Origin of the sequence: Allorhizobium sonneratiae (assembly GCF_023700755.1) — a bacterium.
Taxonomy (GTDB): domain Bacteria; phylum Pseudomonadota; class Alphaproteobacteria; order Rhizobiales; family Rhizobiaceae; genus Allorhizobium; species Allorhizobium sonneratiae.
Window position 1 is genome coordinate 57,672 of the sequence record NZ_JAMKOJ010000011.1, and the last position, 56,745, is coordinate 114,416.

Consider the following 56,745-nt stretch of genomic DNA (forward strand, 5'->3'; position numbering starts at 1 on the left):
GCGGCTGGGGGAGTAGGATGAGGACGACAGCGTTTCCTTGGTGTCGGCCGAAAGCGATGCTGCGGTGACGGGGGCGCTTGTATCGAACTGGGCGTCCAGCATGGCAAAGCTCATGGAAGCGCCGGTTTTGGATGTCGTCTGGACCGCCGTCGGGGCAGGTATCGCAACAGCGACAGAGGTGGAGGCAAAATTGGGTGTCTGGGGGCGTGGCACCGGAACGGCATTGTGAATGGCGACGACATCGGGCTGAAGGGCTTCGTTTTCCAGGCCGATCGGCTGCTCGCTGGAGGCCGTTCCCGGCGCGACCGCACCCGCCTGTACGGAGGCAACCGTGGGGCCGGTAAAGGCCAGAGGCTGCTGTCGCGGATTTTGTGTGGGGATCGGGCCTTCGCCTGCGGCCAGATTGATGGCCCGTTCTGCGCCGCTTGCGGACGTGGGGGTGCTCGTCAGCGCGGTCACCGCCGTCTGGGTAAGACCGGAGCCGGTCTGTGTTGCCGCAACGGCAGAACCCGTTCCAGCCTTTTGGATCGCTGCCGGCTTGGGTGCAAGATCGGCCTTGGCGGTCTCGTTTGCAGTGGTACAACTCGAAAGGGCGGCAACGACAGCAGTGGTCACACTTAAAGCAATCGCGCGGTCCATCATACGGGGCATTCGTCTGTCCGTTCGTTGTTGCAACGATGTGCCGTTCTGAACGGCACACGAACTATTAACACCGGATTCACAAATTTGACAGCCCCGATGACGGTTGCGTGACCAATAGAGGGCGAAATTTACGAAAAAAAATTGGAATGCTTGAAAATATTTATTTTAAAACAGTGTCTTAATAATCCACAGGCTTGAATAAAAGTGATCGCGCGGCTGTCTCTTTTCCGTCACAGAGATGAAAATAATCGGATTTCAGGCCGCAATGCGTCGATAGCCAGCGCTGACGGCACGTGCGGAAATCAGCATGGTTTTGCCTTTGATATGAGGACTCAGCCGTGCTGAACGCCGCCGCAGCAAAGCTTTCATGGCATCGGGATAGATCGCCTGCAGCACGCTTGAGAGCGAGGCGAGGGCAATAAATACAGCCTCCAGTCGAAGGAAATCGCCGCGCGCGGGCATGAAGGCATTGCCCATCTGGCTTGAAAGCGCCAAGAGAAACAGAATGGCACGCAGATTGAGAGAGGCACGCAAGGCGGCGCGGGAGGCGACGATCACGGATCTGCGTTGCGCCAGATTGTCGTTATCGGCAATAGGGCCGGTCTGAAGCGGCGCACGCACAAGCCTCAGCGCGATGACCATCATCAGCGTCATGCCCGGCCAGGCCAGCAGCAGAAAAAGTGGGGCATCGATCAATGCCAGTGCCTGCATGGCCCCAATCGTCGCGCTTGCCATCACTGCATAGCCGATAATCGTGCCAAGAACGGCGGAGATCGCCAGTCGTCCGCCGCCAGCCTGACGGCTGGCGAGGATCCACAGACAAGGCCGTCCGGGAAAGACGAGAAAGGCGGCGGAGGCCGCACAAAACAATACCCAATCCTGAAACGCCATGACCCGACCTCCCGGTCTTCACTGTTCTTCCTGAGCGCGCGTTTCGATGTGACGAATGCAAACCGGCGCTCTCATTCTTTCTTGTCTTTGAGGCATGCTCTATCGATCCACCTGCGGCTTCGATCGCAATATGCCCTAATAGAAAGTGAAGACACCATTGTGGGTTCAGGTCAATGTGCTGGCCTAAATTTCTGACCGAGATGGTCCATGACCTCATGAAACCAGGGCGTATTGAGATCGAAGGCTTTGCCGCCCTTGATTCTTGGAAATTCAATGGTCCTCAGCTGGCCGCCGCGATCCTCGTCATGGCCCGTGACGCCGGAAATCCCGTTCAGCCCGCTTTCAACCGCCAGATCGACCATGCCCTGAATGAGCCGCAGATCCTCGTGGTTGGCAGGAGCGGAACGGGCATAGTAACCGGATTTCTGCACCATGGAGCGCTCCGCATCGAGCAGTTTGGCGAAATGTTTCTGGAACCAGTTGCCGACATTGATAGTGTCGAGCTTCACATGGCCGAAGGCGTCGCGCTTGATCTCCTCGCCCGCCGCCTCGCGGTCGGCGATGATTTCATCCATGCAGGCGCCTTCCGAAACGAAAAGCGTGACGAAGCCGGTGCGGTCCATCAGTTCCTTCAGCCGTTCGGCTTCGGCTTCCATGTCGAAATGGGTTTCGGGCAGATAAAGCCCGTCAATGGTCTTCAGCTCCTCATTCATCATGAAGCCTTCGACATAGTCATTGTGCTTGATTCGCTGGATATAGGCGCGTGCGGTCGCCGCCGTCAGCCAGCCGCAATGACGGCCCATGACCTCGTGAATGACCAGCGTGCGCGGGGCCGCACTCTGCTCGTTCGAGACATTGTCGAAAAAGCGGGCGCCGACCTCTGCTGCCGTCCAGGCGCCGAGCGATTGGCGAATCGGTACAACGTCATTGTCCACGGTTTTCGGCAGGCCGACCACGGTGAGATTATAGCCATTGGCGCCGAGATAGGCGGCAAGATCGGCCGCTGTGGTGTTGGTGTCGTCTCCGCCGATCGTGTGCAGAATGGTGACGCCGTCGGCAGCGAGCCGCTCGGCTGCCACCTGCAACGGGTTCTGGCCTTCCTGGATCAGGCCGCGCTTGAGGCAGTCGGCAACATTGGTCAGCTTGACCCGGCTGTTGCCGATGGGCGAGCCACCATAGCGGTGCAGCACATGCGCCTGTTCGCGCATTTTTGGCGTAATCTCGATCTTGTAATCCATCAGCAGGCCGCGATAGCCGGATTTATAAGCGACAAGCTCGGCATCGGGCGCGATTTCACTATAGCGCTCAATCAATCCGCCAACGGCGGAAGAGAGGCAGGGCGCAAGCCCCCCGGCGGTCAGCATTGCGACTTTGGTCTTGGCCATGAAACGGTCCTCTGCAACAGGGCGGATGAAAAGGTGTGTCGGTCCGTATCGTGACGTTTTGTCGCGCCCGGCTCCGTGGGTTCAAAGGGATGCGCAAAGAAAGTGGCTCTGTAAAGGAAAAAATCAAGGAAATTCCGGGGTTTCACCGAGGTTTCACAGTGCGCGGAAATATAATCGTTTCAAATGCCCATCATCCTGCCTGACTGTGGAAAACCCTGAAACGGCAGGGTTTGACGAAAGAGAAGACGTCGGCAAGCCTGCAATGGCAACTGAGTATGAACAAAGTTTAACCGGCGTGGTTGCGGTGCATGACTTGCTTTTATCTGAGAAAATAGGCCATTCTCATATCATGATATGGGATTTCACCTGCCAGACGTTATCGTCGATGTTCGAAAAACTGCTGGGCGCTGTCAGCGACGCGGCAGGCAGCGCGTTGTCGTCGATTGTCGAGGCAATCCGCACCATGTTCGAGGGCGATCCGGAAACACGACGCCGGGTGTCCTTCTCGGTGGCGATCATTGCGCTGTCGGCGAAAATGGCCAAGGCGGACGGCATCGTCTCTCAGGCCGAGGTCAATGCCTTCCGCGCCATTTTCGATTTTCCGCCGCAGGAGGCGCGCAATGTGGCGCGGCTTTACAATCTCGCCAAGCAGGATGTGGCAGGCTATGAGGCCTATGCTGAAAGGCTGGCGAGGCTTTGCGGTTCGGGCGCTCTGGGCTGCCCGGTGCTGGAAGAGATTGTCGATGCACTGTTTCACATCGCCACTGCCGACGGGCTGGTGCATGAAAACGAGCTGGCCTTTTTGAGCCGCATTGCCGATATTTTCGGCATCAGCGAAGAGCGGTTCGAAGCGATTGCCGCCCGTCATCTTTATCCGGATGAGGACCCTTACAGCATTCTCGGCGTGTCCCGCAGTGATGATTTCTCCACGATCCGCAAGCGTTACCGCGTGCTGGCTTCGGAACATCACCCGGATCGCCTTCATGCGCGCGGCCTGCCGCTGGAAATGCACGCCGCTGCCCATCAGCGCATGGCCGCCTTCAACGCTGCCTATGCAGCCATCGAAAAAGAACGCAAGGCTGCATGAGCATCGATTTTTCGGCCGATTACGCCAAGGCCTCTGTTTGTCCATCGCCCAATCATGGTGAGCGTGTCGGTGTGGCTGCACCGGACATGATCATTCTGCATTATACCGGAATGCCATCGGAAGACGCCGCGCTCGACTGGCTCTGCCGACCGGAAAGCGAAGTCTCCAGCCATTATCTGGTGCGCGAAAACGGTGAGGTGGTGCAGCTCGTGCCAGAAAGCCGTCGCGCCTGGCATGCCGGAAAAAGCCTCTGGGAGGGGCAGAGCGACAATAATTCGCGTTCCATCGGCATTGAAATCGCCAATGCCGGACATCCGGCGCTGCCGGATTATCCTGATGCGCAGATAAAAGCCGTCATCGAATTGTGTCGGGATTGTGCGGGTCGCTGGCAGATTGCCCCTGAAAAAGTGCTGGCACACTCTGATATTGCCCCCGGACGCAAGATCGATCCCGGTGAGCATTTCCCATGGTCAAAGTTGTATCAGGCCGGTGTCGGGCACTGGGTCGAGCCAGGCCCCATTACCGGCGGGCGCTTCTTCCAGCGTGGCGATTGCGGCGCGCCGATCGAGGCGGTGCAGTCCATGCTCGGGCTTTATGGCTATGGTCTTGAGGTCACAGGCCAATTTGACGCGCAGACCGAGACGGTGATCCGCAGTTTTCAGCTGCATTTTCGTCCCGAGCGGGTGGATGGCATCGCCGATGCGTCCACCATCAGCACACTGCATCGGCTGTTGCAGGCGCTGCCGCGATTTTCCTGATATTTATGACGGCTGTCTCGCTTTATGCGTGCATTTAAAGATTAAAAATTCACCGATTTTCGCTATGCCATAGGATTTCCTTATTGGCGGTTTTAAAAGACCTCGCTGAACGGCGGTGCCGATCCTGTTACGAATGGATCTTCCGCTATTGTCAACAGAAACGCGATGCGTAACGATTTTCTCTGTCAAGGAAAATCGGCTGGATAGACTTTGTCTTTATTTCGGTCTGCATTGCTTCATTGTTCGGAGTTTGACGATCTTCATGAAATCCCCTCTTTTTGCTGCTGCGGCATGCCTTGCCCTTTCTGTATCCTGCGTTTCTGTGGCCCATGCCGATGATGGACATCATGGCAGAACGCTTTTCAGCCTGTTTGGCGGTGGAAAATCCGATGATGCACCTGCGGCCATTAAGGACAAGGAAGAGGCGAAATTTCCCTATCAGACGCTGATTTCTTCCTATGCCAAGGCCTATGGCGTGCCGGTGAAGCTGGCGCGGGCCGTGGTCAACACCGAAAGCGGCTTCAATGCGAAAGCGCGGGGACGGCATGGGGAAATCGGCCTGATGCAGATCAAGCCCGCCACGGCGCGGGCCATGGGTTATAAAGGCTCGGTTGCAGGGCTTTACGATCCCGACACCAATCTCAAATACGGAATGAAATATCTGGCAATCGCCAATCGTCTCGGTGGCGGCGATACCTGTCAGGCGCTTCTGCGCTACAATGCCGGTCATGCCGCAACCCGGATGAACCCCACCTCCCGGGAATATTGCGGAGAGGTCATGGCCAAGATTGGCGAAAAGGTGTGATTCCGGCTTAAAAACAATGTCGCTGCCGCCATGCCTGATGCTATCCATGGTCTGTTTTAAAGCACGTTGCGGCTTATCAGCCTCATGCAACGTGCTTTAACAGGCTGCTGAAAAAGGCGGGCCGGGCTGAAAATGGTCTGATGCGGTGATTGAAAAGCACCCAAAAAGCGTTGCATATGACCTGTATGCGCCGTTTTTTGGCACTTTTACTCCCCAAAACATCCTCATTTTCAACTCCACCTGACTTTTTCAGCCGCCTGTTAAGTCTTTGTTTTGTCGCATGTCCGTTATCGGTTCATTGAGGACAATGAAACGCGACATGCTTAAAATGGAAGTTGGCCATGGGGGATCAGGTCTTCAACTATCTCATCATCGGGCGCGGCATGATGGGGGCTGCGGCGGCGCGGCATCTGGCGGACGCAAGCGATGGCGTGGCGCTGCTCGGGCCGGATGAGCCTGCCGAAAAGGCCACCCATCAGGGCGTTTTCGGCAGCCATTATGATGAGGCGCGCATCACCCGCACCATCGACCCGGACCCGGTCTGGGCGAAGCTCGCCCATCGCTCGATCGCCCGTTACGGCGAGATCGAACAGGCAAGCGGCATCCGCTTCTATCATGAGGCCGGATGTCTGATTGTCGGGCCGAAGCCGGTGGATGAGGCAAGCTATGTGACGAAGGTCGCGCGTGCGGCCTCTGCCCTTGGCGTCAGCACCGAATCCCTGAGCCCAGAGCAGTTGCAGAAACGCTTTGGCTATTTCAGTTTTGGCAGCGATGCCGCCGGAATTTATGAGGCGCGTCATGCCGGTTACGTCAATCCGCGACGTCTGGTCGAAGCGCAGTCGCTGCTGGTCGAGCGGGCAGGGGTGCGGCTCATTCGCCAGACGGCGGTAACAGTGCGTGACGAGGGCACGTATGTTGCCGTCGAGACCGACCGGGGCGAGACGCTGCGGGCCCGGAAGGTGCTGGTGGCCGCTGGCGGTTTTTCCATTGCCGACAGGCTGTTGCCGAAGACACTGGATCTTGCGGTTTATGCCCGCACTGTCGCGTTTTTCGAAATCGCCGAGGATCAGCTAGCGCATTATCAGGATATGCCATCCCTGATCCACGAGGCAGACGATCCAAAGGATCATATCTATCTTCTGCCGCCGGTGCGTTATCCTGACGGTAAGACTTATCTCAAGATCGGCGGTGATCCAGATGATCTCAAGCTGATCACGGAGCCGGATATCCGCGACTGGTTCAGAAGCGGCGGACGGACCGGCACCCGCGATCACCTCGCGCAAATCATTGGCGATCTCGTGCCGTCGCTTTCGCATGCGCCGCTCTCCATGGCGGCCTGCGTCACCTCTTTCACACCCACTGGCTATCCAGCCATCGGCTGGAGCGACAGTCCGCGGATCGGGGTTCTCGCCGGTGGCTGCGGGGCTGCGGCCAAAAGCTCGGATGAAATCGGCAGGATGGGGGCGATGCTGCTCTTGAACGGCTCGATTGCCGATCAGGGCTATGCGGCCGATTTTGCGCCGCGGTTTTTGGGGTAGCAATTGCCCCGCATCTCCGCTAATCACCCACCACCAGTCGGCCGGGCAGCCGCGCTTCACCAATGCCGAAAGGCGGTGAGGTGAGGAAAGTCCGGGCTCCACGGAAACACGGTGCCGGATAACGTCCGGCGAGGGCGACCTCAGGGACAGTGCCACAGAAATGAAACCGCTCCGGTCCGCCGGGGCAAGGGTGAAAAGGTGGGGTAAGAGCCCACCGCGGACCTGGCAACAGGGACGGCATGGTAAACCCCGCCGGGAGCAAGACCGAATAGGGATGACGCGGGCCGCGCAAGCGGTTACAGCCGGTTTTCGGGCCAGTCATCCGGGTGGGTTGCGAGAGGCGGCGCGCAAGCGCCGTCCCAGATGAATGGCTGCCACGTTCCGGGAAACCGGGGCCATACAGAACCCGGCTTATAGGCCGACTGGTAATTTCCTTTCAGCATGATGCCGGATGAGGAGAGATTGACTGTCCGCGAAACCGCCCTTTGGCTGTTGCGGCATGTTTTTCTCCCCTGAGTTGCTGCTATGATGTCAAGGATCACGTCCACTCACGCCTTCGTGGCGTCAGGCCCGTCTTTTCCGTCAGCTGGTTGACAAGTCCCTGAATATATGGGGTTAAAACTGCTATACGGTGGCCTTTGTGTCGTCTATCAGCTATGCCTGATAAGGCTGATTTAATAACCATTCATTAAACTTAACAGGATATAAACGAAGCATGCCGGAAAGCGGCTGCTGAACCCGTCCCATTGACGCCCATAATGTCCCATGGTATCCCAAAGCTGCACTGCAACAGGGTCGATTGAGGCCCGAACATGCGAAGTTGAAAGGCGGTTTAACACCGCTGAAGCCGCGTTGTTTACGGCTTCCGCCTTGCATGGCGAAGTGCGGTTTTATCAGTGGACATGCGGGTATGTGATCCGCGTTCATCGGAAGGAGGCGGCGGTAAGGCGTTATGAACCGCTTCTTGTCCAATGCGACCAACCGGATCGATGCGAAGGGACGGGTTTCCGTGCCGGCGTCGTTTCGTGCTGTGCTTGCTGGGCGGGAAATTCAGGAGCTTTACTGCATCCAGGATTTTATCTTTCCAGCCATCAGCATCGGCGGTCCGGATCTGCTCGAGCGATACGAGCGGCAAATGGTGTCGGCGGACCCGTTTTCGCCGGCAGCGAACGAGATGTCGCTGCTCATTCATGGTGGCGGCGTTTTCATGCGCCTCGACAGCGAGGGGCGGCTGATGGTCACGGATTTCATCCGCGACTTTACTGGCATTACCTCCGAGGTCACCTTTGTGGGGCGTTCGGATCATTTTCAGGTGTGGCGGCCCGAAGCGTTTCACGAGGCGCAGATGGCGGCAAGAAAGGGGCTGGCGCGTGTGACCGGCTCCTGAGGATGCGGAGACACGGAATGGCGACGGATCTTGGCGGAGGTGTCACTGAAGCCGAAGGCGGACCGGTCCGTCACATTCCGGTTCTTCTCAATGAGGTCGTCGAAGCCCTTGCGCCGCAGCCTGGCAAGATCATCCTTGATGGCACCTTCGGTGCGGGCGGTTATACCAGGGCTCTGCTTGAGGCGGGCGCCGATGTGATCGCGCTCGACCGCGATCCGACCGCAATTGCCGCTGGCCAGGCGCTGGTTGGCGCGTTCGGTGGCAGGCTTTCCCTTGTTCACACACAGTTTTCCGCTCTGGCCCATCATGCGCCTGAAGCTGGGCTTGATGGCGTCGTGCTCGACATCGGCGTTTCCTCCATGCAGATCGACGAGGCCGAACGCGGCTTTTCCTTTCAGAAAAACGGTCCGCTCGATATGCGCATGTCCGGTTCGGGCGTATCCGCCGCCGATGTGGTCAATCGTGCGAAAGTTGGCGATCTCATCCGTATTTTCGGTTTTCTCGGCGAGGAAAAGCAGGCGGGCCGCATTGCCCGCGCCATTGAAAAGCGCCGCGTGGAAAAACCGTTCGAGACCACCCGCGATCTGGCCGGAATGATCGAAATCGTGACGCCCCGCAAGGCCAAGGACAAGATTCATCCGGCAACGCGGGTGTTTCAGGCGCTGAGAATTTTCGTCAATGATGAACTCGGCGAACTGGTTGAGGCGCTGTTTGCCGCCGAGCAGGCGCTCAAGCCCGGCGGACGGCTGGTTGTAGTGACCTTTCATTCGCTTGAGGACCGCATCGTCAAGACCTTTTTCTCCGACCGGTCCGGCAAGGCGGCAGGCTCGCGGCATATGCCGATGGTGGCGGACCGTCCGGCGATTTTTACCCCTATCGGCAGGGGCCTGGTAACGGCTGGCGAGACGGAAGCTGAAGCCAATCCGCGCGCCCGTTCGGCCAAGCTCAGGGCAGGGCTGCGCACTGAGGCAAGAGCGATGAAGCCCGACCGCGCGATCTTCGACCTGCCGGCACTTGCAGACATACAGCGTATGGGAGCCTGAGATGATCCGGACTTTCGATCTCATTCTGATCGGCATCATGGCGGCATCGGCAACCGTGACCTATCAGATCAAGCATCGCACCGATGAAAAGGTGAAGGACCTGCATCACATCGAATCCGAGATCAAGCTGGAGAAGGACACGATCGATCTTCTCAATGCTGACTGGGCGCTTCTGACACAGCCCAACCGGCTGGAAAAGCTGGTGGCGACCTATGGACCGGAGCTGGATCTGCAGCAGACCGATCCAAACCAGCTGGCACGGGAAAATGAGCTTCCGATGCTGAAATCACAATTGCCCGTCCCGTCGCCCCTGCCGGAGGTTGCTCAGGGCAGGCCTGCCAAAACCGATTCCATCATCACGGGAGCTGTGAAACGCTGATGTCTTTCCTCGCCCGGATGATGCGTCTGAAAAGCAAGGCCCATTTCAATACCGATGCCGGCCAGGGGGCTGGTCTGCGCAATCGCGCCCGCGCCTTCGACGGTGCCAGCAAGCGCAAGGTCGATATGGCGCGCCGCCGCGTCGGCATGTTGCTGTTCGGCTTTGCCGCCTCCTATACGGTGATCGGCGCGCGTCTTGTTGAATATGGTTATACCCATCCTGAAACCACATCGGGCATCCTGCCGCCTGACCGGTTGATGGCGGCAAGACCCGATATTCTTGACCGCAACGGCCAGGTGCTGGCCACCGATATCCGCACCGTTTCGCTGTTTGCCGAGCCGAACCGGATCGTCGATGCAGACGAGGCGGCAGAAAAACTGGCAACGGTGCTGAGTGATCTCGATGTCAAGGACACCTATCGCAAGCTGACGTCGAAATCGCATTTCCAATGGCTGCGACGTCAGCTGACGCCGAAGCAGCAGAGCCAGATCCTGGCGCTCGGCATTCCCGGTATCGGCTTCCGTCCGGAAATCCGGCGGTTTTATCCCGGCGGCTCGACGGCGGCCCATATTGTCGGTTTCGTCAATATCGACAATCGTGGCATGGCCGGTATGGAGAAATATATCGACAATCAGGGCCTGGCCGAACTGGCCGATCTCGGGATGACGTCGAATGCGCCGCTGGAGCCGGTCCGGCTATCGATCGATCTGCGCGTGCAGAATATTCTGCATGACATCGTCAAGAACGCCATGATTGACTACAAGGCCAAATCCACCGGAGCCGTCGTGCTTGACGTCAATACGGGTGAAGTTATTGCCATGGCCTCCTATCCCGATTTCGATCCCAACCACCCGGAGGAAGGCTCGAAGGACGGTTGGCTGAACCGCATGTCGAACGGCACGTTCGAAATGGGATCGACGTTCAAATCTTTCACCATCGCCATGGGGCTTGATACTGGCAAGGTCAAGCTGACCGACAGTTTCGATGCGCGCTATCCGATCAGAATCGACGGTTTCACCATTCATGACGATCACGCGCAGAGCCGTTTTCTGACGGTTCCTGACATTTTCCGCTATTCCTCGAATATCGGCACGGCCAAACTGGCACAAACCGTCAGCATTGCCGAACACAAGGCATTCCTGACCCGGCTTGGGCTGTTGACCAAGATGAAGACGGAACTGCCCGAAGTGAAAATGCCGTCCCAGCCGCGGGAATGGAAACCGATCAACCAGATCACCATCGCCTTTGGCCATGGTATTGCGACAACGCCCTTGCAGACCGCCGTTGCCGGTGCGGCCCTGATGAATGGCGGCAAGCTGATCGAGCCGACCTTCCTGCCGCGCACGGTGGAGCAGGCTGATGATGTGGCTGAGGCTGTGATCAAGCCATCAACCAGCGCCGATATGCGCTATCTCTTTGAGTATAATGGGGTTCTCGGCTCCGGTCGGCGTGCTCGCGTTCCCGGTTTCGATGTCGGTGGTAAGACCGGCACCGCTGACAAGGTCGTCAATGGCCGCTATGACCACAAGCTGAATTTCAACGCTTTTCTGGGCGCTTTTCCCATGAGCAAGCCGCGCTATGTGGTGCTCAGTTTTTGTGATGAGCCCTTGACCGGTGAAAATGGCGGTACGCTTTCTGCCTATACCGCAGCGCCGATGGTGCGCGATATTATTCGCAGAAGCGCCCCAATTCTTGGTGTAGAACCTGATTTCGGACCGGCGGGGAAAGATACACTCGTGTCCTATTGATCATACTGATATGCAGACTCACCGGTAAAACAGGGCCGGTGAGACAAGGGGACAAGTAAACGATGAAATTGCGCGATCTCGCCAATGGTCTTGTTGAACTGGCTGATAAGCCCGCCGCTTTGGGCGATTTGGTGATTTCAGGCCTGACGGCTGACAGCCGCAAGGCCGGACCCGGAATGCTGTTTTTCGCACTGTCCGGGGTAAAAGCTGACGGTGCGTCTTTCGTTGCCGATGCCGTGGCGCGTGGCGCTTCAGCCGTTGTGGCGGGCCAGATGCTTGAGACGGATGTTCCGGTTCTGGTGGTGGATAATCCCCGCCATGTGCTGTCGATGATGGCTGCCCGTTTTTACGGAGCCCAGCCCGAGACAATGGTTGCCGTTACCGGCACGGCGGGCAAGACCTCGGTCGCCTCCTTTGTCCGTCAGATCTGGGCCGAGGCAGGGTTTGTCAGCGCTCAGATCGGCACGACCGGTGTGATTTCGCCCAAACGCCAGGGCGAGGGTCTGCTGACCACGCCCGATCCTGTGGCGCTGCATGCTCTCCTGGCAGAACTTGCCGCAGAAGGCGTGACCCACGCCGCCATGGAAGCCTCCAGCCATGGTCTCGACCAGAGCCGCCTCGACGGCGTTCGGCTGAAAGCGGCGGCCTTCACCAATCTTGGCCGCGACCATATGGATTATCACCCGACGGTCGAACATTACATGGCCGCCAAGATGCGTCTCTTCGACACGCTTTTGCCGAAAGGTGCGCCTGCCGTGATCTATGCCGATGACGAATGGTCCGGCGAGGCAATCCGCGTAGCCCGTGCCGCAGGCCATGACGTGCTGACCGTGGGCCGTGCCGGCGATTTTCTGACGCTGAAACGGGTCGAGCATTTCCGTCACCATCAGATGGCTGAAATTCATCATCAAGGGTCGATCTATGAGGTCGATCTGCCACTGGCCGGGGATTTCCAGATCGCCAATGCACTGGTTGCCGCAGGGCTGGTGATGGCGACCGGCGTTGCCGCTCCGGTGGCGCTGAAGGCGCTGGAAAGGCTGAAAGGGGCCGCCGGGCGGCTGGAACTTGTGGCGCAGACGAAGACCGGCGCGCTGGCTTATGTCGATTATGCCCACAAGCCCGATGCGCTGGAAAAGGTGCTGACGGCGGTTCGTCCCTTCACCTCCGGCCGGATCATCACCGTGTTCGGTTGCGGTGGCGACCGCGACCGGGGCAAGCGGCCGATCATGGGCGAGATTGCCGATCGCCTCGCTGATATCGCGATTGTCACCGATGATAATCCGCGCTCGGAAGTTGCCGCCGACATCCGGGCCGAAGTCATGGCCGGATGCCCGAAAGGCATTGAAATCGGCGACCGTGCCCAGGCGATCCGCGCCGCCGTCGCCATGCTTGCCACCGGCGATACGCTGATCGTGGCGGGCAAGGGCCATGAAGAAGGGCAGAAGATCGGCACGGTGGTTCTGCCCTTTTCCGACCACATCGAAATCCGGAAAGCCATGGAGGAATTCCACCCTTGACCTTTCTCTGGACCAGTGACGACATGGTCGCCGCCATGGGCGGACGGCCTTTGGGGACACTTCCCGCCGGGATCACCGGCATTTCCATTGACAGCCGCACGATCCGGCCCGGCGAAGCCTTCTTCGCTATTAAGGGCGACCGGGTGGACGGGCATGATTTTGCCAGCATCGCCGTGGCCAATGGCGCGGCGCTGATGGTGGTCAATGAGGCAAAGCTGCCGGCCCTTGGACGCTTGACCGTGCCGATGATCGTGGTGGATGACGTGCTTGCCGCCCTTGGGCGCCTCGCCGTTGCTGCGCGTTCGCGTTCTCGCGCGCGCATCGTTGCCGTGACCGGCTCGGTCGGCAAGACCACGACCAAGGAAATGCTCCGTCAGGTGCTCGCGCCCTCAGGCGAGGTCCATGCGGCGGTCGCTTCCTTCAACAATCATTGGGGTGTGCCGCTGACACTCGCCCGCATGCCGGAAAGCGCTGCCTTCGGCGTCTTCGAAATCGGCATGAACCATGGTGGTGAAATTACGCCGCTGGTGGCCATGGTCAGGCCGCATCTGGCGATGATCACCACGATTGCGCCGGCCCATCTCGGCAATTTCAACAGCGTCGACGAGATCGCCGCTGCCAAGGCCGAAATTTTCACCGGTGTCGTGCCGGAAGGCAAGGCGCTGATCAATCGTGACAATCCCTATTTTGAATATCTGGATCGGGCAGCACTTGATGCCGGGGTGCGTGAGGTGCATTCCTTTGGCCAGCATCCGCGTGCCGAATACCGGCTGGCGGAGTTCGACGGGGCGTCGGAAAGCTCGACCATGTGGGCGGTGATCGAGGGCGTGACCCATGAGGTGACCTTGCCTGCCCCCGGGCGTCACATTGCCGAAAATGCCGTGGCGGCGCTGGGTGCTGTGCATCTTCTTGGCGGCGATCTCGACGCTGCCATCGAGGCGCTGGCCTATCTGCAGCCGGTCAAGGGGCGCGGTGAGCGCCATCGTCGCCGCCTGACCGGTGGCGGCACATTCACTCTGATCGACGAAAGCTACAATGCCAATCCCGCCTCGATGCGTGCGGCCATTGCCGTTCTCGCCTCCGCCCGGCCGGATGGCGAGGGGCGGCGCATCGCTGTTTTGGGCGACATGCTGGAACTGGGCGAGATGGCGCAGGAACTGCATGGCGATCTGGCCGGTCCGCTGATGGCTGCGGGGATCGATCACGTCTGGCTGGCCGGTCCGGAGATGGCGGCGCTCAAGGCGCAATTGCCCGAAACCGTCAGCAGTGTCTGGTTTCCAGACACGGCTGCCCTTGTCGATTTCGCGGTCAACAGTGTTATGGCGGGCGATGTGCTGATGGTAAAATCGTCTCTCGGGCTCGGTTTCGGCAAGATCGTCGCGGCCCTGCTTGACAAGTATCCGTCATTGGACGACACCCCCCGCCCGTAACCTGATCTTTTGCGGTCCGACCTTGCTGCCGGGCCGGTTTTTTTGGAAAGTGCGTTTATGCTCATCTGGCTTGTCGAGCTTGCAAACCACGTACAGTTTTTCAACCTGTTCCGGTACATCACTTTCCGGACGGGGGCGGCCATGTTTACGGCGGCGCTCATCGTCTTCCTGTTTGGTCCGGCGATCATTTCCTCTCTCAGAGTGCGTCAGGGGAAAGGTCAGCCGATCCGGGCGGATGGGCCGCAGACCCATTTCAAAAAGGCCGGTACGCCGACCATGGGCGGATTGATGATTCTGGCGGGCATTGTCGGCTCCTCACTGCTCTGGGCCGATCTGTCCAACACCTATGTCGTCGCCACCCTGCTGGTGACACTGGGCTTTGGTGCCATCGGCTTTTACGATGACTATCTCAAAGTGACGAAACAATCCGACAAGGGCTTTTCCGGTCGGGCGCGGCTTGGCATCGAATTTCTGATCGCCGGGATTGCTGTCTTCTTCATGATGGAGGCGGCCAAGGTTTCTGCGCCGCAGGGACCACATCTCGCCACCTCGCTTGCGTTTCCCTTCTTCAAGGACATGTTGCTCAATCTGGGCTATTTCTTTGTGCCTTTCGGCGCCTTCGTCATTGTCAGCGCTGGCAATGCGGTCAACCTGACGGACGGTCTGGACGGGCTTGCCATCGGCCCGGTCATGGTGGCCTCCGCCGCTTTCGGCCTGATCGCCTATCTGGCGGGCAATGCGGTGTTTTCCGGTTATCTGCAGATCAATTTCGTGCCCGGCACGGGTGAGCTTGCCGTCATTCTCGGCGCGGTCATCGGTGCGGGTCTTGGCTTTTTGTGGTTCAATGCGCCACCTGCGGCGATTTTCATGGGCGATACCGGCTCGCTGGCGCTGGGCGGGCTGATCGGTACGGTGGCGGTTGCCACCAAGCATGAAATCGTCATGGCGATCATTGGCGGTCTTTTCGTCATGGAAACGCTTTCGGTGATCATTCAGGTCTTCTGGTTCAAGCGCACCGGCAGGCGCGTTTTCCTGATGGCACCGATCCATCACCATTTTGAAAAAAAGGGCTGGACGGAAAGCCAGGTGGTGATCCGCTTCTGGATCATTGCCATCGGCCTTGCAATGCTGGGCCTTTCCACCCTGAAACTGCGGTGAGGCGGCCATGATCCCGGTCACCACTTTCAAACATCGTCGGGTTGCGCTCTTCGGGCTGGGCGGTTCGGGCTTTGCCACAGCCAAGGCGCTCGTCGCCGGTGGAGCCGATGTGGTGGTCTGGGACGACAATCCCGACAGTGTCGAAAAAGCCCGTGCACAAGGCCTGACGGCTGAAGACCTGCGCAAGCTCGACTGGTCGCGTCTTGCCGCGCTGGTGCTGGCGCCCGGTGTGCCACTCACCCACCCAAAGCCGCATTGGTGCGTCGATCTTGCCCATGCTGCCGGTGTCGAGATCATCGGCGATGTCGAGCTTTTCGTGCGGGAAAGACGCGCGCAGGCACCCTCTGCTCCCTTTATCGCCATCACTGGCACCAATGGCAAATCCACGACAACCGCGCTGATTGCCCATATCCTCAAGGCGAGCGGACGTGATGTGCAGCTTGGCGGCAATATCGGCACGGCGGTGCTGACACTCGATCCGGTGGCGGAAAACCGCTTTTATGTGGTCGAGTGCTCCTCCTTTCAAATCGATCTTGCGCCGACGCTTGATCCCAGTGTCGGCATATTGCTCAATCTGACGCCTGATCATCTCGATCGTCACGGCACGATGGAGCATTATGCCGGAATCAAGGAACGGCTGGTCGCCGGTAGCCGGATTGCCATTGTTGGCGTCGATGATGCCTTCTGCGAACGCATTGCCGAACGGCTTGAGCGTGTGGCGGATAGGGACCGTACCATGCTGCGCCTGTCGAAACGTCAGCCGCTTGCTGACGGTTTTTACAATCAGAACCATCAGATCTTTCGGGCCGAGGGTGGGGAGGCGCGTCTCATCGCCGATCTTAACGGCATTGCCACGCTGCGCGGCAGCCACAATGCCCAGAATGCGGCGGCGGCGATTGCGGCCTGCCTTGCCGTGGGGCTGAGCGAAGATGAGGTGAAGGCGGGACTTTCCAGCTTTCCCGGACTCAAACATCGGATGCAGCCGGTTGGACGGCGCGGCCATGTGGTCTTCGTCAATGACAGCAAGGCGACCAATGCGGAGGCGGCAGCGCCTGCGCTGTCCAGCTATGAGCGGATTTACTGGATTGCCGGTGGCCTGCCGAAAGAGGGCGGGATCACCGCGCTTGCGCCGCTTTTTCCGCGCATCGCCAAGGCCTATCTCATCGGTGAAGCGGCATCCGCCTTTGCCGCAACGCTGGGCGCTGCCGTGCCTTTTGAAATTTCCGGTACGCTGGATCAGGCAGTTGCTCATGCAAATGCGGATGCGAGCGCCGATTCTGATGGCAGGGAGGTTGCGGTGATGCTGTCTCCGGCTTGCGCAAGCTTCGATCAATACAAGAATTTTGAGGCCCGTGGCGACCGCTTCGTCGCACTTGTCGCCGGGCTCGGTACAGTCGACATGCTGGTTGAGACGTAAACAAGGATTGGCGATATGGTAAGCCGCGCGGAACGTGGTGCTCTGGCCGACTGGTTCTGGACCATCGACCGCTTCTTTCTGATCACCTTCATCGTGTTGATGGGGATCGGCTTCATGCTGTCTTTTGCCGCCTCTCCGGCGGTGGCCGAGCGCATCGGGCTTGACAGTTTTCACTTCGTCAAGCGTCAGGCGCTGTTTACCATTCCATCCATCGCCACCATGATCGGTCTGTCCTTTCTCACGCCCCGGCAGGTGCGTCGCACGGCGCTGGTGGTGCTTTTAGGCTCGATTGGCCTGATGATCCTGGCGCTGTTTTTCGGACCGGAGGTCAAGGGGGCGCATCGCTGGATCAATTTCGGCAGCCTGTCGATCCAGCCGTCGGAATTCATGAAGCCGGCCTTTGTTGTCGTCTGCGCCTGGCTCTTTGCCGAACATGTGCGTCACCCCGATATTCCGGGCAATTTCTTCGCCATCCTGCTCTATATGGTGGTGGTGGCACTGTTGATGGTGCAGCCGGATTTCGGCCAGACCATTCTGACATCGGTGGTCTGGGGAGCGATGTTCTTCATGGCCGGTGTGCCGTGGCTGTGGATCATTCTTCTGGTCGTCGGCGGCGGTGTCGGCTCCTATCTCGCTTATTACACCATGCCGCACGTGGCGGGCCGTATCGACCGCTTCCTGACGGGGCAGGGTGATACGTTCCAGGTGGATACGGCGCGCGAAGCCATCATCCGTGGCAACTGGTTCGGTGTCGGGCCGGGCGAGGGCATCATCAAGCGGGTCATTCCCGACGCCCATACCGACTTCATCTTTTCGGTGGCGGCTGAGGAATTCGGCATCATCTTCTGCATGGCGCTGGTGGCGATTTTTGCGGTTCTGGTGATCCGTGGTCTGCGTCATGCTTATCGTGAAAAAGACGATTTCAACCGCTTTGCCGTTGCCGGTCTGGTGTTGCAGATCGGGGTGCAGTCGATGATCAATATCGGCGTTAATCTGCAATTGCTGCCCGCCAAGGGCATGACCCTGCCGCTGATTTCCTATGGCGGTTCGTCCATGGTGGCGATATGCATTACGGCAGGTTTCATTCTGGCCCTGACCCGGCACAGGCCCGAACAGCGCTCGCAGGAGCGGCGGCTGTTCCGGTCGGCCCAGGGCGTACCGGCGGAGTAGAGCATGACCAAGGGGATCATCTGCCTTGCCGCCGGGGGCACCGGCGGCCATCTTTTCCCGGCCGAAGCGCTGGCGCATGAGCTGAAAGCACGCGGCTACAGTGTGCATCTGATCACTGACAGCCGGGCGGAGCGCTATGCCGGCCAGTTCCCGGCCGATCAGGTGCATGTCGTGCCGTCAGCCACAATCGGCTCGAAAAATCCCCTGGCCGTTCTGCGGTCTCTGTTGACACTCTGGCGCGGCTATCGCAAGGCCAAGGCGCTGCTTGCCAGTCTTAAGCCGAAAGCCGTTGTCGGCTTTGGTGGCTATCCCACCCTGCCGCCGCTGATTGCGGCGTGCCATATGGGCCTTGCCACCATGATCCATGAGCAGAATGCAGTCATGGGCCGGGCGAACAAGCTGCTTGCCTCAAGGGTCAAGGCGATTGCCGGCGGTTTTCTCAAGAAGGAGGGGCCGTTTGCCGACAAGATTACAGTGACCGGCAATCCGGTTCGGCCTGCCGTGCTGCAAGCGGCTGAGGCGGGGTATACGGCTTCCGCTGCGGGCGATCCTTTCCGGCTTGTGGTGTTTGGTGGCAGTCAGGGCGCGAAACATTTTTCCAGCGTGGTGCCGAGTGCCATCTGCCTTTTGGACGATGATCTGCGGGCAAGGCTGACCGTGACCCAGCAGGCCCGGCCCGAAGATCTTGATCAGGTCAAGGCCTGTTACGGCAAGCTCAAGATTTCTGCCGATGTTTCGCCCTTCTTTTCCGACATGGCCGAGCGTATCGGTGCGGCGCAGATGGTGATCAGCCGGTCGGGCGCATCGACCGTCTCCGAGCTTTCGGTGATCGGACGTCCCGCCATTCTGGTTCCCTATCCTTTCGCGCTCGACCATGATCAGGCCGCCAATGCCGAGGCCATGTCGGCGGAAGGTGGTGGCGTGGTGATCAATCAGGCGGCGCTGACGCCGGAGGCTTTGAGCGCCAAGCTGAAAGCCTGGATGAGTGCGCCGGACAAGTTGGCCGCCATGGCCAATGCGGCAAAGAAGGCGGGTCATCCGGATGCCGCCCGCTTGCTTGCCGACAAGGTTGAGGCTATTTCCAGATAAGACAAATGTTCTGCTTCGTCCGATCTGCTGGCGGTGTCGTGGCGGGCAGCTATCCGGTTGACAAGGTGAGGCCGGATGTTTTTACAAGGAATTGTTGTGTCGGGGCTTGTTTTATCGCTTGATTATGGCGGATAGGCTGCCCCGGTGGCGGGTTTGTGAAGGGAATGACGAAATGAAAATGCCGCAAACCATTGGCCTGGTCCATTTCATCGGGATCGGCGGCATCGGCATGAGCGGCATTGCCGAGGTTCTGCACAATCTCGGCTATAAGGTGCAGGGCTCGGATCAGGCAGACAGCGCCAATGTGCAGCGTCTGCGCGCCAAGGGCATCGAGGTCTTTGTCGGCCACACACCCGACAATCTGGGCGATGCAGAAGTGGTGGTGGTGTCCACCGCCATCAAGAAGAACAATCCGGAACTGGTGGCGGCGCGCGAAAAACTGCTGCCGGTGGTGCGCCGCGCCGAAATGCTGGCCGAACTGATGCGCTTCCGCAATGCGATTGCCATCGGCGGCACCCATGGCAAGACGACCACCACCTCCATGGTGGCGGCGCTGCTTGAGGCAGGCTCGCTCGATCCGACGGTGATCAATGGCGGTATCATCAATGCCTATGGCACCAATGCCCGCATGGGCGAGGGTGAGTGGATGGTGGTCGAGGCCGACGAATCGGACGGTACCTTCCTGAAACTGCCTGCCGACGTGGCGATCGTTACCAATATCGATCCCGAACATCTCGATCATTACGGCAGTTTCGATGCCGTGCGTCTCGCCTTCCGGCAGTTTGTCGAAAATGTTCCCTTTTACGGCTTTGGCGTCATGTGCATCGATCACCCTGAGGTGCAGGCACTGGTCGGTCGCATCGAAGACCGTAAAGTCGTGACCTATGGTGAAAACCCGCAGGCCGATGTGCGCTTCTCCAATGTGCGCCTGAACGGTACGCAGTCGGTTTTCGATGTGGAAATCCGCCGCCGCCGCACCGGGCGCGTGTTCAATTTCAAGGATCTGACGCTGCCCATGCCGGGCCGTCACAATATCTCCAATGCCTGCGCCGCCATTGCCGTTGCCAACCGGCTTGGCATTTCCGAAGAGGCGATCCGCAAGGGGCTTTCGTCGTTCAGCGGTGTCAAACGGCGGTTCACCCTGACCGGAAGCTGGAACGGCGTGCAGGTGTTCGACGATTACGGCCATCATCCGGTGGAAATCAAGGCGGTGCTGAAGGCGGCGCGCGAGGCCTGCGCCGGGCGCATCATCGCCGTGCACCAGCCGCACCGCTATTCGCGGCTGTCCAGCCTGTTCGATGATTTCGCCAATTGCTTCAACGATGCCGACAGTATTCTGATTGCCCCGGTCTATGCGGCGGGGGAAGACCCGGTTGATGGCTATGACTCGGAGGCACTGGTATCGCGGATCAAATCCAGCGGTCACCGCGATGCCCGTTATCTCGCCTCGCCCGATCTTTTGCCTGGTCTTGTCTCAGGCATTGCACAACCGGGTGACTTTGTGGTCCTCTTGGGGGCTGGAAACATAACACAATGGGCAGCCTCCCTGCCCAGAGAATTGCAAGCACTTTCAGGAAGTGATCGATGAAACAGGTGGACGGGGAAAAGCTGGTTGCGCGTCTTGGCGCGGGCGTGGATGCATTGCGGGGCCGGTTGACGCCGAATGCGCCGATGGACAGGGTCACCTGGTTTCAGGCGGGCGGTCTGGCCGAGGTGATGTTTCAGCCGCATGACAAGGACGATCTTGTTGCCTTCCTCAAGCTTTTGCCGGAGGATGTACCGCTGACCGTCGTTGGTGTCGGCTCGAACCTGCTGGTGCGTGATGGCGGCATTCCGGGTGCGGTGATCCGCCTGTCCGCCAAGGGTTTTGGCGGTCTCGATCTCGAAGGCGAAAACCGGATTCGCGCTGGCGCCATCTGCCCGGACAAGCATATCGCCGCCATGGCGATGGACAATAATATCGGCGGTTTTGCCTTTTATTACGGCATTCCGGGCTCGATCGGCGGCGCAATCCGCATGAATGCCGGTGCCAATGGCGGTGAAACGGCGGCTCGGCTCGTCGAGGTCGAAGCGGTTGACCGGCAGGGCAATGTCCATATCCTGTCGAAAGCGGATATGGGATACAGCTATCGTCATTCCTCCGCACCGGAAGGGTTGATTTTCATCAGCGGCCTCTTCGAGGGCTATGCCGATGAAAAGGCGAAGATCCGCAGCGAAATGGATGCCGTGCGCCAGCATCGTGAAACGGTGCAGCCGGTCAAGGAAAAGACCGGCGGCTCAACCTTCAAGAACCCGCAGGGCCATTCCGCCTGGGAACTGATTGATGAGGCCGGTGGCCGTGGTTTGATGATTGGCGGGGCACAGATGTCGTCGCTGCATTGCAATTTCATGATCAATGCAGGGCACGCCACCGCCTATGATCTCGAATATCTCGGCGAAACCGTGCGCCAGCTCGTGTTTGAAAAGTCCGGCGTCAAGCTGGAATGGGAAATCAAGCGTCTTGGCCTGTTCATGCCCGGCCGCGAGGTCCAGCCCTTCATGGGTGTGACCGGAGAATAACGCGCTTCTTTATCGATGACAGCGCCGTGCGTTTTATAAAACGCACGGCGCTGTCAATCTCACCCGATTGAAGGAATGATGCAGTAAAAACGCCGCCAGTGGAATCACTTGGCGGCGTTTTTTGTTGTTCAAATCTGGTTGAGCCGTGTGAATTCTGCGCCCGAAAAGCCGGGCGCAGCAAGATCAAACTTCTTCTTTGCCAGACGCCAGAATGCAGACCAGCGTGATCACGGCGGCAAGGCCAAGATAAAATCCGACGTAAGCAATGCCGTAATTGGTTTGCAGCCATGTGGCGATATAGGGCGCAAGCGAGGCCCCGACGATGCCGGCGAAGTTGAAGGTCAGCGAGGCGCCGGTATAGCGCACATTGGTCGGGAAAGGTGCGGCAAGGGCAGCCCCGATCAGCGCATAGGTCATGCCCATCAGCGCCATCGCGCCCGACGCGAAGATGGCAACCCCTATCTCGCCGCCAGACAGCAGATGCGGCAGCAGGAAGGAGAAAAGCGCAATCGCTGCGGTGATGATGATCAGCGATAAGCGGCGACCGACCCGGTCACCGATCTTGCCGGTGATCGGAATGAAGATGCCGAAGACGACAGCGCTGACGATCTGGATTTCCAGAGCGTCGAGGAACGGCATTTTCAGCACCTTGACGTTATAGGACAGAAGCCAGGCCGTACTGATGTAGAACAGCACGAAGGTGACGAGCGCCACGAAGGTGCCGAGAAACAGGCTGCGCTTGTAGCGGCTGAAAATTTCCGCCACCGGCACGGCGACCCGCTCCTGTGCTTCCAGCGCCTTTTTGAAGGCAGGCGTTTCCGAAATGGAAAACCGCACCCACAAGCCGATGACGATCAGAATGCTGGAGGCAAGGAACGGCACGCGCCAGCCCCAGGAGATCAGCGCATCCTTGGACATGAATTGCAGCAGCAGCCAGAACAGGCCCGACGACAGGAAAAGACCAACCGGCGCGCCAAGCTGTGGGAACATGGCATACCAGTTGCGCTTGCCCTCCGGCGCATTTTCCGTGGCCAGCAGCACCGCACCGCCCCATTCGCCGCCAAGACCGAAACCCTGACCGAAACGGCACAGCGCCAACAGCAGCGGCGCCATGACACCAATCTGGCTGTAGCTCGGCAGAAGGCCGATCACGACGGTGGAAATGCCCATGGTCAAAAGGGCTGCCACCAGCGTAACCTTGCGACCGACGCGGTCGCCGAAATGGCCGAACACCACAGCGCCCATCGGACGGGCGAAAAAGGCGATGGAAAAGGTGGCAAAGGAGGCCAGAAGCGCCGTCATCGGGTCACTGTTGGGGAAAAACAGTGCCGGGAAGATCAGCACGGCGGCTGTGGCGTAAACATAGAAATCGAAGAATTCGATGGTGGTGCCGACCAGGCTGGCCGTCAGAACACGTGCCGGCGAATTGACTGCGGCAGGCGCTGACGGGCCAAGGGACGGCGATACATCAGGCATCGCATTTGTCATCACAGGACCCAATTTTGAGGAATGTGTCTTTTCCGTGGAAAATTAGCGATGTCCTCTAAAGCAATAACCGGGATTGTTAAAGCCCTCTTAACGCAATTTTATAACGGTGAGGGTTGGCTGATGCACGATGGGGGCGAAAATTCTGGCGGAGGTTAACCAAAGTAAACGGTTCATTAACCTTAATGCTCTTTTATCACTCCATGTTAGGCAGTCCGCGCGAATCGTGCCGCAAGGCAAGGGCAAGCTGATCTGTCTGTTTGGTGTCTGTGGGTGCGTAAATGGCGAAAAAGCATGTTGCCGTTCTGCTGGGTGGATTTTCTTCGGAGAGGCCTGTCAGCCTGTCTTCGGGAAACGCCTGTGCGGCGGCGCTGGAAGAGGCTGGCTATCGGGTGACGCGGGTGGATGTGTCGCGCAATCTTGCCGGCGTTCTGGCTGAGCTTCGCCCGGATGTCGCCTTCAATGCGCTGCATGGCCCTTTTGGTGAGGATGGCACGGTTCAGGGTATTCTCGAATATCTGGAAATTCCCTATACCCATTCCGGCGTTCTGGCTTCTGCTCTCGCCATGGATAAGGCGCAGGCGAAGATTGTTGCTGCCGCTGCTGGCATTCCGGTTGCTGCCGGTTTCGCCATGTCCCGTTTCGAGATCGGCAATCGACATCCGATCGAGCCGCCTTATGTGGTCAAGCCGCTGCGGGAGGGGTCGAGCTTCGGCATCGTCATCGTGCGCGAAGGGCAGTCGCATCCGCCGCAGATCATCGGTTCGGCCGACTGGCGCTATGGCGATACTGTCATGGTGGAAAAATACGTTGCCGGGCGCGAGTTGACCTGCGGCGTGATGAACGGCAAGGCGCTTGGCGTCACTGAAATCATCGCCAAGGCCGGGAGTTTCTACGATTACGATTCAAAATATGCTGCAGGCGGGTCCGAGCATATTATTCCGGCACAGATTTCACCAAATATTTACCAAAAAATACAAGACTTGGCGGTCAGGGCCCATGAAGCGATGGGGTGCCGAGGGGTGAGTCGCTCCGATTTTCGTTTCGACGACCGCATTTCCGAGGATGGTGAGCTGATCTGGCTGGAGATCAATACGCAACCGGGCATGACGCCGACATCGCTGGTGCCGGAAATGGCCGCTCACGCAGGAATTTCCTTCGGTGAGCTTGTCAGCTTTATGGTGGAGGAAGCCTCGTGCACGCGTTGAGCGCCAGAAAATCGAGAGTTCTGCGTCCGGTTTCGGGCGGCGTGAGCCGTCTCGAGGATGGCGCCCTGGTGCTGCCGCGCTCCGGTCGCCGCCTGCTGCGGTTTGCCGTTGCGCTTTGCACCGGCAAGGTGGAGCTGCCGCGTCATATCGGCAAGCTGTCTTTCCTGGCCTATTGCGCCTTTGTTGGTGGTCATGCGATCGCGTGGGGCGGCTATTGGCCGAATGTCAAGGAATATGTCACGACCACGGCCGGTTTCGCGCTCGACAATGTCAAGCTCTCCGGCAATGTGCATACCTCCGAGATCGATGTGCTGCAGGCGCTGAACCTTGATGGTGTCACGTCTCTTGTCTCGCTGAATGTCGATGCGGCGCAAAAGAAGATCGAGGCTCTGCCCTGGGTGGAGAAGGTTGAAGTTCGCAAGGTTTATCCGCACACGATCAATGTGATGATCAAGGAGCGTCAGGCCTATGGCATCTGGCAGCATGGCGATGAACTGTCGCTGATCGAAGCCGATGGAACGGTGATTGCGCCTCTGCGTGACAGCAAGTTTGCCACGCTGCCGCTGTTTGTCGGTCGCGATGCGGAAACGGCGGCGCAGGATATCGAGAAGGATTTCGCCCCCTGGCCTGAATTCAAGGACCGGATCAAGGCGTTCGTACGGGTCGGTAGTCGTCGCTGGGATGTCTATCTCAAGAATGGTGTGGTGGTGAAACTGCCGGAAGACAATGTTGAAACGGCGCTGGCGCGTCTGAAGCGGATGGAGAGCGATCAGCAATTGCTGGAGCGCGATATTGCCGCTGTCGATCTGCGCCTGCCGGACCGTATGGCGATACAGTTGACGCCGGAGGCGCTGGCGCGCCGGCAAAAAGCGGTCGCTGCCCGCACCAAGGCTCTCGCCAAGGCGGTGAAGGAGGATGTGATATGAGCGTCTTCGGTTCCGCCGGTCTGCCGCGTATGAGGCCCCTGTCGCATAAACGCAGCCATGTCGTCTCCGTACTCGATATCGGCTCGACCAAGATCGTCTGCATGATCGGACGGCTGACGCCGCGTCGCGAAACGGACGTGCTTCCGGGCCGCACCCATAATGTCGAGATCATTGGCATCGGCCATCAGCGTTCGCGCGGCATCAAATCCGGCGTGATCACCGATGTCGAGGCGGTGGAGAGCGTGGTGCGTCTGGCGGTTGATGCCGCCGAGCGCATGGCGGGGCTGACTGTCGACAGCCTGATCGTCAATGTTTCGGCTGGCCGGATCAATTCCGATGTCTATACCGGGTCGATCGATCTCGGCGGACAGGAAGTGCAGGGCGGTGATCTGCGCCGGGTGATTGCGGCCGCCGGCCAGCAGTCCCAGCGCAGCGAAAGGGTGCTGTTGCATTCGCTGGCCACCGGTTATGCACTGGATGGAGAGCGCGGCATTCGCGATCCGCTCGGCATGTATGGCGATCAGTTGAGCGTCGACATGCATGTGGTGACGGCAGAGCGCCCTGCGCTGAAAAATCTGGAAATGTGCATCAATCGCGCGCATCTGACGGTGGAGGCGCTGGTTGCCACTCCTTACGCCAGCGGTCTGGCCGCTCTGGTGGATGATGAGGTCGAGCTGGGCTGCGCAGCTATCGACATGGGCGGCGGCACGACGACGATTTCGGTTTTCGCTGAGGGCAAGCTTATTCATACCGATGCCATCGGCATCGGCGGTCATCATGTGACCACCGACCTTGCGCGCGGCCTGTCCACCCGCATCGAAGATGCCGAACGGCTGAAAGTGGTGCATGGATCGGCCTTTTCCGACGGGTCGGATGAGCGTGACGTTGTGGCAATTCCGCCGATTGGCGAGGATGATCGCGATTTGCCGACGCAAGTGCCACGTTCCCTGCTGACGCGAATCATTCAAGCGCGTATTGAAGAGACTCTGGAGATGATTCGGGACCGTATCCGTGCGTCTGGCTTCAGCCCTGTGGTTGGCAAGCGCGTGGTGCTGACCGGCGGTGCCAGCCAGCTGACCGGGTTGCCGGAAGTGGCGCGGCGGATGCTGGCCCGAAATGTCAGGATCGGACGCCCCATGGGGGTTTCCGGCCTGCCTGTTGCGGCCAAGGGGCCTGCCTTCTCTACGGCTGCCGGATTGATGATTTATCCGCAGGTCGCCGATCAGGAGATCGCCGTGAGCCAGGGGAAACTGTTTTCCTTCGGCTCCGGAAACAGCCGCATGATGCGCATGGGACAATGGTTGAAAGAGAGTTTTTGACGAACGGGCACCGGGCGATCACTGAAGGATTCGTCAGTGCCGCGAACGCAACAGAACATGGCCGGCTTGGCGATGCGGCCGGGGAAAGAAGGAACAGGTAAATGACCATCAATCTGAGCAAGCCAGACATCACCGAGCTGAAGCCGCGCATCACCGTTTTCGGCGTTGGCGGCGGTGGCGGCAATGCCGTCAACAACATGATCACCGCAGGCCTCCAGGGTGTCGAATTCGTCGTCGCCAACACGGATGCCCAGGCGCTGACCATGGCCAAGGCTGACCGCATCATCCAGCTCGGAGCCAATATCACCGAGGGTCTGGGCGCAGGCTCGCAGCCGGAAGTCGGACGCGCCGCCGCCGAGGAATGCATCGACGAGATCGTCGATCATCTGAACGGCACACATATGTGCTTTGTCACCGCCGGCATGGGCGGCGGCACCGGCACGGGCGCGGCACCGGTCGTGGCCCAGGCAGCCCGCAACAAGGGCATTCTGACTGTCGGCGTCGTCACCAAGCCTTTCCATTTCGAAGGCGGTCGCCGCATGCGTCTGGCCGAAGCTGGCATCGAGCAGTTGCAGAAGTCGGTGGATACGCTGATCGTCATTCCGAACCAGAACCTGTTCCGGATCGCCAATGACAAGACCACCTTCGCCGACGCTTTCGCCATGGCCGACCAGGTGCTCTATTCGGGTGTTGCCTGCATCACCGACCTGATGGTCAAGGAAGGTCTGATCAATCTCGACTTCGCCGACGTCCGCTCTGTCATGCGTGAAATGGGTCGTGCGATGATGGGTACCGGCGAGGCTTCGGGTCCGGGCCGCGCCATGCAGGCCGCAGAAGCTGCGATTGCCAACCCGCTGCTCGACGAAACCTCGATGAAGGGTGCGCAGGGCCTGTTGATCTCCATCACCGGCGGTCGTGACCTGACGCTCTTTGAAGTGGACGAAGCCGCAACCCGTATCCGCGAGGAAGTCGATCCGGACGCCAACATCATCCTCGGCGCAACCTTCGACGAAGCGCTGGAAGGCCTGATCCGCGTGTCGGTCGTCGCCACCGGCATCGACCGCGCTGCCCATGCGCTGGAAGCCCGTGGTGCAGAGATGCGTACGATGTCGAAGCCGCTCGTGCGTCCGTCTGCTGCCGTCGCGCCGGCTGCCGCTCCGGTTTCTGCACCTCAGCCGCAGCCTGCCGCCGCTGTTGCCCAGCCGCAGCCTGCACCGGCTGCCGCTCCGGTTGCGCCGCGCCCTGTGATCGATCCGGTTGCTGAGCAGATCCGCAACGCTGAAGCCGAAATGGAACGCGAACTGGAAATCGCCGTTGCCCGCCACGCCGCCATGGCTCAGCAGGCTGCCGCATCGGCCCAGCCTGCTGCAGCACCGGCTCCGGTTGCAACGGAAGATTTCCGTCCGCAGAGCAAGCTGTTTTCCTCCATGCCATCGGCTGAACAGCCTGCGCCGCGCGTTGCACCGCGTCAGGAACCGGTCACGCCGGTTCTGCGTCAGCCTGAACAGACCCGGATGCCGCGCGTCGAAGACTTCCCGCCGGTGGTCAAGGCCGAGATGGAACATCGCACACAGCCTGCTGCTGCCCAGCAGGCCGCCGATGAGCGTGGACCGATGGGGCTTCTGCGTCGCCTGACCTCCTCACTCGGTCGCCAGGAAGACCAGCCCGCCGACATGACCGCTCAGGCTCCGGCCGCACCGTCTGCTCAGCGTCGTCCGATGTCGCCGGAGGCAAGCCTTTATGCGCCGCGCCGGGGCAATCTCGACGATCAGGGCCGTCAGGTGCCGCAGGCGCGCAGCATGGCTCATGATGACGACCAGCTCGAAATTCCGGCCTTCCTGCGCCGCCAATCGAACTGATCGGTTTCAGTCTATCGCGTTAACCATTCCCCGGGCCGCAAGGTCCGGGGAATCTGTTCAAAACGATTGTAATAAATGCGGTGCTGTCCACAGTTTTCTTGAATTTTTTCAAGTGTATGGCTTCGTAACAATCGGAAAGAAACATTGATTTGGATTGTCGGCGTTCAAACCGTATATCCCTTACAACAAATGATATGTGCGGCTTGCGCGACAAGACAGTTGAGTCTGAAAGACGCGCCGCTCCGGCCCTCGGGACCGGTCTGTAAGGGAAAGGACGACGCGACCATGGCAATCGGCTTGTTGAGCTTCCAGACGACAATTGCTCAACCTGTGACCCTGAAGGGGATCGGCGTTCATTCCGGCCAGCCGGTGACGATGAGCTTCCTGCCGTCCGAAGCCGATAGCGGCATTGTTTTCCAGCGCCAGCATAAGGATGGAACCGTCACGGAACTGAAGGCGGTGTCTTCGCAGGTTGGCAATACCGATCTCAGCACCGTTCTCGGCTTCTCGCCCGCTCACTGGGTGGCAACCGTCGAGCATGTGATGGCGGCGATCTATTCGCTTGGTCTCGATAATCTGACTGTTGAGGTCGACGGTCCTGAAACCCCTGTCATGGATGGTTCGTCCGCCGTTTATATTGATGCGATCGAACAGGCCGGCATCGTCAATCTTGGCGTGAAGCGTCGCTATATCCGTGTGCTGAAGCCGGTTCGGATCGAGCATGGCGCTTCCTGGGCCGAGTTCAGGCCCTATGACGGCACCCGCTTTGCTGTGGAAATCGATTTCGACTGCCCGCTGATCGGTCGACAGTCCTGGGAAGGCGATCTGACGCCGGAAACCTTCAAGACGGAATTGTCGCGCGCCCGCACCTTCGGCTTCATGCGCGATGTCGAGCGGCTCTGGGCTGCCGGTCTGGCGCTGGGCTCCTCGCTGGAAAATTCGGTGGTCATTTCCGATAATGATACGGTGGTGAATGTCGAAGGCCTGCGCTATGTGGATGAGTTCGTGCGCCACAAGACGCTGGATGCCGTGGGCGATCTGGCGCTGGCCGGGGCGCAGTTCATCGGCAGCTACCGGTCCTATCGCGGTGGTCACAAGGTCAATGCCATGGCGCTGAAGGCGCTGCTCTCGGACCCGATGGCCTATGAAGTGGTGGAAGCCCCCGGCGCGCGCAAGGCGCAGGCCCGGGCACGGGAATTCGTCGCCGTCAATGTGCCAGGCTTCGCGCCCTGGTCGGCATGAGGACATATGTTTAAAACGGCGCTCCAAGGCGCCGTTTTTATTTTATTTTGCCTTTTCTTTGTTCGATTGATGGCCTGCTGTTCAACGGTCGTAACACATCGTTTCAGTCGTTTTTTCTTTTCAGTGTTGTCTATGGCGCGGGAAACCGTCAATGCGCTGGTGATGGGTGTCGTTCAGGCCGGGATCGCCATACGTGAACATCTTTCTAGAGTGAAGATCGATCATCTGGTGCTGGAGCGGGCGCGGATCGCTGAAAGCTGGTGCACACAAAGATGAGACAGTCTGGTGACCAATGGTCCGGCCCTGCTTTTCCTGGAGATTCGCAGTGTTTCGTCGGCAGGGCGGATGTTGCGACCTATTTCGAATCTTCTGCCGGAATGATCCATGCGCCTATACTCTGCGGCGTCGTTGTGTTGTCGGTGTCAGGTGTTTCCGGTTGTCGGCTGTTTCATGAAAAGACCTCACAGGCGCACCTTGAGGTTGGGAGGGTCGTGGTGGCAGCCGGTCTCTTTCAAAAGCCGGTGGTGCTGGCGCATGACCTCTCATCAACCGGCATCAAGCCGATGTATTCCAGCGCCTATCGCAATCCTGAAACCCTGCGGAAAGGGGTGGTGCTGGCCGTGGGGGGCTCCGGTGTCCAGATTGCCGATGAGAGCAATTGCTCCGGTCGCTGTGCCTTTTTTCAAGAGCGACGGATTGATTCTGTTTTGGCGCCATTCTTTCGGGGCTGATTCTTTAGGGCAGGTGTGGTGATGTCCGCTAGTGGATTGAATTTGACATTTGATGCGCATTTGCGGCGCCCTCTGAGATCAAATGTCAAATTCTTAAAAATCTAATAGAAACATATAGATAGATAGTGGTCTTTATGATCATAACATTTGCACTCAACGGTGCAGCAATCGGTGGCAAATGTTATGATCAGACCACTAGATTGGGCTCAAACTTTGCGGTGGTTTATAAAAATGGCTTTTTCCTGAAGGCTTCGCCACAAAAATGCGTTAAATCATCAGCATTGCGTTGTCCTGATCTTGGCTTTATGGCTAAAACGCCTACAACAGGCGATGACCTCATAGCGCCGCTGAAACCGGGAACTGTCGTATGCGTGATGTGAATTCTTCCATGCTCTCTCGAACAACACGGGCGCTTGCCGTTTGTCTTGCCCTGACGGCAACGGCGGGTCTCGTTTCGGCCTGTAGCACCGATAAGGATATCGACATCACCAAGCTGAAAGCGGAAACCGATCCGCCTCAGCAGCTTTATGATCAGGGTCTCGCCAATATCAAGGCGGGTCATATGGCGGAGGCTGCGCGCAAGTTCGATGCGGTCGATCGGGAAAATCCCTTCTCCGACTGGTCGCAGAAGGCGCTGGTAATGAGCACCTTCGTCAAATATCGCATGGGCAGCTATACCGACGCAATCGCTACCGGCAATCGCTATATGGCGCTTTATCCGGAAAGCAAGGATGCCGCTTACGTGCAGTATCTGATCGGTCTCTCCGACTGGCGTCAGATTCCGTCGGTGACACAAGATCAGACCTTCTCCACCCGCACCATTGATGCGATGACCAAGGTGGTGAAGAATTACCCGAATTCCGAATATGTCTCGGATGCGCAGGCGAAGATCCGCTTTGCCCGCGACCAGCTGGCCGGCAAGGAGATGCAGGTTGGCCGCTATTATCTGGAGCGCAAGGAATATCTGGCCGCCATCCAGCGTTTCCGCACTGTTGTCGAGCAATATTCCAACACCAATCAGATCGAAGAGGCGCTGGCCCGTCTGGTTGAGGCCTATTATGCACTTGGCGTCGTGTCCGAAGCCCAGACGGCGGCTGCTGTGCTTGGTCACAACTACCCCGACAGCAAATGGTATGCCGACAGCTACAAGCTCCTGAAAAGCAAGGGCGTTGCGCCGCAGGAAAATACCGAATCCTGGATTTCCAAGGCGGGCAAGAAACTGCTTCTCGGCAGCAATTCGTAAGCGATGCGGCAACAGCCCGGTCTTGTTGAAGAGATGTGAACCCCATGCTGGTCCAGCTTTCGATCCGTGACATTGTCTTGATCGAGCGGCTTGACCTTGGCTTTTCCGCTGGCCTGTCGGTTCTGACGGGCGAGACCGGGGCCGGCAAGTCGATCCTGCTCGACAGTCTGTCGCTGGCGCTTGGTGGGCGCGGCGATGGCGGTCTTGTGCGCCATGGCGAGGACAAGGGGCAGGTGACGGCCGTGTTTGATGTGCCGCTTCACCATCCTGCCCGGGCGCTGCTGAAGGAAAACGGCGTCGATGACGATGGCGACCTGATTTTCCGCCGGGTTCAGTCCGCCGATGGCCGCACCCGCGCCTATGTCAACGACCAGCCGGTCAGCGTGCAGCTGATGCGTCAGGCCGGTCAGCATCTCGTCGAAATTCACGGACAGCATGATGATCGCGCTCTGGTTGATACGGCGGCCCATCGGCTGTTGCTCGATGCCTTTGCCGGCTTGAGCGATGAGGCCATGGCGCTTGGCGAGCTTTACCGGCGCTGGCGCGAGGCCGAACGGTCTTTCAAGACGCACAAGGCCAAGGTTGAGGCTGCCGCGCGCGAGGCCGATTATCTGCGCGCCTGTGTTGAGGAGCTGGAAGCGCTTCAGCCCGCCGATGGCGAGGAGGAGGATCTGGCCGAACGCCGCGCCCGGATGCAGAAGGCCGAGCGCATTGCCGGAGACATTGCCGAAGCGTCGGAATTCCTCAACGGTCAGGCAAGCCCCGTGCCGATGATCGCCTCGCTGATGCGGCGGCTGGAACGCAAAAGCGGTGAAGCGCCGGGCCTGCTTGAAGACACGGTCACCTTGCTCGGCACCGCGCTCGATACGCTCTCCAGCGCCCAGATGGAGGTGGAAGCCGCACTGCGCCGCACAGAATTCGATCCGCGCGAACTGGAGCGGGTGGAAGAGCGGTTGTTTGCGCTGCGCGCCGCCAGCCGCAAATATGCTGTTGCCGTTGCTGATCTTCCGGCACTTGCGGTCAAGATGATCGCCGATCTGGCAGATCTCGATGCTGGTGAGGAAAAGCTCGGGCGACTGGAAAAGGCGGTTCAAGAGACAAAGGCGCTTTACGATGCCGCAGCCCGGTCGCTGTCGGCCAAACGCCTTCAGGCCGCAACGGCGCTGGCCGAGGCGGTGATGGCGGAACTGCCGGCGCTGAAGCTGGAGCGCGCCCGCTTCATGGTCGAGGTGACGAGCGATGCGAGCAATGCCAGCGCCGACGGCATCGATCTTGTCGAATTTCATGTGCAGACCAATCCGGGCACAAGGCCGGGACCGATCATGAAAGTGGCCTCCGGCGGGGAATTGTCTCGCTTTCTGCTGGCGCTGAAGGTCGCGCTGGCCGATCGCGGTTCGGCCCCGACGCTGGTATTCGATGAAATCGACACGGGTGTCGGTGGCGCGGTGGCCGATGCCATTGGCCAGCGGTTGAAGCGGCTGTCGGAACGGGTGCAGGTTCTCTCCGTCACCCATGCGCCGCAGGTGGCGGCGCGGGCGGCAACCCATCTTTTGATTTCCAAAGGGCCTGCCGAAAAGGCGGCGGACAAGATTGCCACCCGCGTTGCCGAAATCGGCCCCGACCATCGCCGCGAGGAAATCGCCCGCATGCTGGCTGGTGCCTCCGTGACGGATGAGGCGCGGGCGGCGGCAGCGAAACTTCTGGCTGGCCATTGATCTTTTGCCGCATCCTCCCAATCTTGATGAGTGTCAACGGGATGAGGGTGGATGGTAAAAGCTGTTTTCAAGACAATAGGGTGTTTTGCGGGTGTGAATGACGGTGGCGCGCAGCAGGGTCTCAGCCAGACGGCTTTTTATGCCGCATTCTTTTGTCCGCGCCCATGATTTATTTTCTTGACCATTACTGGCCGCATATTCTGGCTGTGTTGTCGACGGTGATGGGCGTTGTCGCCGCCATTCACGCCACCATGACCAAGCGGGATGTCCGCGCGGCCATCGGCTGGGTCGGGGTGATCATCCTTTCGCCCATACTTGGTGCGGTGATCTATGCCGTGGCCGGGGTCAATCGAATCCGCCGCGCTTCCTTCATTGCCCGGCGGTCTTTGCGTCACGGCCATGTGGCGGAGATGTTGCAGCATTATGATGTCGGGTCCGATGCGGTGGAAAACCGCTTTGGCGGGCGGATGGGGGCGCTCTGCCATCTGGGCGAACGGGTCACCCGCCATGCTTTGAGTTCCGGCAACCGCATCATGCCGCTGACCTCAGGCGATGAGGCCTATGCCGCCATGGAAAAGGCGATTGATGAGGCCAGCCACAGCATCTTGATGGAGACCTATATTTTCGATCGGGATGAGGCGGGTCTCCGTCTTGCAGGGCGTCTGATTGCCGCGCGCAAACGCGGGGTCGAGGTCAGGGTGCTGATCGATGCGGTCGGCGCACGCTATAGCGTTCCGAGCATTGTCGGGGATCTGGTCGCCGGAGGCATCGATGTGGCCGCCTTCAACGGCAAGGTCATTTCCGGTCTGCGGTTGCCCTACGCCAATCTGCGTACTCACCGGAAAATTCTGGTGGTCGATGGCGCCATCGCCTTTATGGGCGGCATGAATATCCGCAAGGATTTTACCGGGCCGGATGCGGCGCGTGACACGCATTTCCGCGTGACAGGGCCGGTGGTGTCTGATCTTTTCGTCGTGGCGGCGGATGACTGGCATTTTGAAACCGGAGAAGCTTTGCAGGGTGAGGCCTGGCGTGTGCATCTCTCCGCCGGAGAGCCGGGCCATGCGCCTTTTTCCCGCGTCGTCGTTTCCGGGCCGGATGCGCATCTGGAAAGCAATCACCGGATGCTGACCGGGGCCTTTTCTGTGGCGGAGCGCTCCATTCGCATCATGTCGCCTTATTTTCTGCCCGATCCGATTTTTCTGGCAGCCCTTGCCACGGCGGCAAGGCGCGGCGTGGCGGTGGAGATCGTCATTCCGTCTGAAAACAATCTCGCCATCGTCAACCACGCCATGCAGGCGCAGTTTCCGCAAATTCTGCGCGATGGCTGCCGTATCTTTCGCTCAAAGGGCCGTTTCGACCATTCCAAACTGCTGGTGGTGGATGACAAATGGTGTTTCGTCGGCTCGTCCAATCTCGATTCGCGCTCGTTGCGGCTGAATTTCGAAATCGATCTTGAAGTCTATGACGAGGATTTTGCCGGCTTCGTTGCAGGCCGCATGGATGCGCGCAAGCAGGATGCAGAGGAGGTGACGCTGGAAAGCCTGCACCACAAACCGTTCTGGCTCAAGCTTATGCAGCGGGTTTTGTGGCTGGCGTCGCCTTATCTCTAAAGCATCGGCCGAAAAGTGGGGACCGGTTTTCGGAAAAACCGATGCGGAAACAAAATCTTAGAGCATCGTGCCGATTCCGATTTTCGGCACGATGCTCTAGACTTTTGAGATAGCTCTTTTATTTCTTGTTCGGATGACCCAGCCCAAGCCCAATCTCAGAACCCAGCTTTTGACCTCGTTGCGCAACCGCCGCAGCCAGCCGGTTTTGTCTGCTGTTGAGACGCCGCATTCCGGCCTGCTGGTTGCCTCCTATAATGTGCATAAATGCGTTGGCGCCGATGGTCGCTTCGACCCTGACCGGGTGATGGAGGTGATCTGCGAGATCGGGCCGGATGTGATTGCGCTGCAGGAAGCGGACAAGCGGTTTGGTGACAAGGTGGGGCTTCTCGACATGGCGCGGCTTGCCCGCGAAACGGGCCTCACACGAATGCCGCTTGCCGGGCGGCCGCAATCGCATGGCTGGCGCGGCAATGTGCTGTTGTTTCGCGAGGGCGTGATGCGCAACGTCCATCCCGTGGTGCTGCCGGGGCTGGAGCCGCGCGGTGCGGTGGTGGCGGAAATCGATCTCAGCGACGGGTCGGAACTGCGCATCATTGCCGCCCATCTCGGGCTTTTGCGCTGGGCGCGCCGCCAGCAGGCGGATTTCATTCTGCGGCTGATGCGCGAACGGGAGGACTGTCCAACCGTGCTGATGGGCGATTTCAACGAATGGCGGCTGGGCGAGCGCTCGGCGCTCAGCCGTTTCGAGCCGGTTTTCGGCCCGCTGCCGCCGCCGGTGCCGAGCTTTCCCGCCCGCCTGCCGCTTCTGGCGCTGGACCGGATCATGGCCAATCGCGCCGGCCTGATCCGCGACGTGCAGGTGCATGACAGTCCGGTTGCCCGGCTTGCCTCCGATCATTTGCCGTTGAAGGCCTGGATCGATCTGGCGGCGCTCTCTTCCCATCCGGCAATTTTGCGCTAGAGTCAGCCAGGTTCAGCCTGCACCAGACAGGCTCTGGATTCTTTTGTTTTCGTTTGTCTTTTCGGAAAAACCGGGTTCCACTTTTTCCCGACAAACTTTAAGACAAAGCCAAGCATGGCAGGAGAAAGACATGGCGGACAAGGTGATCGCGGTTGACGATTTGAGCGAGGATGAGGCGCGGGCCGAGCTGGAGCGACTGGCCGCCGAAATCGCCCGTCATGACGCGCTCTATCACGGCAAGGATCGCCCGGATATTTCCGATGCCGAGTATGATGCGCTGAAGCGCCGCAATGACGACATCGAGGCGCGCTTTCCCATGCTGGTCAGGACCGACAGTCCGTCTGTCAGGGTCGGGGCCGCGCCCGCTGGCGTTTTTTCGCAAGTGACCCATGCCCGGCCGATGCTGTCGCTGGACAATACCTTTTCCGATGAGGATGTTCAGGATTTCGTAGCCTCCGTCTATCGCTTTCTCGGCCAGTTTCCCGACGGCTCGATTGCCTTTACCGCCGAGCCGAAGATTGACGGGCTCTCCATGTCGATCCGCTATGAAAACCGCCGTCTTGTGACGGCGGCGACCCGCGGTGACGGCACGACCGGGGAAAATGTCACCGCCAATATTCTGACGATCAAGGAGATTCCGACGGAACTTCCCGCCGATGCACCCGACATCGTCGAGGTGCGCGGTGAGGTCTATATGGCCAAAAGCGATTTTTTCGCGCTCAACGCCCAGATGGAGGCTGAGGGCAAACAGACCTATGTCAATCCGCGCAACACGGCGGCGGGATCGTTGCGTCAGCTTGACCCGAAAGTGACCGCCAGCCGCAAGCTGAAATTCTTCGCCTATGCCTGGGGTGAAATGGCAGATATGCCCGCAGACACCCAATGGGGCATGGTCGAGGTGTTCAAGCGCTGGGGTTTTCCGGTTAATCCGCTGACCAGACGGCTGACCTCGGTGGAAAACATCATCAGCCATTACCGTGAGATCGGCCTGAAACGTGCCGATCTGGATTACGATATCGACGGCGTGGTCTACAAGGTGGACCGGCTCGATCTGCAGGCGCGGCTCGGCTTCCGCTCGCGTTCGCCGCGCTGGGCGACGGCGCATAAATTCCCCGCTGAACAGGCTTTTACCAAGGTTGAGGCCATCGACATTCAGGTGGGGCGCACCGGGGCCTTGACGCCGGTGGCGCGGCTGGAGCCGATCACCGTCGGCGGCGTTGTCGTCACCAATGCCACATTGCACAATGCCGATTACATCGAGGGTATCGGCAATGGCGGCGAGCGCATCCGTCCGGAAGGTCATGATATTCGTGAAGGTGACACCGTCATCGTCCAGCGGGCAGGGGATGTCATTCCGCAAATTCTCGACGTGGTGCTGGAAAAGCGCCCGGTAGAGGCGGTGAAGTATGCGTTTCGGACGACCTGCCCGGTCTGCGGCAGCCATGCGGTGCGTGAACGCAATGAAAAGACCGGCAAGCTCGATTCGGTCACCCGCTGCACCGGCGGTTTCGTCTGCTCTGCCCAGGCCAAGGAACATCTGAAACATTTTGTCTCACGCAATGCCTTCGACATCGAAGGGCTTGGCATGAAACAGGTGGATTTCTTTTTCGACAATGAGGATCCAGCTTTGATGATCCGCACCGCAGCGGATATTTTTACCCTGAAACGGCGGCAGGAGCAGTCGCTGACCAAGCTGGAAAATATCGAGGGCTTTGGCCGGGTCAGCGTGCGCAAGCTTTATGAAGCGATCGATGCAAGGCGTGAAATTGCGCTCAACCGTTTTATCTTCGCGCTCGGTATCCGCCATGTTGGCGAGACAACCGCCAAGCTCCTGGCGAAGACATATGGCAGCTACAAGAATTTTGCCGAAGCGATGCGGGCAGCAGAAGCGAAATTCGGCGAGGCCTGGAACGAGCTGAACGGCATAGACGGCATTGGAGAGGTGGTGGCGGCCTCGATTGTCGAATTCTTCAAGGAGACACGCAATCTCGATGTGGTCAACCGGTTGCTGGATGAGGTGACGCCGCTTGACGCCGAGGCTGCCAGCACCGGCAACAGTCCCGTGACCGGCAAGACGGTGGTGTTTACCGGGTCGCTCGAACGCTTCACCCGCGACGAGGCCAAGGCTCGCGCCGAAAGCCTTGGCGCGAAAGTGGCAGGGTCGGTGTCAAAAAAGACCGATTATGTCGTGGCAGGGCCGGGAGCCGGTTCCAAGCTCGATAAGGCCCGTGAGCTGGGCGTGACGGTGATGAGCGAGGATGACTGGCTGGAATTTATCGGGTCATGAAATTTCTTTGTGTTGCATATTGACAATCATTTCTAAAAGAACAAATTAAGAACAAATGAAGCAAATAATCATTTTAGCTTGTTTAGCTAAATTGCATAAGGAGATTTTTTGTGTTTGATGAGAATTTTTTCGCCACCTTGATAGAAAGCGGTCGAATCGCAAGTGTAAAATTCAGGGCCATTTCAAATTGGAGGGGTTCCAATGAGTATTTTTCGCAATGGGATATATATGTTGAAAATTTAAATGAAAATATTTTTGTTTTAGCTCGTGATATAGCTAAAATATTGGGTCGCAATTCTTTCCGGATATTTGATCGGCAAAGTAATGTGAAATTATATTGATTTATAATTTCACGGATTGAACATGTTCATCGCGTTCAGCCGCAAAGAGCGACCGCGTGGATCGGTGGTGAAATCCAGCCTGCCCTTGAAGGTGCCCTTTGACGATACGTCTGTGACGGTGACTTCCGACGCTTCTACCGGCTGGCCACGCTGCATCAGCACGCCGCGCACATCGACGGTTCGAATCGGATCATCGGTACGGTTGCGGCCCTCGAACAGAACCTGCCAGCCATGGGCGCGGCGCTCCACACCCACTTCATGTACGCTCAGCCGTGAGGGGGCGATTGACCGGGTAAAACCAATATAGAGCAGGGCGCCAAGAATAGCCGCCGCCGCCATCAACACCAGCCTGACCGGTCGCCATGTGCTTGTTTCGTCACAGATCGGCTGCGTCTGCATATCGTTCTTGACCCCGATCATGCCATGATCCGTCCGGTTATCTCAGCAAATCCTGCTGCTGCAATGCCTCTTATCCGATTGCCGGATATGAGGCAAAACACTTCCCGTGGTGTGTGATCATTTTGGCCGAGAGCGATGCCGCAATCACACACCGAAGGGAATGTCTTGTTCCGCGTGTCCTGTCTCTTTTGCATGGTAGCAGTTGAGCAGACAAAATGGCTGGAATCATGGCGCGTAATTTCATGAAACCTTTTTTATCTCACGATGACGTTAGCGGTCGTCTTTTTTGCCTTTGCTAGGCTTGCGTGATGGGGGGCTGCGGTCCTGCTTCCTATCGCGCCAGTCAGGTTTAGACTGGCCGCTTTTTTGTGATTTCGGCAGGCCCCAGACATCGGCATCCATCCCGGTGAGAGAGGCATCCTTGCCTGCGGCTTTTGGGCTGCCCTTATAAGGTTTTTTGCTGCCTTCATTGCTGCGGGCAGAAAAATCGCCCTGACGGTCCCGGTCACGCGGCCTGTCATAATCACGCTTTTCATGATCACGCTTGCCGTAATCGCGGGGTTTGCGCTCCCGAGGCGGGGCGGAAAGGTCCGGCGCGCCAGGCAGCGGCTGGACCCGGATGCCTTTTTCCAGCACCTTGTTCGGGCCGAGAGCACTCAGAAAACGCTCGGCGTCATTTTCAGCGATTTCGACGAAGGTTTCTTCCGGCTGCATGCGGATGGCGCCAATTGCGTGGCGGGTCATATCGCCATGGCGGCACAGCATCGGGATCAACCAGCGCGGCTCGGCATTCTGCTTGCGCCCGACCGAAAGCGAGAACCAGCGACTCGGACCGAAGGGGCCACGGCTCTCGCCGCTGGACCGCGGACCGGCCTCATCGCTACGCTCGCGACGCGGGCGTTTGTCAGCTTCCAGTGAAATTTCGATCAGGTCTTCAGGGGCTGAGCGGCTGGCGCGATAATTGCGGATGAAGGCCGCGGCCAGTTTTTCCGCGCCATGTGCCTCGATCAACCGCGCCACCATGTCGCTTTCGTCGTCATGTGCGGCCTCGGCAAAGACGGCGTCGTTCAGCAGACGCTCATCATCGCGGGCAAGAACAGCGTCGGCGCTGGGCGGCAGTGCCCATTCGGCCTTGAGATGGGCATCACCCAGAAGACGTTCGGCCTTGCGGCGCTGGTTGAGCGGTACGATCAGGGCGGAGACACCCTTGTTGCCGGCACGACCGGTGCGGCCTGAGCGGTGCAGCAGGGTTTCGCCATTGCTTGGCAGATCGGCATGGATGACCAGTTCGAGGCCCGGCAGGTCGATGCCGCGGGCGGCGACATCGGTGGCGATGCACACTCGGGCGCGACCGTCGCGCATGGCCTGAAGCGCATGGGTGCGTTCGTTCTGCGACAATTCGCCCGACAGCGCCACGACCGAGAAGCCGCGATTGTGCAGCCGTGCTGTCAGGTGATTGACGTTGGCTCGGGTGGAGCAGAACACGATGGCGTTGCGCGCTTCATAATAGCGCAGCACATTGATGATCGCATGTTCCTTGTCAGAGGGCGAAACCAGCATGGCGCGGTAATCGATATCGCCGTGCTGCTTCTTTTCGGTGATGGTTTCGATGCGCTTTGCATCGCGCTGATAGCTTTTGGCGAGATCCGCAATGGCGCGCGGCACGGTGGCGGAAAACAAAAGCGTGCGGCGCTCGTCCGGGGAGTTTTCCAGAATGAATTCCAGATCGTCACGGAAACCGAGATCGAGCATCTCGTCGGCCTCGTCGAGAACCACGGCGGCTATGCCGGACAGATCGAGCGCTCCGCGGGTGATGTGGTCGCGCAGGCGGCCCGGCGTGCCGACAACGATATGGGCGCCGCGTTCCAGCGCCCGGCGTTCGGTGCGAATATCCATGCCGCCGACACAGGAAGCGATGACGGCGCCCGTGAGTTCATAAAGCCATTCCAGCTCGCGCATGACCTGCAGGGCCAGTTCGCGCGTTGGGGCAATGACCAGGGCCTTGGGGGCGGCGGCACGGGCAAAGCGCTCGGCCTCATGAAGCAGGGTTGGCGCCATGGCGAGACCAAAGGCCACCGTCTTGCCGGAGCCGGTCTGGGCAGATACCAGCGCATCGCGCCCGGCAAGCTCGTCATCCAGCATGGCCTGCTGCACGGGGGTGAGGGTGGTATAGCCACGTTTGCGCAAGGCCTCGGCAATGGCCGGGACGATGCGGTCTAAATCCGTCATCGATTCGTCTTTCAAAGTGAAATGAAGGCGCCGGAAGGCGCAAGGTCCGCATTGTCGCGGAAGATTTGCGCCGTTCCTATAAGGCAAAGCCGAAAAAGTACAGGGGGGAGGCCGATATTTCCTGAAATTCAGGGTTTTTCCGGTTTGAACCGCGCCATGGTCAAGGCATCGACGAAACGTCCCTGCCGGAAGGCAAAGTCCTTGAACAGGCCTTCCTGGACGAAGCCCAGACTGCGATAAAGTGAGATGGCGGCATCATTATCGGTATAGACGGTCAGTTCCAGCCGGCGAAGGTTGAGCCAATCATCGGCGGCGGCGATCAGTTCGCAAAGCAGCACGCGCCCGATGCCGCGACGGGTATAAGCGTCATGCACGCCCATGCCGAGCGATGCGGCATGGCTGCGGCGGCCCTGAAAACCGGTCAGTCCGGCATGGCCGACAATGATCCCGTCAAGGAGGGCAACCAGAGCCAGCGTATTCGGTGCCGGATTTTCGATATAGCTGCGCACATCGCGCACGGATGGGTAGGGCAGACGCAGCGTACCGAAGCGAAAGCCCGGCAGGCTCTGCATGTCGGCAATGGCCTCTGCGTCTTCAAGCCGCTGGCGGCGCACGGTCAAACCGTCCGGCCATGCAACAGTCGGGTTCAGGCGGGCAATGGCGGCAGGATCAGGCATGTCTCTAACTCTTCGTTTGGCCATGAAGAGCAGGAGCGTTCGACAAACCCTGCTCGCTCTGGCAGGGTTCGGGGTAATGACCGGTCAGATACGATCCATGACACGAACATCCCCGATCCCTGCAGGATCGGTGGTGAGCGTGGTTGTCATGACATGGGCAAGCATTGCGATCATGGTGTGAGGATGGCCCGCGGTCGTGCCTGTGTCAATTCCTGTCCGCTTTTTTGTCGTTGCGCCTCTATTGCGACAGGCTTGTCTCTTGCAAGCCTCTGTATGCATCTTATCTCAACCGTGAAGCGTGAAGGAGAGTGACATGAAAAGGCTGGGTCTTGCGGTTCTTGCTGCAGTTTTGATTGCCCTGACGGGTTCGGCACCAGGCCGCGCCACCGAAATCGGCCGCGTTGGTGTGGACTGGGTCGGCAATGACATCGTTATCGAGGCGCTCACCGATCCCAAGGTCAAGGGGGTGACCTGTCATGTGACCTATTTCGACCGCTCGATCATCGACCGGTTGCACAAGGGCAACTGGTTCGAGGACCCTTCCAACAATTCTATTGCCTGCCGTCAGACCGGGCCGATCGAGATCGGCGATATCGATCTTGGCAAATCCGGCGAAGAGGTCTTTCGTCAGGGCCGCTCGCTGATCTGGAAGACGCTGGTTGTCAACCGCATTTACGACAAGGAGAACAACACGCTCGTCTATCTGGCCCATTCGCGCCAGGTGACCAATGGTTCGGCAAAAATGTCGATTTCAACCGTACCGCTTTTCAATCAGCCGGTTGTCTGGCAAAAGGGCAAGCCGTAAGGTTGTACCAATCAAGGAGGATAACGGTACGCTTGAAGCATGTCGCGATTGCAAGTCTTCACATGGCGTTTCTTTAAAGCATTGCCCCAAGAAAAACGCTTGGGGGTTTTCGTTAAGGGAATACTGAAACTCTCTTTAAATATTCGATAATATTAAAATTCACAACATTCCGGACACGGGAATCCAGTTCATTGGCAGATCTAAGATTATTTGACGATGCAATCGACCTGGCCATAAAGGGCGACAGGAAAATGGCAGTGTCTATGATTGAACAGATTGACGCGGACGTCTATTTCAAGAATGCCCATGTCAAGATTGCGCAATCCATTCCCGATATTTCAATGTTGAAACGAAAGCTTGTCATCGACACGGGCGAGAACGTCATTGTCAGCGACAAAGGTGTGACAGGCACAACGGTCATCGTGTTTGCAGGCATATTGCATCGAGTCATGTGCAGCTATGAGTGTCTGGATGCTTATTTGGCCTATCACGGCCATTCAGCCATCTATCTGCGAGACAGGCCGCGCAACTTTTACATTCCGGGACTTGCTCCGCTGGCTCCCGACTATCCAGGGACCATTCAGGCTCTCAAGAGCATATTGGAACAGCTTGAGACGAAGACCCTTCTTTGTTTAGGAACATCTGTGGGCGGGTTTGCCTCCATAAGGTACGGGGTTGCTCTGCAGGCAAAGAGGGTTGTTGCCATTTCGCCAATCGTAAATATCAATGCGGATTTCAGAGAAAGCATTGGTGATCAACGTTTTGAGCCGGTCATCAAGCGAAACCAGCAGAATTTCGCGCCGCATCTTCTGAATGTCGCCAATGATGTGAATGACCGGGCATTTGAGACCGATATCGAAGTGTGGTTCGGCGGGGATATGCATCTTGATGCTCATAATGCGCATCTTCTCAAACCGTCTGCCAGGCTCAGTCTTTTTCCTGTTACCGGTCTCAGCGATCATAATTCCTTGTCACATTTTATCGTCAGCGGTCATATCCATCGGTTTTTATGGCGCCCCTGAACTGCGCTGGCTCACCACCGAGGGCAATTGCTCTAGCAGGACCGCTCACGCTTCCTTGAGAACAAGGAAAAGCACCATGCAGTGCAGACTATGCTTTTTGATGTCTTTTCCCAAAAAAAGTCAGCGATATCACCCTTTAAATGTATGGTTTCTTGCGGCGCTGGTCTTTCTTGCGCAATGAAGCTGTTGCATGATGCACTGGCATGTCGGGGGGCTAATTAATGGTCATGTACCGGACCGGCATGAATTTGAGGTGAGCAGATTTCTTCTCCTGAGAAATCGAGGTAACCGTTCGAAGCCACCCGAACGGTTTCCCTCACCCAAACGACATCAGGTTTTCACTGATATGTCTGCCCGACCGGTTCCTTTCATGAGCAACTGTGGAGCTATTGCTTTTTCGTGCACTGAGAGTGCTTTCATGTGTATGCCTGTCATGCCAGCAAACCGCCACGCATGATGCTGTAACGCATTATCCCGCAAACGCAGAAAACCTGCCGGTTCGGGGCCATCACATCCGAACCGGTCAGGTTTTTTAAAATCTTGAACGCGGCAGGGCCGGCAAAAGGATTTCCCTAATAGCGGCTTCTGAAGAATGCGTCCTGCCTTTAGCGTTCTTGCCTGTCTCAGGCGGCGTTTGCCAGTTCGTCGGCAATGACTGTGTCGAGATTGAGGAAGCAGACCATGGATTTTTCCAGAGCCACGATGCCACGGCAGAAGGCGCGCTGAGCTTCAGGAATGATTTCCGGTGCCGGCTGCAGGTCTTCTGAACGGATGGTCATCATATCGGAGACCTGTTCGACCAGCAGGCCGACCAGCTTGCCGGCGATATCCGTGACGATGATGGCGGAGCGTTCCGAAGGCTCGGTCATGCTCATGCCCAGGCGGCAGGCCATATCGATGACCGGGATCACCGCGCCGCGCAGGTTGATCAGGCCAAGAACATATTGTGGCGTGTGCGGCATGGGCGTCACTGGTGCCCAACCGCGAATTTCGCGAATGGCCATGATGTCGATACAGAATTCCTGATCGCCAAGGTGGAAGGAGACGATTTCGAGATAGGCTCCGGATTGCTTGATGGCATTGCTCATGGTTTAGAACTCTTCCCACTGATCGGTTGACTTGCTGGCGGCAGCACTTGCGACGCTGCCGTTGGAAAATGCACCCGCAACCTTGCCAAGGAGCTGTCGTGCGGGGGACTGCTTTGCCTTATGCTGTTCACTCGCCACGCTTGGTCGACCCGCTGCCGGTTTGATCGTTACCGGTCTGACCGAAACGGGTTGTACAAATGTGCCTGCCTGATGCTGACCGGCAATATCCCCTACGGGGCCTTTACCAATCCTGAACTGGGCAACGAGCCGGGCGAGATTTTCGGAATCGCTTGCCAGCGTATGGCTTGCCGCATTGGTTTCCTCGACCATGGCAGCATTTTGCTGCGTCACCTGATCCATTTGCCCAACGGCCGAATTGATTTCGCTCAGTCCAATTGATTGTTCGCGCGCAGACGTTACGATCGACTTAACGTGGTCATTTATTCTCAGGACATCGTCACCGATTCTGTTCAGAGCATCGCCTGCTGCGGTGACGAGGTCGACACCGGTACGCACTTCGTCATTGGATTTGCCGACCAGTTGCTTGATGTTGCGTGCTGCATCTGCCGCACGTCCGGCCAGCGCCCGCACTTCCTGGGCGACGACGGCAAAACCCTTGCCGGCGTCGCCGGCGCGGGCGGCCTCGACACCGGCATTCAGCGCCAGAAGATTGGTCTGGAAAGCGATTTCATCGATGACATTGATGATCTTGCCGATCTCGCCGGTGGCACCCTGAATGCGCTCCATGGCGGCCATGGCGTCGGAGACTACAGCGCCAGATTCCTCGGCATAATTCTTGGCATTTTCCACCATATGGCCCGCTTCTTCGGCGCGGGTCGTGGTGCTGCGGACATTTTCGGTGATCTGCGAGAGCGCCGCCGAGGTTTCCTCAAGTGAGGCTGCCTGCTGTTCGGTGCGCCGGGCCAGATCGTCCGCTGCCGAGCGCATCTGGTTGGCATTGGCCTGGATGGAGCTGGAATTGGCGGAAATTTCCAGCATCACATTGCGCAAGCGGGCCGTGACCTGATTGAAATCGCTGCGCAGCCGTTCCAGCTCTTCGGGGAAGGTCGCGTCAATCGTGGCTTCCAGATTGCCTTCGGCCAGCAGGTTGAGGCCTTTTCCAAGCGCATCGACCGCCTGTTTCATCCGCTCACGTTCGCCAAGCGTTGTGGCTTCCCGGTCACGCACGTCCTGTTCACGCAGCTTGCGATCGGTTTCAGCTTTTTCTTCAAGCGCCCGCTTGTCCAGTACCGCCATGCGGAACACATCGGCAGAGCGGGCGATGTCGCCGATTTCATCGCCGCGCTCAAGCCCGAGGATCGGTTCTTCATAATGGCCGTCGATGATCGATTTCATGCTGGCGCGGACATTGGCAATGCCGCGGGCAATCGATTTGGCATGGATGAACTGCAGGCTGCCGACCACGGCAAAGGCAATCAGGCCGACCAGAATCTGCATGGTAATCACGCTGCCGGAGGCGGCTTTTGCCTCATTCACCTTTGCTTCCACAAGATCACCAGCCTTTACGGCCAGGGCTGAAAGCGTTTCCTTCAGCTTTGCACCGGATTGGTCGATGACATTGTCGATACTGTCATAATCGATCTCAGGCGCACTGGTCTCGACCAGCTTTTTCAAGTTGACCCCGATTTCCTGTCTGAGCTTTTGTACATCCGTATCATATCCGGCCATATCGGCGCTCATGCCGACGGCAGCGGCGACCTCTTTGACAACGCCCGCATTGCGTTCCAGTTCTTCGCCGCGCGTGTCGATGATTTTTTGCCGTTCCGGACTGATTTTCATCTCTTTCCGGTCTATGATCACGTCCATTGCCGCCAGTGTCAGATCGATATTGGCTAGGCGTAGCTCATTGATGGTTTCTACCTTGTCTTTCAGCGTCATGGCGCTGTTGAGGGCGGTTTCAAGCACACGGCCCTTGTAGGTGCCAATCGCAAGCATGGCGGCGATTGCAATGATGGCGGCCACGCCAAGGGTCATGAGACGCTGGCTGACCGAAAGGCCACGGCCTGAAATTTCTTCGTTCATTTCGTTTCCCCGTCTCGAATGCAACCCGACCCTCTGTCTTGCCGCTTGCGCGCGGATGCTCTTCAGGACCTTTTGCACAGGCTATAAAAAGGTTTTCTGTTGCCGTTTGGCGCGCTGGATCACATTGAACAGCATCAGTTAAACTTCCACTAATATTATTCAAGATAAGTAATATACCGTATCCCTTATGAATCATGGGTTTGGATTTCTCTTCCGCTTTTGCGGATCGTTCCGGCGGCTGCTTTGTATGGCTGGCGTTTTCCCGTTTCCATGATGTGGCTGCGGCTGTAAGGTTGCCATCAGGATTGAAGATCAGGAGATGCACAATGAAACCTGTGCGGGTGGCGCTTTGGGTCTGTGTGACGGTATTGGCCGCAATCGTTGCGTTTCTGGTCGTAGAAATCGGCCAGTCCCGTCAGCAGGTGGCGGAGGCGGCCTATGGTGTTCCGTTTACGCTGGTGGATCAGCATGGCAAGGCAGTGAGCGAAGCGGTGATGCGTGGCAAGCCGACAGTGCTCTTCTTCGGCTATACCCATTGTCCCGATGTCTGCCCCACCACGCTGTTCGAACTGGATGGCTGGCTGAAAAAAGTGGATCCCAAGGGCGGCCATCTCAATGCCTTTTTCGTCACCGTGGACCCGGAACGCGACACGCCCGATGTGCTCAACCGCTATGTGTCGAATGTGTCGGACCGTATTACCGGTCTAAGCGGTGCGCCCGACAAGGTGATGGCCATGGTCAAGGGCTTTCATATCTATGCGAAGAAAGTCCCCGTCGATGCCAATGATCCGACGGGCGATTACACCATGGATCATACAGCCTCCGTTTTCCTGCTCGACAGTCAGGGCCGGTTCAAGGGCACGATTTCTTACGGCGAAGACCCGGATGTGGCGGTGAAAAAGCTGGAGCGGCTTATAGCCGGGTGAGCGCCGCCGGGTTGCCAGACGCGGTCTGCCATTGTACGAGCAGGCGACTGCTTCCATTTGCAACAGGACGGTAAAACCGTGAGTGAAATCCGCCTTTTCGTCACCACCACCGAAGACAATGCCACCCGGATTCTCGACCTGATGAGCCTGGCCTTCGATGAGGAAGAATATGCCATCGCCACAACGGAAGTAGATGAGAAGAACAATCTCTGGCAGGCGAGCGTCTACATGATGGCCGAGGAAGAGGACGACGTGGCGAGCCGCGTCGGCGCGTTGCTGGCAGCGGAATTTCCCGATCTCTCTCTGGAGCGTGAAGTCGTTCCCGATGTTGACTGGATCGCCAAATCGCTGGAAGGGCTGAAGCCTGTCAGGGCAGGGCGGTTTCTGGTGCATGGCTCGCATGACCGTGACAAGGTGCGCCCCCATGATCTTGCCATCGAGATCGATGCCGGTCAGGCCTTTGGCACCGGCCATCACGGCACGACGGCGGGTTGCCTGGAAATGATCGCCTCCGTCATGCGGGCACAGCCCGTGCGCAATGCGCTGGACCTTGGCACCGGCAGCGGCGTGCTGGCCATTGCCATCAGCAAGCTTTCTCATGTTCCGGTTCTGGCAACAGATATCGATCCGGTTGCCATTCGCGTGGCTGAAGAAAATGGCATCGTCAACGGCGTGCCGAACGATATTGCGTTCCGCACAGCGCCCGGTTTTCATTCAACCGCATTTTCTGAGTTTGGTCCCTTCGATCTGATCGTTGCCAATATTCTGGCGCGGCCGCTGATGAAAATGGCGCCGCAACTGGTGCGACATCTTGCACCCGGTGGTTCTGTCATCCTGTCCGGCATTCTGGCCGAGCAGCGCTGGAAGGTGATCGCAGCCTATAACAATGCCGGGCTGAAGCATGTGCGCACGCTCTGGCGCAATGGCTGGGTGACGATCCATCTGCGGTAAGTCGATCTTTTGCGTTGCAGCATTGCGTATGTTGCATAGAGCGATAGACGAAAAAGCAAAGGCGGCATCCGGGGATGCCGCCTTTGCTTTAAGGATCAGGTTTCCCTGATCACCCGCGAACGCTTGGGAGGATCGCTCAAGCGGGTTTAAACTTTATCAGAGGCTTGCGCGCATGGAGATATTGCGCACCGTGCCGGGACGGCCTTCGCCGATCATGTCACGGGCGATGGAGGCGGCGCCGATCAGGCCATTGCGTCCAATCTGGCGGCCAAGCGGCATGGCGCGGGTCGGAGCGGTGGTGCGGGTCGGGCTGGTCATCGGTCTCTCATTCTGTGAATACGTGCTTTGTTGCGATGCATATAATCGATTGAGACCCTCTAAAACAGGGGGTGTGCCAGATAGGAGCTATGCATGATACGCATGGTTTTTTAATATGACTGTCGTCTTGTGGCCAAAAAAACGTCACAATGCCTTTGCTGTGGCGACGCGAGGCAAGGATTTTAGCAAAGCCTGTGCCTTGCATCGCCGCCTGTCTCATTCAGTCCATGATATCTGGTTATGTGGAGCCGCGCCATGCGCTGGCTCTCATGCAGAATTGTAAGCTCAAAGCGATTCCGGTTTGAACAATTATGCAGTAGGGTCGGCGCTCATCAGTGCCACCCATCAAGCGCCACCTATCAAGCGAATCACACGAGCAGGAATCATGTTTCAAACCTTTGACGTCAAATCGACCCCGCAATTCGGTCGGGAGCGGGTCTCCGCCTTGCGTGCCCGTTTCGGAACCCTCGGCATTGACGGTTTTCTCATTCCGCGCGCCGATGAATATCAGGGGGAATATGTTCCCGCCTCAGCTGAGCGACTTTCATGGCTGACCGGCTTTACCGGCTCGGCGGGTGAGGTGCTGGTGACGGAACGTGAGGCTGTGGTCTTCGTCGACGGGCGTTATGTGACGCAGGTGCGCGAGCAGATCGATCTCGATGTCTTCACGCCCGGCGATCTGATCGGCGAACCGCCGGCGAAATGGCTTGCCACCCATGCAAAAAAGGGTTTCCGCCTCGGCATAGACGGCTGGATGCATACGGTGTCGCAGGTGGCACGGCTGGAAAAGGCACTGTCTGCGCTGGGCGGAACACTGGTTTTCGTGACTGAAAACCCGCTCGATGCCATCTGGAGCGATCGTCCCGCAGCGCCGCTTGGTGCTGTCACCATTCAGCCGATCTCGGCGGCCGGGGTCGAATCATCGGAAAAAATCGCCAAAATCGCCGAGGATCTGGCGGGCAAGGATATTGCCGCCGTGGTGATCACCGATCCGTCCTCGGTCGCCTGGATTTTCAATATTCGCGGCAATGATGTGCCGCATACGCCGCATCCCCTGTCGCGGGCGATTATTTATAGCGATGGCAAGGCAGAGATTTTCCTCGACAAGCGCAAGACCAGTCTTGAGGTTGAGGCCTATCTAGGCGAACTGGCCAAGCAATGGGAGCCGGATGCGTTTGTCACTCGTCTCACTGTTCTGGCCAAAGCCGGAAGCCGGGTACTGGTCGATCCCGATCTGGCGCCTTCGGCACTGGTCATGCTGCTGACCACGCAAGGGGCTCATGTGGTTAATGGTGACGATCCGGCCAAGCTGGGCCGGGCGGTGAAGAATATCGTCGAGTTGAACGGGTCGGCGGCCGCCCATGTGCAGGATGGTGTCGCGGTTGTGGAGTTTCTGACCTGGCTGGACCGCCAGCCTGCGGGCAGCATCAGTGAAATCGGTGCGACGAAAGCGCTGGAAGCGGCGCGTGCCAAGGTTGGCGAGCGCATGCAGAACCCGCTCAAGGATATTTCCTTCGACACCATTGCCGGTGCCGGTGACCATGCCGCCATCATGCATTACCGGGTGACGGAAGAAAGCGACCGCCCGATCAAGGCGGGCGAAATGTTCCTGATCGATTCGGGCGCGCAATATCAGAATGGCACCACCGATATCACCCGCACCATTGCCATCGGCGCGGTGCCGGAGGAGCAGAAGCGGTTTTTCACGTTGGCGCTGAAAGGGATGATTGCCATCAGCATGGCGCGCTTTCCGAAGGGCACGCGCGGCTGCGATCTCGATCCGCTGGCGCGTATTGCGCTGTGGAAGGCGGGTGCGGATTTTGCCCATGGCACCGGCCATGGCGTTGGCTCCTATCTTTCGGTGCATGAGGGGCCGCAGCGGATTTCGCGGGTTTCGACGCAGGAGCTGCTGCCGGGCATGATCCTCTCCAACGAGCCCGGCTATTATCGCCCCGGCCATTTCGGCATCCGCATCGAAAATCTCGTCTATGTCCGCGATCTGGAGCCGGTCGAGGGCGGCGATCAGGAGATGATGAGCTTCGAGACGCTGACCTATGTGCCGATTGACAGCTATCTCATCGTCGAAGACCTGCTGACGCGGGAGGAATTGCGCTGGCTCGACGCGTATCACGCCCGCACGCGCGAACTTCTCCTGCCTTTGATGGAGGACGAGGCGGCACGTGCCTGGCTGATCCGGGCGACGGAGCCGCTTTCTCGGAGCTGATTCATATAAAGTGGCGCAGCAGCACGGCTGCGCCCCAGCCGGTCAGCAGCATGGGAATGAGCGAAAAGCGCAGGCCCATGACAAGCCCCAGCGCCATGGCGATCTTCACCTCCGCGCCGCCCGCATAGAATGCGGGCGCAACCAGCGTGGTCAGCACCGCAGCGGGCACGGCGTTCAGGGCGGCATCCACCCGCGGCGGCAGGTTTTTCAGGCGGCTGACGACGAGATGGCCGCCCGAGCGCGTCATATAGGTGGCAAAGGCTGCGGCCAGAATGATCGCCAGCATAGAGGGGTCGAGGCTCATTCGGCAGGCTCCGCAACAAGAGGTAGGGTGTCGGGTTTTCGCGGCGGCAGGATGGCGGCGGTGATCACACCCGCCAGTGCGCCGAGGCTGACATGCCAGGGCGAGCCGACCATGTGCATGGCAATCACCGAGGCCACAGCACTGACGGCAACGACGATGAGAAAATTCGGGCGGCGGCGAAAGCCGAGCACGCTGCCCATGAAATAGACCGGCAAGAGCACATCAAGCCCCACCGCCTGCGGGTCCTTGATCAGATTGCTGAACAGCGCCCCCAGCGTGGTAAAGCCGACCCAGGGAATATAAATGGTCAGGGCAAAACCCATATACCAGGCAAAACTGACCTTTTTGCCGCGTTCATCCCGCTTGATCGCTTCGGCAAATTGCGGATCGGTCATGAAGAAGAAGGCAATGCCCTTCTGCCAGCCGCTGAGAGAGCGGAAGGCCGGACCGATGGCCGCCGAATAGAGAATATGGCGAAAATTCACCGCAAAGACTGAGAGCACGATCAACCAGGCGGGAACCTCGTGGCCGAAGAGATCGACCCCGACCAACTGGCTCGCGCCGGCAAAAATCGTGGCGCTCATCACCGTCGCCTCAACGATACTCTGGCCATGGGACGCTGCCACTGCGCCGAAGAGCGCGGCAAAGGGAAGGGTTGAAAGCGTAATGGCGAGGCTATCGCGCACGCCATCCTTGAAGTCACTCATGGCAGGGTCCTGTGGATATATCAGTCTTGCCTTATGTCAAAAACGACCAGGCATCAAACCAATAAGCTTGATCCAATGATTTCATCCGGTGAAATATCAGCTTCTGGGTGAGGGGGTCTTGAAGGAAAGGAACGGCGGCGATGACAGCATTTGATTTTTCAAGGCCAGAGATGGCGCGGTTGCTTGCGGATGTGCAGGCGCATCTTCTGGCGGAACATGATCTTGAGCTTGGCCGCTTCGAGGCAGAGAGCCTGTTGCAGTTCATGGCCGGGAAACTGGCGGCACTCTATTACAATCGTGGTCTTCACGATGCGCAGGCTCTTTTGGCAGAGCAGATCGAAAGGTTTAACGACGCTCTCTATCTGCTTGAAAAGCCGGTGGCGCTGTAAGTTTCAGCGTTACTTTTTCACCTGAAACACGTGTTCCGGCCCCGGAAACTGCCGTGTCCTGACCTCATCGGCATAGGTTGCCACCGCCTGTGAGACATCGCCTGCCAGATTGGCATAGCGTTTGACGAAGCGCGGCTTGAAATCGTTGAACAGGCCGAGCATGTCGTCGCAGACGAGGATTTGCCCGTCGCAGGCGCCGGACGCGCCGATGCCGATGGTCGGGCAGGCGAGGGTGGCGGTGATGTCGCGCGCCAGCGGCTCGACCGTGCCTTCGATGACCACGGCAAAGGCACCGGCTTCGCCAATGGCCTTGGCATCGCGGCGGATTTTATCGGCTTCTGCCGCATCATGGCCCTTGGAGCGATAGCCGCCCGCCGTGTTGACCTGCTGCGGCATCAGCCCGACATGGCCGAGCACCGGCACGCCGCGCGCCACGAGAAAGGCAACCGTCTCGGCCATTTCCGCCCCGCCTTCGAGCTTTATGCCATCGCAGCCGGTGTCTTGCAGGATGCGGGCGGCATTGCGAAAGGCCTGTTCCTTCGATTCCTGATAGGAGCCAAAAGGCATGTCGACGATGACGCAGGCCCGGCTTGCTCCCCGCATGACCGCCTGTCCATGGGCAATCATCATCTCCATGGTGACGCTGAGCGTGCTCTCCAGCCCGTAAAGCACCATGCCGAGACTGTCACCGACCAGAAGCAGATCGCAATGGGCATCGAGAAGCCGTGCCATCGGCGTGGTATAGGCGGTCAGCGACACGATGGGCTGCTTGCCTTTCAGGCTTGAGATATCGGCGGTGGAGAGGCGTTTCTGTCGGGTGGGGGCGCTCATTCGGCGGCCTCCTGACGGGATGCTTCAAGACGGATGACGCGGTTGTCGAGGAGCTTTGTCTCGCCGAGCCGGACATAGAGCAGCACGAGAAAATCCTCCTGCAAATGCTTGAGCGGCATCAGGCTTTGCGGATGGCGCACCGCAACGATCTCTGGTCTGGCAAGCGGTTCGGTGGCGATGGAGGCTGAAAGCCGCGCTTCCATCTCGGCGGGATCGTTGAGACCGGACTGTGCCAGCCTTTCCGCCTCGTCCAGCGCGCGGGGTAGAATGGTTGCGGCGCGGCGCTCATCTGCAGTGAGATAGACATTGCGCGACGAGCAGGCCAGACCATCGGCCTCGCGCACGGTGGCGACCGGCACGATGCGCACCGGCTGGGCAAGATCTTCGACCATGCGCCGGATGATGGCGACCTGTTGATAGTCTTTTTCGCCAAAATAGGCGGCATCCGGCTGGACGATGTTGAAAAGCTTGGTCACCACGGTTGCGACACCGGCAAAATGGCCGGGACGGGCAGCCCCTTCCAGCTCTGCGCCAAGGCTCGCCACATCGACTACCGTTTCCATCGGGCGCGGATACATCTCCTCAACCTCGGGGGCGAAGAGAAAATCGACACCTGCCTGTTCAAGCAACGCGCTGTCGCGGGCAAGATCGCGCGGATAGCGGGCGAGGTCCTCGTTTTTGCCGAATTGCAGCGGATTGACGAAAATCGACACGACGGACACATCGTTTTCGCTGCGGGCTTTGTTGACCAGCGCCAGATGGCCCTGATGCAGATAGCCCATGGTGGGAACGAAACCGACGGAGGCGCCGGTCATGCGCTTTTCCCGCAGCCGCGCGCGCAAGGCGGCGATTGTTGTCAGGGTTTCCATATCAGTGCCTCCATCCTCAATTACGCAAGGGACATAAAGACTGAAGGCCGGGAAATCAATCTCATCATCAGGAGGAGAGAATGGTGTCGCTGGTAATCGGCACCACGCCTGCCGCCGTCATCTCGGCAATGGCAGCGGCAACCGTTTGCGGATCGATGCCCCGGCAGCCATCCGTGATCAGCCGCACGCTGACGCCGGGCAAGAGGTTGCGCGCATCAAGGGCGGAAAATTTCACGCAAAAATCCGTGGCAAGGCCCATGATATCGAGTTCACGCACGCCCTTGTCCTTCAGCCAGCGGTCAAGCCCGGTCAGCGCATTCTTGTCATTGTCGCGAAAGGCCGAATAGCTGTCGATGGCGGGATCTTCACCCTTGCGCTGGACGAAATCGATCAGGCTCACGGCAAGATCGGGATGAAACTCGGCGTCTTGCGTGCCCTGGATGCAATGATCCGGCCACATCATCTGCGGCTTGCCCGAAAGCTCGCCAAGCTCGAACACCTTGCGGCCCGGATGCTGCGAGGCAAAGCTGCCGTGATTGTCAGGATGCCAGTCCTGCGAGGCGATGATCACATCATAATGGCCGCTTTTCATCAGCCGGTTGGCCACCGGCACCACCTGATCGCCTTCCGCCACCGGCAGATGGCCGCCGGGGCAAAACCCGTTCTGGAGATCGATGATCAGCAGCGCCTTGGTCATGATATGCCTTTCCTTTTTCATGCAGGCCTTTTTCATGCAGGGAAGATGGCAAGATGTGCGGCAGGGTTCAAGGGGGGACGTCGTTTCGAATTCGATACTTGACCTCAACTTGGCTTGAGGTTTTATGGTTTCAGTCCTTCTGATTGTAAAAGGACATTGATGATGGATATCAATCAAATCACGCTGGAGGCCGCCGATTTCGATGCGTCGCTGGCATTTTACCAGAGGCTTGGATTGACGCTGATCGTGCTGAGCGAAGGCCGCTATGCGCGCTTTGAGCTGCCCTCCGGATCAACCACCCTCTCGATCCATCGCGCCGATACGCCGGTGATCAGTCATGCGGTTCTCTATTTCGAGGTCGAGGATGTGGATCGTCACTGTGAGGCGCTGAAGGCGCGGGGCATTCTCTTTGATACGGAGCCTCGGGATGAAAGCTGGCTCTGGCGTGAAGCCCGGTTTTCCGATCCGTCCGGCAACCGCCTTTGTCTTTATCATGCCGGTTCGAACCGGCGTTTTCCGCCCTGGCGTTTACCGCAGGCGAAAGAGTGAGAAGGCCGGTTTCCCGGCCTTCTTCATGGTTATGCCCGTATTTCCTGTCGCTGAAAACTGACATAGGCGATGGTGTAGATGACGATCATCGCGGCAATCAGCCCGCACAGTTCCGGCCAGATCAACAGGGCACTCTGGCCGAAGGGCAGTGGTGCGCCCATCAGCGCCCCCTGCAACTGGCTGAGGAAGACGAGACCGAAGGTGCGGGTTTGCGGATTGAGCAGCGCCTGAATGATTTCCTGATAAAGCGTTGCCGGTGAAATCCGGGCGATATCCTGGCCGATGGCTGCCTGATGCACCATGGTCATCGGATTATAGGGATCGACCGGGGCAATCGCCGAGGCGACCAGCGGCGCGATCATGCCCCAGAACAGCGTCAGCACCAGCCACAGGGTGAGCGCGGCGAGCGCCGAGGTTGCAGGGGCGCGAAACAGCGTGGAAAACAGCATGGATACCGCCAGCCACACGCCTGCGTAAAACAGCGAGGCGAGCAGGAAGGCCAGTCCGCGCAGCACTTCCTCGGTGGATGGCGGAAGCCCCATGGTCAGGATGCCCATGCCGGTCACCAGCAGCCACAGCGTCAGCAGGCAGATGCCGATGACGAGCAGCCCACCGAGGAATTTTCCCGCCAGCAGCGCGTCGCGATAGATCGGCTGGGAGAGAATGCGGCTCATGGTGCGGCGGTTATATTCGCCGTTGATCGCATCGAAGCCCAGCGCAATGCCGATCAGCGGCAGAAGAAAGCCGAGAAAGGCAACGAAAGAGGGCAGCGGATCGCGTGCCG

General features: G+C 58.6%; 53 protein-coding genes and 1 other RNA gene (2 of these 54 running past the window's edge). 38 read left to right on the forward strand and 16 right to left on the reverse strand.

Going from position 1 to position 56,745, the window contains the following annotated elements:
* The 3 genes from NAC44_RS17930 to NAC44_RS17940 all read right to left on the reverse strand — a co-directional run.
* Positions 1 to 651 carry the 5' portion of a transglycosylase SLT domain-containing protein gene (locus NAC44_RS17930; RefSeq protein ID WP_250942931.1) on the reverse strand. 348 nt of this gene lie to the left of the window's left edge, so only the first 651 of its 999 coding nucleotides appear in the window; it begins with the start codon at positions 649 to 651; its stop codon lies off the left edge, out of view.
* A gap of 246 nt (positions 652 to 897) precedes the next feature.
* Positions 898 to 1,533: a hypothetical protein gene (locus NAC44_RS17935; protein ID WP_250942932.1), complete on the reverse strand. Its 636-nt coding sequence runs from the start codon at positions 1,531 to 1,533 to the stop codon at positions 898 to 900.
* A gap of 170 nt (positions 1,534 to 1,703) precedes the next feature.
* Complete coding sequence (locus NAC44_RS17940) at positions 1,704 to 2,918, reverse strand: pyrophosphate--fructose-6-phosphate 1-phosphotransferase (RefSeq protein ID WP_250942933.1); 1,215 nt, start codon at positions 2,916 to 2,918, stop codon at positions 1,704 to 1,706.
* 349 nt (positions 2,919 to 3,267) lie between these two features.
* Here NAC44_RS17940 and NAC44_RS17945 point away from each other — a divergent pair, with 349 nt between their 5' ends.
* The 17 genes from NAC44_RS17945 (at position 3,268) to murB (ending at position 22,003) form a co-directional block, all read left to right on the forward strand.
* Complete coding sequence (locus NAC44_RS17945; protein ID WP_250942934.1) at positions 3,268 to 4,005, forward strand: J domain-containing protein; 738 nt, start codon at positions 3,268 to 3,270, stop codon at positions 4,003 to 4,005.
* Positions 4,002 to 4,763 (forward strand): N-acetylmuramoyl-L-alanine amidase, encoded by a 762-nt coding sequence (locus NAC44_RS17950; RefSeq protein WP_250942935.1) that lies wholly within the window; start codon positions 4,002 to 4,004, stop codon positions 4,761 to 4,763. Before NAC44_RS17945 ends, NAC44_RS17950 begins: the two co-directional genes overlap by 4 nt.
* Before the next feature lie 262 nt (positions 4,764 to 5,025).
* Positions 5,026 to 5,568: a lytic transglycosylase domain-containing protein gene (locus tag NAC44_RS17955; protein ID WP_250942936.1), complete on the forward strand. Its 543-nt coding sequence runs from the start codon at positions 5,026 to 5,028 to the stop codon at positions 5,566 to 5,568.
* Between the two features lie 341 nt (positions 5,569 to 5,909).
* Complete coding sequence (locus tag NAC44_RS17960; RefSeq protein WP_250942937.1) at positions 5,910 to 7,106, forward strand: NAD(P)/FAD-dependent oxidoreductase; 1,197 nt, start codon at positions 5,910 to 5,912, stop codon at positions 7,104 to 7,106.
* Between the two features lie 33 nt (positions 7,107 to 7,139).
* An RNA gene (gene rnpB, locus NAC44_RS17965) (RNase P RNA component class A) lies at positions 7,140 to 7,536 on the forward strand.
* Between the two features lie 522 nt (positions 7,537 to 8,058).
* The gene (mraZ, locus tag NAC44_RS17970; RefSeq protein ID WP_250942938.1) at positions 8,059 to 8,493 is read left to right on the forward strand and encodes a division/cell wall cluster transcriptional repressor MraZ; all 435 of its coding nucleotides are present in this window, start codon (positions 8,059 to 8,061) and stop codon (positions 8,491 to 8,493) included.
* A gap of 17 nt (positions 8,494 to 8,510) precedes the next feature.
* Positions 8,511 to 9,536, forward strand: a complete 1,026-nt coding sequence (gene rsmH / locus NAC44_RS17975) for a 16S rRNA (cytosine(1402)-N(4))-methyltransferase RsmH (protein ID WP_250942939.1) — start codon at positions 8,511 to 8,513, stop codon at positions 9,534 to 9,536.
* 1 nt (position 9,537) lies between these two features.
* Complete coding sequence (ftsL, locus tag NAC44_RS17980; protein ID WP_250942940.1) at positions 9,538 to 9,915, forward strand: cell division protein FtsL; 378 nt, start codon at positions 9,538 to 9,540, stop codon at positions 9,913 to 9,915.
* The gene (locus NAC44_RS17985; protein WP_250942941.1) at positions 9,915 to 11,663 is read left to right on the forward strand and encodes a peptidoglycan D,D-transpeptidase FtsI family protein; all 1,749 of its coding nucleotides are present in this window, start codon (positions 9,915 to 9,917) and stop codon (positions 11,661 to 11,663) included. The genes ftsL and NAC44_RS17985 overlap by 1 nt, the downstream gene beginning before the upstream one ends.
* Before the next feature lie 62 nt (positions 11,664 to 11,725).
* The gene (locus tag NAC44_RS17990; protein ID WP_250942942.1) at positions 11,726 to 13,180 is read left to right on the forward strand and encodes a UDP-N-acetylmuramoyl-L-alanyl-D-glutamate--2,6-diaminopimelate ligase; all 1,455 of its coding nucleotides are present in this window, start codon (positions 11,726 to 11,728) and stop codon (positions 13,178 to 13,180) included.
* Complete coding sequence (locus tag NAC44_RS17995; protein WP_250942943.1) at positions 13,177 to 14,610, forward strand: UDP-N-acetylmuramoylalanyl-D-glutamyl-2,6-diaminopimelate--D-alanyl-D-alanine ligase; 1,434 nt, start codon at positions 13,177 to 13,179, stop codon at positions 14,608 to 14,610. The genes NAC44_RS17990 and NAC44_RS17995 overlap by 4 nt, the downstream gene beginning before the upstream one ends.
* Positions 14,611 to 14,667: 57 nt before the next feature.
* On the forward strand, positions 14,668 to 15,768 hold the full coding sequence (gene mraY / locus NAC44_RS18000; protein WP_250942944.1) for a phospho-N-acetylmuramoyl-pentapeptide-transferase: 1,101 nt from the start codon (positions 14,668 to 14,670) through the stop codon (positions 15,766 to 15,768).
* 7 nt (positions 15,769 to 15,775) lie between these two features.
* Complete coding sequence (gene murD / locus NAC44_RS18005) at positions 15,776 to 17,185, forward strand: UDP-N-acetylmuramoyl-L-alanine--D-glutamate ligase (protein ID WP_250942945.1); 1,410 nt, start codon at positions 15,776 to 15,778, stop codon at positions 17,183 to 17,185.
* A gap of 15 nt (positions 17,186 to 17,200) precedes the next feature.
* Positions 17,201 to 18,355: a putative lipid II flippase FtsW gene (ftsW, locus tag NAC44_RS18010; protein WP_250942946.1), complete on the forward strand. Its 1,155-nt coding sequence runs from the start codon at positions 17,201 to 17,203 to the stop codon at positions 18,353 to 18,355.
* 3 nt (positions 18,356 to 18,358) lie between these two features.
* Positions 18,359 to 19,444 (forward strand): undecaprenyldiphospho-muramoylpentapeptide beta-N-acetylglucosaminyltransferase, encoded by a 1,086-nt coding sequence (gene murG, locus NAC44_RS18015; protein ID WP_250942947.1) that lies wholly within the window; start codon positions 18,359 to 18,361, stop codon positions 19,442 to 19,444.
* A gap of 172 nt (positions 19,445 to 19,616) precedes the next feature.
* A complete protein-coding gene (gene murC / locus NAC44_RS18020; protein WP_250942948.1) occupies positions 19,617 to 21,032 on the forward strand; it encodes a UDP-N-acetylmuramate--L-alanine ligase in 1,416 nt (471 codons plus the stop codon).
* The gene (murB, locus tag NAC44_RS18025) at positions 21,029 to 22,003 is read left to right on the forward strand and encodes a UDP-N-acetylmuramate dehydrogenase (protein ID WP_250942949.1); all 975 of its coding nucleotides are present in this window, start codon (positions 21,029 to 21,031) and stop codon (positions 22,001 to 22,003) included. Before murC ends, murB begins: the two co-directional genes overlap by 4 nt.
* A gap of 183 nt (positions 22,004 to 22,186) precedes the next feature.
* Here the strand turns inward: murB and NAC44_RS18030 are convergent, their stop codons facing one another.
* Positions 22,187 to 23,491, reverse strand: a complete 1,305-nt coding sequence (locus NAC44_RS18030) for an MFS transporter (RefSeq protein ID WP_250942950.1) — start codon at positions 23,489 to 23,491, stop codon at positions 22,187 to 22,189.
* Positions 23,492 to 23,769: 278 nt separating this feature from the next.
* Here NAC44_RS18030 and NAC44_RS18035 point away from each other — a divergent pair, with 278 nt between their 5' ends.
* The 14 genes from NAC44_RS18035 to NAC44_RS18100 all read left to right on the forward strand — a co-directional run bounded on the left by NAC44_RS18035 (position 23,770) and on the right by NAC44_RS18100 (position 38,933).
* The gene (locus NAC44_RS18035; protein ID WP_250942951.1) at positions 23,770 to 24,696 is read left to right on the forward strand and encodes a D-alanine--D-alanine ligase; all 927 of its coding nucleotides are present in this window, start codon (positions 23,770 to 23,772) and stop codon (positions 24,694 to 24,696) included.
* On the forward strand, positions 24,684 to 25,622 hold the full coding sequence (locus tag NAC44_RS18040; RefSeq protein ID WP_250942952.1) for a cell division protein FtsQ/DivIB: 939 nt from the start codon (positions 24,684 to 24,686) through the stop codon (positions 25,620 to 25,622). The genes NAC44_RS18035 and NAC44_RS18040 overlap by 13 nt, the downstream gene beginning before the upstream one ends.
* Entirely contained in the window at positions 25,619 to 26,941 is a 1,323-nt protein-coding gene (gene ftsA / locus NAC44_RS18045; RefSeq protein ID WP_250942953.1) for a cell division protein FtsA, read from the forward strand. The genes NAC44_RS18040 and ftsA overlap by 4 nt, the downstream gene beginning before the upstream one ends.
* Before the next feature lie 101 nt (positions 26,942 to 27,042).
* Positions 27,043 to 28,800, forward strand: coding sequence for a cell division protein FtsZ (gene ftsZ / locus NAC44_RS18050; protein WP_250942954.1), 1,758 nt, complete (start codon positions 27,043 to 27,045; stop codon positions 28,798 to 28,800).
* Between the two features lie 285 nt (positions 28,801 to 29,085).
* Positions 29,086 to 30,042 carry a UDP-3-O-acyl-N-acetylglucosamine deacetylase gene (lpxC, locus tag NAC44_RS18055; RefSeq protein ID WP_250942955.1) on the forward strand — a complete coding sequence of 319 codons (957 nt, stop codon included), beginning with the start codon at positions 29,086 to 29,088 and terminating at the stop codon, positions 30,040 to 30,042.
* A 6-nt stretch (positions 30,043 to 30,048) separates the two neighbouring features.
* On the forward strand, positions 30,049 to 30,318 hold the full coding sequence (locus NAC44_RS18060) for a hypothetical protein (RefSeq protein ID WP_250942956.1): 270 nt from the start codon (positions 30,049 to 30,051) through the stop codon (positions 30,316 to 30,318).
* 218 nt (positions 30,319 to 30,536) lie between these two features.
* Positions 30,537 to 30,773, forward strand: coding sequence for a hypothetical protein (locus tag NAC44_RS18065; protein ID WP_250942957.1), 237 nt, complete (start codon positions 30,537 to 30,539; stop codon positions 30,771 to 30,773).
* A 134-nt stretch (positions 30,774 to 30,907) separates the two neighbouring features.
* On the forward strand, positions 30,908 to 31,153 hold the full coding sequence (locus NAC44_RS18070) for a hypothetical protein (protein ID WP_250942958.1): 246 nt from the start codon (positions 30,908 to 30,910) through the stop codon (positions 31,151 to 31,153).
* Positions 31,141 to 32,016 carry an outer membrane protein assembly factor BamD gene (locus NAC44_RS18075; protein ID WP_420839975.1) on the forward strand — a complete coding sequence of 292 codons (876 nt, stop codon included), beginning with the start codon at positions 31,141 to 31,143 and terminating at the stop codon, positions 32,014 to 32,016. The genes NAC44_RS18070 and NAC44_RS18075 overlap by 13 nt, the downstream gene beginning before the upstream one ends.
* Before the next feature lie 44 nt (positions 32,017 to 32,060).
* Entirely contained in the window at positions 32,061 to 33,731 is a 1,671-nt protein-coding gene (gene recN / locus NAC44_RS18080) for a DNA repair protein RecN (protein ID WP_250942959.1), read from the forward strand.
* A 164-nt stretch (positions 33,732 to 33,895) separates the two neighbouring features.
* Positions 33,896 to 35,344 carry a cardiolipin synthase gene (cls, locus tag NAC44_RS18085; RefSeq protein ID WP_250942960.1) on the forward strand — a complete coding sequence of 483 codons (1,449 nt, stop codon included), beginning with the start codon at positions 33,896 to 33,898 and terminating at the stop codon, positions 35,342 to 35,344.
* Positions 35,345 to 35,477: 133 nt separating this feature from the next.
* Positions 35,478 to 36,305 carry an endonuclease/exonuclease/phosphatase family protein gene (locus NAC44_RS18090; protein WP_250942961.1) on the forward strand — a complete coding sequence of 276 codons (828 nt, stop codon included), beginning with the start codon at positions 35,478 to 35,480 and terminating at the stop codon, positions 36,303 to 36,305.
* 130 nt (positions 36,306 to 36,435) lie between these two features.
* Positions 36,436 to 38,592, forward strand: coding sequence for an NAD-dependent DNA ligase LigA (gene ligA / locus NAC44_RS18095; protein WP_250942962.1), 2,157 nt, complete (start codon positions 36,436 to 36,438; stop codon positions 38,590 to 38,592).
* A 110-nt stretch (positions 38,593 to 38,702) separates the two neighbouring features.
* On the forward strand, positions 38,703 to 38,933 hold the full coding sequence (locus NAC44_RS18100) for a hypothetical protein (protein ID WP_250942963.1): 231 nt from the start codon (positions 38,703 to 38,705) through the stop codon (positions 38,931 to 38,933).
* A gap of 9 nt (positions 38,934 to 38,942) precedes the next feature.
* Here NAC44_RS18100 and NAC44_RS18105 read toward each other — a convergent pair whose 3' ends face one another.
* The 3 genes from NAC44_RS18105 to NAC44_RS18115 form a co-directional block, all read right to left on the reverse strand.
* Positions 38,943 to 39,353: a hypothetical protein gene (locus NAC44_RS18105; protein ID WP_250942964.1), complete on the reverse strand. Its 411-nt coding sequence runs from the start codon at positions 39,351 to 39,353 to the stop codon at positions 38,943 to 38,945.
* A 249-nt stretch (positions 39,354 to 39,602) separates the two neighbouring features.
* Entirely contained in the window at positions 39,603 to 41,561 is a 1,959-nt protein-coding gene (locus tag NAC44_RS18110; RefSeq protein WP_250942965.1) for a DEAD/DEAH box helicase, read from the reverse strand.
* Positions 41,562 to 41,689: 128 nt separating this feature from the next.
* On the reverse strand, positions 41,690 to 42,238 hold the full coding sequence (locus NAC44_RS18115; protein WP_250942966.1) for a GNAT family N-acetyltransferase: 549 nt from the start codon (positions 42,236 to 42,238) through the stop codon (positions 41,690 to 41,692).
* Positions 42,239 to 42,551: 313 nt separating this feature from the next.
* Between NAC44_RS18115 and NAC44_RS18120 the strand changes: the two genes are divergently transcribed.
* Both NAC44_RS18120 and NAC44_RS18125 read left to right on the forward strand, forming a co-directional pair.
* Positions 42,552 to 43,043 carry a CreA family protein gene (locus tag NAC44_RS18120; RefSeq protein ID WP_250942967.1) on the forward strand — a complete coding sequence of 164 codons (492 nt, stop codon included), beginning with the start codon at positions 42,552 to 42,554 and terminating at the stop codon, positions 43,041 to 43,043.
* Positions 43,044 to 43,306: 263 nt separating this feature from the next.
* A complete protein-coding gene (locus NAC44_RS18125; protein WP_250942968.1) occupies positions 43,307 to 44,065 on the forward strand; it encodes a hypothetical protein in 759 nt (252 codons plus the stop codon).
* A 623-nt stretch (positions 44,066 to 44,688) separates the two neighbouring features.
* Here NAC44_RS18125 and NAC44_RS18130 read toward each other — a convergent pair.
* Together NAC44_RS18130 and NAC44_RS18135 are read right to left on the reverse strand one after the other, a co-directional pair.
* Positions 44,689 to 45,153 (reverse strand): chemotaxis protein CheW, encoded by a 465-nt coding sequence (locus NAC44_RS18130; protein ID WP_250942969.1) that lies wholly within the window; start codon positions 45,151 to 45,153, stop codon positions 44,689 to 44,691.
* A gap of 3 nt (positions 45,154 to 45,156) precedes the next feature.
* Positions 45,157 to 47,196 (reverse strand): methyl-accepting chemotaxis protein, encoded by a 2,040-nt coding sequence (locus tag NAC44_RS18135; protein WP_250942970.1) that lies wholly within the window; start codon positions 47,194 to 47,196, stop codon positions 45,157 to 45,159.
* 326 nt (positions 47,197 to 47,522) lie between these two features.
* Between NAC44_RS18135 and NAC44_RS18140 the strand changes: the two genes are divergently transcribed.
* Positions 47,523 to 48,122, forward strand: coding sequence for an SCO family protein (locus NAC44_RS18140; RefSeq protein ID WP_250942971.1), 600 nt, complete (start codon positions 47,523 to 47,525; stop codon positions 48,120 to 48,122).
* A gap of 78 nt (positions 48,123 to 48,200) precedes the next feature.
* A complete protein-coding gene (locus NAC44_RS18145; RefSeq protein WP_250942972.1) occupies positions 48,201 to 49,073 on the forward strand; it encodes a 50S ribosomal protein L11 methyltransferase in 873 nt (290 codons plus the stop codon).
* A gap of 156 nt (positions 49,074 to 49,229) precedes the next feature.
* Here NAC44_RS18145 and NAC44_RS18150 read toward each other — a convergent pair whose 3' ends face one another.
* Entirely contained in the window at positions 49,230 to 49,391 is a 162-nt protein-coding gene (locus tag NAC44_RS18150; RefSeq protein ID WP_250942973.1) for a hypothetical protein, read from the reverse strand.
* Between the two features lie 385 nt (positions 49,392 to 49,776).
* On the opposite strand from NAC44_RS18150, the gene NAC44_RS18155 reads away from it, so the two are divergent.
* Positions 49,777 to 51,615: an aminopeptidase P family protein gene (locus tag NAC44_RS18155; protein WP_250942974.1), complete on the forward strand. Its 1,839-nt coding sequence runs from the start codon at positions 49,777 to 49,779 to the stop codon at positions 51,613 to 51,615.
* A gap of 1 nt (position 51,616) precedes the next feature.
* Here the strand turns inward: NAC44_RS18155 and NAC44_RS18160 are convergent, their stop codons facing one another.
* Entirely contained in the window at positions 51,617 to 51,919 is a 303-nt protein-coding gene (locus NAC44_RS18160; RefSeq protein WP_250942975.1) for an AzlD family protein, read from the reverse strand.
* Complete coding sequence (locus NAC44_RS18165; RefSeq protein ID WP_250942976.1) at positions 51,916 to 52,626, reverse strand: AzlC family ABC transporter permease; 711 nt, start codon at positions 52,624 to 52,626, stop codon at positions 51,916 to 51,918. Before NAC44_RS18165 ends, NAC44_RS18160 begins: the two co-directional genes overlap by 4 nt.
* A 140-nt stretch (positions 52,627 to 52,766) precedes the next feature.
* Between NAC44_RS18165 and NAC44_RS18170 the strand changes: the two genes are divergently transcribed.
* Positions 52,767 to 53,015 (forward strand): DUF2164 domain-containing protein, encoded by a 249-nt coding sequence (locus NAC44_RS18170; protein ID WP_250942977.1) that lies wholly within the window; start codon positions 52,767 to 52,769, stop codon positions 53,013 to 53,015.
* A gap of 9 nt (positions 53,016 to 53,024) precedes the next feature.
* Here NAC44_RS18170 and panB read toward each other — a convergent pair whose 3' ends face one another.
* The 3 genes from panB to pncA all read right to left on the reverse strand — a co-directional run bounded on the left by panB (position 53,025) and on the right by pncA (position 55,412).
* Positions 53,025 to 53,846 (reverse strand): 3-methyl-2-oxobutanoate hydroxymethyltransferase, encoded by an 822-nt coding sequence (gene panB / locus NAC44_RS18175; RefSeq protein ID WP_250942978.1) that lies wholly within the window; start codon positions 53,844 to 53,846, stop codon positions 53,025 to 53,027.
* Entirely contained in the window at positions 53,843 to 54,715 is an 873-nt protein-coding gene (panC, locus tag NAC44_RS18180; RefSeq protein WP_250942979.1) for a pantoate--beta-alanine ligase, read from the reverse strand. The genes panB and panC overlap by 4 nt, the downstream gene beginning before the upstream one ends.
* Before the next feature lie 67 nt (positions 54,716 to 54,782).
* Positions 54,783 to 55,412 (reverse strand): bifunctional nicotinamidase/pyrazinamidase, encoded by a 630-nt coding sequence (gene pncA / locus NAC44_RS18185; RefSeq protein WP_250942980.1) that lies wholly within the window; start codon positions 55,410 to 55,412, stop codon positions 54,783 to 54,785.
* Between the two features lie 162 nt (positions 55,413 to 55,574).
* Between pncA and NAC44_RS18190 the strand changes: the two genes are divergently transcribed.
* Positions 55,575 to 55,961 (forward strand): VOC family protein, encoded by a 387-nt coding sequence (locus NAC44_RS18190; protein WP_250942981.1) that lies wholly within the window; start codon positions 55,575 to 55,577, stop codon positions 55,959 to 55,961.
* Between the two features lie 29 nt (positions 55,962 to 55,990).
* Here the strand turns inward: NAC44_RS18190 and NAC44_RS18195 are convergent, their stop codons facing one another.
* Positions 55,991 to 56,745 carry the 3' portion of an ABC transporter permease gene (locus tag NAC44_RS18195; RefSeq protein WP_338022101.1) on the reverse strand. It continues 160 nt past the right edge of the window, so the window shows 755 of its 915 coding nt (coding positions 161-915); its start codon lies beyond the right edge, outside the window; the stop codon is at positions 55,991 to 55,993.

Bases quoted from the DNA above. Each gene is read 5' to 3' on its own strand.
- NAC44_RS18090 (WP_250942961.1), top strand. From the start codon at position 35,478: ATGACCCAGCCCAAGCCCAATCTCAGAACCCAGCTTTTGACCTCGTTG.
- NAC44_RS18160 (WP_250942975.1), bottom strand. From the start codon at position 51,919: ATGAGCCTCGACCCCTCTATGCTGGCGATCATTCTGGCCGCAGCCTTT.
- NAC44_RS17945 (WP_250942934.1), top strand. From the start codon at position 3,268: ATGATATGGGATTTCACCTGCCAGACGTTATCGTCGATGTTCGAAAAA.
- pncA (WP_250942980.1), bottom strand. From the start codon at position 55,412: ATGACCAAGGCGCTGCTGATCATCGATCTCCAGAACGGGTTTTGCCCC.
- NAC44_RS18135 (WP_250942970.1), bottom strand. From the start codon at position 47,196: ATGAACGAAGAAATTTCAGGCCGTGGCCTTTCGGTCAGCCAGCGTCTC.
- ligA (WP_250942962.1), top strand. From the start codon at position 36,436: ATGGCGGACAAGGTGATCGCGGTTGACGATTTGAGCGAGGATGAGGCG.
- panC (WP_250942979.1), bottom strand. From the start codon at position 54,715: ATGGAAACCCTGACAACAATCGCCGCCTTGCGCGCGCGGCTGCGGGAA.
- murD (WP_250942945.1), top strand. From the start codon at position 15,776: ATGATCCCGGTCACCACTTTCAAACATCGTCGGGTTGCGCTCTTCGGG.
- NAC44_RS17960 (WP_250942937.1), top strand. From the start codon at position 5,910: ATGGGGGATCAGGTCTTCAACTATCTCATCATCGGGCGCGGCATGATG.
- panB (WP_250942978.1), bottom strand. From the start codon at position 53,846: ATGAGCGCCCCCACCCGACAGAAACGCCTCTCCACCGCCGATATCTCA.
- rsmH (WP_250942939.1), top strand. From the start codon at position 8,511: ATGGCGACGGATCTTGGCGGAGGTGTCACTGAAGCCGAAGGCGGACCG.
- ftsW (WP_250942946.1), top strand. From the start codon at position 17,201: ATGGTAAGCCGCGCGGAACGTGGTGCTCTGGCCGACTGGTTCTGGACC.
- NAC44_RS18105 (WP_250942964.1), bottom strand. From the start codon at position 39,353: ATGATCGGGGTCAAGAACGATATGCAGACGCAGCCGATCTGTGACGAA.
- NAC44_RS18165 (WP_250942976.1), bottom strand. From the start codon at position 52,626: ATGAGTGACTTCAAGGATGGCGTGCGCGATAGCCTCGCCATTACGCTT.
- murB (WP_250942949.1), top strand. From the start codon at position 21,029: ATGAAACAGGTGGACGGGGAAAAGCTGGTTGCGCGTCTTGGCGCGGGC.
- NAC44_RS18035 (WP_250942951.1), top strand. From the start codon at position 23,770: ATGGCGAAAAAGCATGTTGCCGTTCTGCTGGGTGGATTTTCTTCGGAG.
- NAC44_RS18075 (WP_420839975.1), top strand. From the start codon at position 31,141: ATGCGTGATGTGAATTCTTCCATGCTCTCTCGAACAACACGGGCGCTT.
- NAC44_RS18155 (WP_250942974.1), top strand. From the start codon at position 49,777: ATGTTTCAAACCTTTGACGTCAAATCGACCCCGCAATTCGGTCGGGAG.
- NAC44_RS18130 (WP_250942969.1), bottom strand. From the start codon at position 45,153: ATGAGCAATGCCATCAAGCAATCCGGAGCCTATCTCGAAATCGTCTCC.
- NAC44_RS17990 (WP_250942942.1), top strand. From the start codon at position 11,726: ATGAAATTGCGCGATCTCGCCAATGGTCTTGTTGAACTGGCTGATAAG.
- NAC44_RS17950 (WP_250942935.1), top strand. From the start codon at position 4,002: ATGAGCATCGATTTTTCGGCCGATTACGCCAAGGCCTCTGTTTGTCCA.
- mraY (WP_250942944.1), top strand. From the start codon at position 14,668: ATGCTCATCTGGCTTGTCGAGCTTGCAAACCACGTACAGTTTTTCAAC.
- NAC44_RS18030 (WP_250942950.1), bottom strand. From the start codon at position 23,491: ATGACAAATGCGATGCCTGATGTATCGCCGTCCCTTGGCCCGTCAGCG.
- lpxC (WP_250942955.1), top strand. From the start codon at position 29,086: ATGGCAATCGGCTTGTTGAGCTTCCAGACGACAATTGCTCAACCTGTG.
- cls (WP_250942960.1), top strand. From the start codon at position 33,896: ATGATTTATTTTCTTGACCATTACTGGCCGCATATTCTGGCTGTGTTG.
- murG (WP_250942947.1), top strand. From the start codon at position 18,359: ATGACCAAGGGGATCATCTGCCTTGCCGCCGGGGGCACCGGCGGCCAT.
- NAC44_RS18150 (WP_250942973.1), bottom strand. From the start codon at position 49,391: ATGACCAGCCCGACCCGCACCACCGCTCCGACCCGCGCCATGCCGCTT.
- NAC44_RS18170 (WP_250942977.1), top strand. From the start codon at position 52,767: ATGACAGCATTTGATTTTTCAAGGCCAGAGATGGCGCGGTTGCTTGCG.
- NAC44_RS18110 (WP_250942965.1), bottom strand. From the start codon at position 41,561: ATGACGGATTTAGACCGCATCGTCCCGGCCATTGCCGAGGCCTTGCGC.
- murC (WP_250942948.1), top strand. From the start codon at position 19,617: ATGAAAATGCCGCAAACCATTGGCCTGGTCCATTTCATCGGGATCGGC.
- NAC44_RS18140 (WP_250942971.1), top strand. From the start codon at position 47,523: ATGAAACCTGTGCGGGTGGCGCTTTGGGTCTGTGTGACGGTATTGGCC.
- NAC44_RS18120 (WP_250942967.1), top strand. From the start codon at position 42,552: ATGAAAAGGCTGGGTCTTGCGGTTCTTGCTGCAGTTTTGATTGCCCTG.
- recN (WP_250942959.1), top strand. From the start codon at position 32,061: ATGCTGGTCCAGCTTTCGATCCGTGACATTGTCTTGATCGAGCGGCTT.
- ftsA (WP_250942953.1), top strand. From the start codon at position 25,619: ATGAGCGTCTTCGGTTCCGCCGGTCTGCCGCGTATGAGGCCCCTGTCG.
- NAC44_RS18060 (WP_250942956.1), top strand. From the start codon at position 30,049: ATGTTTAAAACGGCGCTCCAAGGCGCCGTTTTTATTTTATTTTGCCTT.
- ftsL (WP_250942940.1), top strand. From the start codon at position 9,538: ATGATCCGGACTTTCGATCTCATTCTGATCGGCATCATGGCGGCATCG.
- NAC44_RS18115 (WP_250942966.1), bottom strand. From the start codon at position 42,238: ATGCCTGATCCTGCCGCCATTGCCCGCCTGAACCCGACTGTTGCATGG.
- NAC44_RS18190 (WP_250942981.1), top strand. From the start codon at position 55,575: ATGGATATCAATCAAATCACGCTGGAGGCCGCCGATTTCGATGCGTCG.
- NAC44_RS17985 (WP_250942941.1), top strand. From the start codon at position 9,915: ATGTCTTTCCTCGCCCGGATGATGCGTCTGAAAAGCAAGGCCCATTTC.
- NAC44_RS17935 (WP_250942932.1), bottom strand. From the start codon at position 1,533: ATGGCGTTTCAGGATTGGGTATTGTTTTGTGCGGCCTCCGCCGCCTTT.
- mraZ (WP_250942938.1), top strand. From the start codon at position 8,059: ATGAACCGCTTCTTGTCCAATGCGACCAACCGGATCGATGCGAAGGGA.
- NAC44_RS18070 (WP_250942958.1), top strand. From the start codon at position 30,908: ATGATCATAACATTTGCACTCAACGGTGCAGCAATCGGTGGCAAATGT.
- NAC44_RS17955 (WP_250942936.1), top strand. From the start codon at position 5,026: ATGAAATCCCCTCTTTTTGCTGCTGCGGCATGCCTTGCCCTTTCTGTA.
- ftsZ (WP_250942954.1), top strand. From the start codon at position 27,043: ATGACCATCAATCTGAGCAAGCCAGACATCACCGAGCTGAAGCCGCGC.
- NAC44_RS18125 (WP_250942968.1), top strand. From the start codon at position 43,307: ATGATTGAACAGATTGACGCGGACGTCTATTTCAAGAATGCCCATGTC.
- NAC44_RS17940 (WP_250942933.1), bottom strand. From the start codon at position 2,918: ATGGCCAAGACCAAAGTCGCAATGCTGACCGCCGGGGGGCTTGCGCCC.